The organism is Paenibacillus faecalis (genome assembly GCF_900289175.1).
GTDB classification, from domain to species: domain Bacteria; phylum Bacillota; class Bacilli; order Paenibacillales; family Paenibacillaceae; genus Paenibacillus_AQ; species Paenibacillus_AQ faecalis.
Genome location: NZ_LT985747.1, coordinates 4,083,263 through 4,140,933, shown reverse-complemented (window position 1 = coordinate 4,140,933; position 57,671 = coordinate 4,083,263). Strand labels below are relative to the sequence as shown.

Genomic DNA, 57,671 nt, shown 5'->3' with positions numbered 1-57,671 from the left:
GCGCAGCCCTGGACCCCATGAATGCCTGGCAGAACATTCTTCTCTTCCAAAAAACAATAAACTCAGTTCCATTTGTCCTTGAGTTGATGAATGAACAAAATCCACGTGAGTGTGTTCCATTTCAGATGAACACCTCCTAAGTCATCATAGGCTGTTGTTTGTTTCACTCTACTTCTATGTTTAGAATTCAAGGAAACGCAGTTATATCCTCTTTGCTATCGTAATAAAAGTTGTCAAGATCCATTTGCAGGCAGTATTTAGATTTTTTTCTAAAAGCTTGATAAATCCTAATGAAAAGGTATGATTTAGGTAGATGGATTTTGATGAAATACAAAAATTCCAGAATCGTTGTATTCTCCTCCAGAAACGTGTATCCGCTTTCAAAAGTAGGTGGCAGCAGTGTAATGCGATACATTTTCAAGAGGGAAAGGGGAAATTCTAAATGATGGCAGGAAGCAAATTGTCACCGTTTAATCGTTATCAGACGAATGATGTGATACGTGCGGTTTGTTATTCGAGCCGGAGGGATGAAATTTCTCTTTAAACGGGTAATGATGATAATATCATTAATGATCTGCTCATCCTCATCTGAACGATGATGATTTTGTTAAAGAGCACTTGGAGAAATGGTTGGCTGTACCATAAGCAGCCTGGCATAATCATGTTATGAATGGGGGAAGCGCTATGCGTTTTAAAGATGTGTTTTCAATTATTGGACCAAGTATGGTAGGTCCGTCCAGTTCCCATACAGCTGGCGCTGTAAGAATAGGGAGAGCTGCCAGACGTATTTTTGGGGCGTTTCCCGAACGTGTGGAGATTGTATTTTACGGTTCATTTGCTGAAACATACCTTGGCCACGGAACCGATCTGGCGGTTGTCGGTGGTTTGATGGATTTCGCTACAGATGATATTCGTATTCGTGATTCAATTGAGCTTGCAGAGAAAGCTGGCATGGCGTTGACCTTTAAAACTGGTCAAAATGTGGCTTACCATCCGAATACGGTCATGCTCAAGCTGAAAGATCAAGAAGGCCGGGAGGATGTTATTGTAGGGGCTTCCATCGGAGGCGGCAATGTTGAAATATTAGGTGTTAACGGCTTTGATGTAAAATTTACGATGAATTATCCTGCACTGATTGTATTTCATAAGGATACCAGGGGAATGGTAGCCCATATTACCCGAATATTAGACAGCGGGGGCGTTAATATCGGATACATGGACTTGGACCGTAAAGGCAGAGGTGGAGAGGCGGTTACGGTTTTGGAAACAGATGAAGCCGTACCTCAAAATCTTATAGAGCATATTCGCGGTTTGGACAATGTCCACCGCGTTGTATTTGCGGATATCACTTCAGAGGAGGTTTCAGAATGAAGTTTTCTACTTTACAACAGCTGATTGAATGCTGCCGCGAGGACGGGGTCACGATCGGACAGTTGATGCTTTCTGAACAGGCAAAGGAGACCGGAAAGAGCGAAGAAGAAACGTTCAAGACGATGGCTGATTATTACAACATTATGAAAGAAGCGGTACATCGGGGAATTCATGAGCCTGTTCCGTCACGCAGCGGTTTGACTGGCGGTGACGCCGTACGCGTTAGCGATTATATGCTTGGAGGTGTTTCTTCTCTAGGCACAGAAGCTTGTACAGCGATGGCTTATGCCCTGTCCGTCTCTGAAGTAAATGCTTCTATGGGGCGTATCGTCGCTACACCTACAGCCGGTTCCTGCGGAATCATACCTGGTGTATTCGTCAGTTCACAGGAGAGGTTCGCATGGGAGGATGAACATCTTGTTATGGGGCTGTTCAGTGCAGGAGCAATAGGATATGTAATCGCGAACAATTCATTTATATCCGGTGCCGAAGGCGGGTGTCAGGCTGAGGTAGGGTCAGCGATCGGGATGGCTGCAGGGGCGCTTACGGAGCTTAGAGGCGGAACTCCGGAACAGGCGGTGCACGCAGTCGGTTTGGCGCTCAAAAATTCCCTTGGGCTGATATGCGATCCGGTCGGTGGACTTGTGGAAATTCCATGTATTGTACGAAACGGCTTTGGCGCTGTTACAGCGCTCGCTGCCGCAGATATGGCGCTAGCAGGCGTGCGCAGTGCGATACCGTCTGATGAAGTAGTTGGGGTTATGCTAGAGGTGGGATCAGCCATGCCTGCTAAACACCGGGAGACTGCCAAGGGCGGACTGGCGCAGACACCGACTGGAAAAAAGATATTAAAGGATCTTTACGGCAAAGAGGGTAAGAAAATAAAGGAGAAGGGGGCCAAGAGCACCAAGAAAAAAGAGGATGAGGCAGAGTGAGCTCACGGGCAGAGGGGCTTAAGCTTTCAAGAGAGATTTCATGTTGAGATCTCTCTTGTTTTTTGTATGGTGCGCGAGTGAATAAACCGCCCCCCGATGGCCTGATCGTGTCTGGCATTGGAGGGCGGTTTCACATCATGTTTAGTGGTATATAAGCGGTTTTGTGTTTAGTTTATTGGAATAGGAGGTCCTACTTCCTCGCGATCACTATTTATAGGGACAAGTGAATATTTACCATTCTCTAAATCAATTGGGTCAAATCGGCCGTAAGACGTTTCTCCGTGATCGCGAGCATATGATACGCTGGCTCCCAATTCCTCACCGCTAGCAGTAACAAGTTTTACATGGGTGTTTTCCGCGCCCTCCGCCAGATCATAATAAAGCACGGTTGAAACAGGGGAGGAGACGATTTTGTTAAGCTTCACTTTCTCTCCGTTATGAAGTGTGATCGTTTTATCGATTTGAACGGTTTTCGTATCTTTCATGATCTGATCCGTCGATGTCTTGATATCAAATACCCATGGATCTTCCATCGCCACATCTCCTTGACCAGTCTTGCTGAGGGTGTCATAACTAATTTTCATATGAAGCGGCCCTTCGGTTGGCAGCTCGCTAAATTTAATATCTCCGTAAATGGTATACGTATCATCATCCACTTTAATAGACTGTGTGCCTCTGGTTACCGTAAGATCTTGACCGTTGATCAGAACCTTTGGAAAGAGATGTGTACGATAATTAAAAGAAACACCTTTGGCTGGCTCAAATGTTGAACTGATGAGGAGGCGATCTGCATCGACCAGCACTTCATTTAAGGTTATTTTGCCATATTTATTCTCAGCCGTTTCTCCAATAGCTGTTTTATAGGTTGAATAATCCAGAGGTTTGTTCTGATCAATGAACTGCTCGATGAGTCCTCCCACAAAAGGCACCTTAGCAAGCGAAACTCCTCCAAAAGGAACAGTTAAACCGATAGCCAAAACGGAGGCGGCGACTGTACCCGTAATCCACTTTTTTGATTTTCTTTTTTTAAGTTTACGAAGCTTTGTTTTTACTCGATTTTCCCATCGCTTTTGTTCCAGTTCCGTTAATTGCGCCTCCTCATATTGAGATACGTCAATCTGCATATCGTTTAACTTTTTATATATGGACATAAATTTACACCTCGTTCTTTGAAATCATTATTTGTCTTAACTTTTTACGACCTCGTGAGAGTTTGTTATGAATCCAGGATTCTTTCACGTTCATTTGCTGCGCCATTTCTCTTGCTGAGAAACCCTCTAAATAGTATTTTTTAAAAATAGTTCGATCGGTAGAAGAAAGATGGGCTAACACTTCTTTTACGTCTGGTTGTTGAGAATGAGGCTGCTCTCTGTACATATCATCGGTTATTTCAGTGTTTATAAATTGCTGCCCGTTTTTGATCATTCTTCGCTGATAGTCGATTGCGCGATACTTTGCAATGGCGGCGATCCACTGTTTGAATGAATTCTTCTCTTCATCAAATGCATCGATATGCTGCCATATAGCTAGCAACACATCATCCAGGCACTCCTCGTATTCTTGCTGATTATAATGCACATGGCGTTTTATAATTGCTGAAAGCAAGCCTCCGTACGTTTGAATGATGAATGCAATGGCTTTTTCATTGCGTTTTTTGATTTGTTGTACAACGTTGTCTTCTGTGATCCTCACAAATGCTGCCCTCCTTTGTGCTATTGATTCGAATCTACTAAGTAATACGAATGAAAAGCTGAAAACCTATCAGTGTTCAATCTTTTTGAAGATGATTTATGACTTGTTCAATGAATCAAGAGGATGTATGCGCCGGTCGTGATCGTGGGCTTGTCAGCCTTCAAATTGAAACAATAAACATATGTAACTTTAACTAATAATTTCCCGTCAATATAAATATAAGAAAGGAGTAGTGAAATGATAAGGATGTTCTTATTGAGTCTAATGTCAGTTGCGATATCCGTAACGATAAAAGACCAAGAAACAAAAAGCATTTTAATTCTTAGAGATGAAAAACAAAAATTATCAGAGCTTAAGAAGGGACAAAATATTGTTGTTGTAACAACAAAGTTATGGAAGGAATCTGCACCGCCACAAAACACTCCTCTTAAGATAGAGATTTTATGATTGTACTTATAACTTATGCGAAATTAGATACAAATTAATGATTTGTGATACTAAAAAATGAAGTTTACAGAATCATATAGACGCCATGAATTTTACTCAAATATAATGAGTATACATTTTTTCGCTATTTTAAATAAAAATGAAGGCGAGGAGATGAAGTGAGCGTTCAGCAGGAAACTTGGCGAGTATTCGAAGGCCCATTGGATTCTGCACCTGAAGAGGTGCATATGGATTCGACACAGTTGAATAAGCTGGATCAGCGGGGGAACTTTCGAAGGGCAGCGTATCCTCGGAAGAAAATCAGTTGAGCTTCTGACAAGGCGCCATCTGTTCAATGTTCCTGCCTATCACTGGGGAGGTATGATTAAAGACAAGGGTCATGCCCTCGGTCTTGATCTGGCGATTGATCATCTTTCTTTTGAGTCGCCGGGGACGTTTCAACTGGAGGGTTCGGGAAGATCAGGGTTGTTCGTGGATCCGGTTGAGAAGCTTGTTGTTGTCATGTTTGTACCATCTATTTATTCATGGGTTCCGGAGTCGATTTTGGGTACAAAGCAGATTATTTGGTCTAGTTTAATGTAAGGTACAAGGTGCTGAACAGGTTGTTGTATGAGGTGTATTTGGAAATTGGGGATATGAACGGATATAACATGTAGGCGTGCAGATAAAAGCTGTGCGCCTTTTTTATGTTGGATAAATATGGGAAAATATAGGTGGATTTTTGCTCCTGGCGGCTCTTCACAGCTGATGTGATTTGCTCCTTGATGTATTGCTCGGGAATTTAATGGGTATACCTGAGGATAAATTCGGCCAAAAGTTAAACAGCAGCTCAATGAGATGTTGGGGCCCGTGGTTTTTCTTGGCTAACCTGATGTTAGACAAGTGAATAATAAAATAATTTTATTAAAACGGGAGGAATTACGATGAAAAAACTGGATGGGAAAATTGCTATTGTTACCGGTTCAGCAATGGGCATCGGAGAAGGAATCGCAAGAGTATTGGCCAAGCATGGAGCACATGTGATGCTGTTCGATCGTGATGACAAGGTGTTTGAAACGGCTAAGGCGATAGAGACGGAAGGTTTGCAAGCTGCTGGTTTTAAAGTGGATGTGACGAATTTTGATGAAGTCAAAAATACGGTAGCCGAAGTCCATTCGAAATTCGGCAAAGTTGATGTCCTCGTCAACAATGCGGGAGTGATCCGACTGGGGAACTTTCCGGAAATGTCGGGCGATACCCGGGATTTTCACATCCAAGTGAATATCAACGGTGTGTGGAACGTATCCCAAGCTGTGATTCCGTATATGATCGAGAAAAAATACGGAAAAATTGTGAATATGTCTTCCGTTACTGGATACATGGTTGCCGATCCGGGTGAAGTTGCATATGCGACAACCAAATCGGCAATTATCGGGTTTACCCGTTCGCTCGCGGCAGAGATGGCCGAGCATCAAATTAACGTGAATGCCATTTGCCCGGGTTACATATATACGCCGATGGCACAGCAGATTGGAAAAGAATCGAATCCGGACAATCCGGAATCGGTAATCGAAGGAATTGCAAATGCTGTTCCGCTGAAACGATTAGGAAAGCCGGAGGAAGTCGGCGAGCTGGCAGCATTCCTTGCTTCGGACGAGTCCAGCTATATTACCGGCACACAAGTCGTCATCGATGGCGGCAGCACCTTGCCGGAAACGACATCTGTAGGCGTATAATAATGATGAATCGCTCTAATGAGTGGTTTTAAAATGGAAACACCCGCTGAAATCAGCGGGTGTTTTTTTGGATACGTATTAATTAATGCTTCATCTTTCATTTCGTTACATACAAAACAGACATATCAGGCTTGACAGATGAATAGAAATAAAGTATCTTAATATTCGGGTTATTTACTATATAAAAGTTAGTAAATTGAAAGGGGTAAGTTTTAAGGTGAACAGCAAGTTGTAGCAAAATTGGCAGGAAGGCAGCTGGATAGATGATTCATGATGACAGTAAATCGTAATTAACTAATTTATATATGGAGGAATTTATAATGAATATGGAATTGGGATTGCTTATTCTTCGGTTAGTACTTGGTCTGTCGTTTATCGGGCACGGCGCACAAAAATTGTTCGGTTGGTTCGGAGGCTATGGTATTAAAGGAACCGGAGGCTGGCTGGAATCCATCGGTATTAAGCCCGGTGTTCCTATGGCTGTAGTCGTTGGTCTTCTAGAGTTCGTTGGCGGATTGTTGTTCGCATCCGGTTTTCTGACGATTCTTGGTGCTGCAATGATTATTCTAGCCATGCTGGGAGCGATCGTTAAAGTGCATGCCAAGAACGGATACTGGGCAACAGCCAATGGCTATGAGCTGAACCTTCTTATTATAGCTGTAGCTTTGGCCGTCGCTTTGATGGGAGCAGGAGCCTACTCGCTGGATGCTGTTATTTTTAATTAATCCAACTGAAAAAATTGATAAATGGAGCAGTGCAAAGTATGGATTATGCTTTGCACTGCTCTTTTTTTCGTATCTATAACTCAACTGTGTTTCCAAATGGGAAACGGCTCAAACGATGCCCGACACTTCTATTTTGCCGGCATTATCTCAAGTGCTGGAGGTAAGCATGGATAAGCTTTTGGGTTATGCTTTAAGCGACAAGCCCATTACGATTTATGAAGAAGAATACAAGACACCTGAATACTATTGGGGACTTGAGCCATCACAAGCGTGTTACGAAGTGCTTAAACTGATGCCGCCAACAAAACACCTGAAACTGCTGGACATTGGCTGTGGAGAGGGAAAAGATGCTGTCTTTTTTGCCCGTAATGGCTATGATGTTACTGGATTTGACGTCTCGGATGCCGGAATAGAGAAGACTAAACGGCTTGCAGACAAAGTCGGAGTACCTATTCGTGTGTTTAAAGCAGATATTTTAGATCATCGTCTGGATTCCAGCTTCGACATTATTTACTCAAGCGGTGTTCTTCACTACATCAAGCCAGAATATAGGGAAGAAATTTTCAGCAATTACAAGCAATTTACGAACCCGAACGGCATCCATGTCTTTAATGTTTTTGTGAATAAACCGTTTATAGCCCCGCCGCCTGAGTATGAACCTAATGCTTATCAATGGATCTCCGGGGAACTCCTCACGTACTATCACGATTGGTTGATCCAAGACAGCTCAGAAGTTATATTCGACTGCAATTCTTCGGGAATTCCTCACCAGCACGCAATGACAAAGTTGATCGCGCAGAAGGCTTCTTATTCATAGGCTGAATGTTTAACGACCTTAAGCGTCGTAATCGGGATTGCCGTGTCTTGCACAACCGAACCAATAGCATTCTGATAATACAGAGGTTTCGATATGTAAGGGTCGAACAGCTCCGGCGGAAATTTTGCCGATGACATTTTGAAAATAGCTATTTTCAGCAAGCAGCTCTTGAATGTGTTCTTTTCGGCCTGTCTCGGCCCAGTTTTCCTCACATCTCCAATGTAATCTTCTTTTAATGGAATTCTAATCCTTTATCATGAAGTTCTAACCTCTCTCTAAAGCCCTATTCGGTTTGGGTCTCTACAATGAGCTCTAGAAGACAAAGCTCGAGCATTTTGGGAAAACAAGAGAGGAGAACAACATATGCGTATACTAATTGTGCCATCAGGGTTTAAGGAATGTTTGCACGCGGAGAAAGCGGCAAGCTGTATTCAGGAGGGAGTACTGCGTGTTATGCCTGATGCAGAAGTGACAACGCTTCCGATGGTTGACGGAGGGGAAGGTTTTGCCGAGACGCTGGTTCGTCTTACGCGGGGACAGTCCAGAAAAGTAGAGGTAACTGGCCCGGTGGGGGCAATGGTTGAAGCGAGCTATGGATTTCTCGGTGGAAGCGGACCGCGAACCGCTGTTATGGAAATGGCGGCTGCGGCTGGACTGAGGCTTGTACCGCATTCGCTTCGGAATCCAATGAAGACGACAACTTATGGGGTCGGTGAAATGATAAAAGCCGCTCTCGACGAAGGGGCGGAACGAATTCTTCTTGGCTGCGGTGATTCCGGCACTTCAGATGGCGGATATGGCATGGCCCGTGCCCTTGGAGTGCGTTTTTACGATGAGAATGGCGAAGAAATTACAAAACAGGGCGCTCTTGGCCTGCATAAGCTGGCGCGTATTGACGTATCAGGCTTGGACCCTCGGCTTGCGAACGTACCTATTGATGTAGCGTGCAATTGGCATAATCAGCTTTGTGGTCCGAGTGGCGTAGCACGTGTATTTGGCCCTCAAAAAGGAGCCACAGCTGACCAGGTAAATGAGCTGGAGGGTGCATTGGAGCAATATGCGGCTATTATTCTGAAGGATTTGGGCATTGATGTATATCAATCTCCAGGGTGCGGAGCTTCGGGAGGCCTCGGTGCTGGCGTGAAAGCGCTTCTTGGCGGGAGACTTCATTCACGATATGACATTATTACGGAGTATGTCCAGCTGGATGCGTTACTGGATCAATGTGATCTTGTCTTTACTGCGGAAGGGAGTATTGATTACCAGACTCCTAACGGAAAAATTCCTGCTGAAGTAGCAAGAAGGGCGAAAAGGCGGGGCGTTCCCGTCGTTGCTTTTGCGGGTACGGTCGGTCGTGATGCCCATCTTAATTATGATTGTGGCATCGATGCTTTCACCAGCATTTTGCAAGCACCATCTACGCTGGAAGAAGCATTCTTCCATGCTGAGGAGTGGTTGACGGACAGTTCGGAAAATATGATGAGAACGATACTGGTAGGATACGAGCTTGGTCATTTACTGAAGGATAACCGTAAAGAAAAGGGTCATCGGTCATGATGCCGCGTGTCATGCGAACGGAGCAGCAGATAGTCGGTTCAAAAAGAAAAAGATGGATTAAAGAACATACGCTGACCATTGTTTTAACGGGAGCGGCAGCCGTTTTCATTATGCTGCTGCCCTCCCTATCTTATGAGGGGAGAGTATCCCTGTTTGCTTTAGCATTTGCAACGGTGCTCTGGACAACAACGAATATTAATGCGGCATTTTCCGCACTACTGTCTGTTGTTGTTCTCATCTTGCTCAGAGGCGCATCACAGGAACTATTATTCGATTCCCTTGCCTCGGATATCGTATGGCTTATGATCGGAACTTTTATTCTAGGTGGTGCGATGCAGATCACCGGCTTGGCTCAGCGGATGAGCGCTTCCGTGCTGAAGCGGGCCAAAACCGTTGAAGGCCTGCTCTGGCTGTTAACGGCTGTATTGCAGCCGCTTGCTTTGTTCATTCCGTCGACATCGGGCCGGGCTGCTGTAACCATTCCATTGTTTCATGGCCTGTCTGATACGCTTAAAGACAAGCGGATTGTAAAAGCCCTTGCACTGCTGATCCCGACGGTCATTCTCGTATCCACGATCTCAACGTTGATCGGAGCGGGTTCCCATCTGATCGCAGTGGATTTGTTAGGACAGATCGCAGGGGAACATATATCATTTTTGCAATGGATGGTCTGGGGTCTTCCTTTCGGTATTGCAGCCAGCTTTGGATCGGGCTTTATGGTGATGCGTCTTTTTCTAAATCGAGAATTGCTGCGCCAAAGACTAAACGAGAAATCACTCGCTTCCGTTGAAAGCCGCCGCCTTTCGATAAGCAGGGACGAGTTGTTCACACTGGTAATTATCGGTTTTATGGTTGTGGGCTGGCTGACGGAATCACTGCATGGGCTGGATATAGCTATGGTAACGATGGTTGGCGCACTGCTGTTAACGATGCCCAAGGTAGGAGCGATTTCATGGAAGGACGGCTTGAAGCATGTCTCTTGGAATCTGATCCTGTTTGTCGGTGCGGCACTGGCGCTTGGCAAAGCTTTAACCGAGTCTGGTGCATCTGAATGGATCAAGGATTCGCTGTTCAAGGTAACTGGTTCACTCGGGGATGCATCGATGTTTATCGTCTTGCTGGTAATCATCCTGCTCTCTTTAACATCCCATTTGTATATGACATCCCATACGACCCGTGCAGTTGTGCTTGTTCCGCCTTTTCTTTATTTGGCATCGGTGCTGGAGTTGAACCCTACTGCCGTTTTGTTTCTGGCAACGGTGGGGATGGACTATTGCTTGACCTTCCCGGTCAGCTCAAAGGCGCTTTTGATGTTTCAGGAGATGGATGTCGAAACGTTCCAGCCAAAGGATCTGCTTCGGCTCAGCGGGTTGCTAGGGTTATTCCATGTGCTGCTAATACTCGTCTTTTACTATACGTACTGGCAGTGGACAGGTCTTTCGCTGTAAAAAACATAGTCCACTATCCATGAAAAATGGAAGTGGACTACATTAGATTTTGATTCAAATTACCGTCTTCTAAAATAAGTTTCCTTCCGCTCTTCGGTTAACAGCTCCATATGTCCCCCCTGAATGATATACAGAGTGTCACAGAGCGACTCCAGATCCTCATAATTATGGCTTGTGAGCAGCATCGTATTTCCTTTGTTTTTCAGGCTGACAATAATTTCTTTCATATCGTTATATGTCTGATAATCCAGTGCATTAAACGGCTCATCCAATACAAGGATATCCTGACCTTCCATGATCGCTTGTGCAATGCCAAGCTTTTGCTTCATGCCAAGAGAGTAATTGGCGACTTTGGTTTTGAGTTCCGGGTCAAGTCCAACGAGTTTCATCGCATTTTTGATCTCGGCCGTACCGATTTTTCGGTTAATATCTGCAAGGAACTTCAGATTGTTGAACCCGCTGTAAATTCCGATATAGCCGGGGGAATTGATAAATACGCCTACATTTTCAGGGAAGTCTATATCTTTGCCAAGCTGCTTGCCCCTTACAAACACCTTGCCTTGGTCTGGCTCCGTGAACCCGCAGATGATTTTGAACAGGACGGATTTTCCGCTGCCGTTAGCACCGACAATACCGATGGTAGAACCTTTTTCAATCTCTATATTGATGTTGGACAAGACGTTTATATCATGAAAAGCTTTGGATACACCTTCTACTTTAATTTCCGCCACTTTGCATCACCTCTTTATCTTTTTTGTTATATTTAACGAAAACGCCTTTTGTACCCGGCAAACAGGACATACAGACTTAAGACGATAGCCAAGCCTCCAAGTATAAGCAGGATAAAACCGCTATGAAAACCCGGAATCGATGGGTCGATAGCTGTTCCGAAATTTTCATTTTGTACCAGGCTGGACATGCCGACAGGAACATATTGAGTCCATGAATAAGGGAATAGATATAAACCGTACAGAAGCAGAATACCGGCAAAGGCAGCCGTCGTTTGACAGGTCCACAGGAAAATAGTGAATAACAGCAGGAACTGAAACAGAAGTTCAAGCAGTTTGACTCCCGAAAGGTAGATAACCAGCTCATTCATGCCAATCGACAGGCCAGAAAAGTAGTTTACTTCACCTGCAGGCACTCCGCCAATACTGGCAATGAGCAAACTTCCCGCCGTTAACATTAACGTGTATACGAGCAGGAACAAACAGCCGACGCCGAAGACAGAAGCTCCCCAATGCCATTTCGACCGTAGGCGGATGGTCAGCATCATGCTGTGGTCTTTTTTCTCATCTTCCAGAAAGAGTGCGAGCAGATAAATCGGAATCGAGTTCATCAGGATCATCATTATAAAATCAATAGCGTTAAAATATCCGTGACCGTGCCCCCAAAAGGTATAGATCATATAGTCCGTCAACGTACTTTCCGGATTGCTTCTTATTTGAAACAGATTCCATAGAGCCAAAATGGCAATGAAACCGGCAAGGATCATGTTGTTTTTGGTCGTGAACAGACGGGATAAATAATAGGATGCAATTCCTTTAGGTTTAAAACGGCTTAACTTCCAGCTCGGTGTTTTACTCCAATATTTGCTTATGAAGAATACGATGCTGCCTGCAATGATGGCTAAAGAAATGTAGGTGACCCACAGGGCATACGGGTACGTGAGATTGTACATGAAAATAATATAGTTGTTGATAAAAAAGAACGGAATCCGGGTCAGTCCTGGGATTTTCGATTTCATACCAAGTACCATCAGAAAATAGAGTCCCATCGTGATGAAGGCAACATTCTTCTTTATGAAAAAGTGATGGAGCATCATAAAAAAGATACTGAGTACACTGAGCCCTAGAATCATATGCAGTACAGACACAGCCGCTGCCTGCCACGGGTACTGGAAAACTCCACTGAATAGAAGAAGCACTTCTATTCGAAGGTCCTGTGAATCCGGCGGCGGAAAAGTTGACCCTGGCGGCAAGCCAATACCAACAAGCATATACACAGCGAGCTGCAGAAGGACGAACATGGACATATTTACTGCCATAGCCGAAGCTTTAACCGCAAAATAGCGGGGATATTTTCTTATACGAATCAGTACATAATCCATATCATCTTCCAAATGAGTGTACAGAATGTACAGAAACATAGGAACCATGAAAAAGGTCAGATAAAAATGTTCAGACAGCATAAGCAATATAAAGTTGTCATAAGAACTTATAAACTCCCGGCGCTCTGACAAGGTGAACAGGGTGCATCCCAAGATTAAAAACAGCAGTCTTACAGAGAGAAAACGACGTATGTCCCGAATGAAAACAGCTTTCATATCGTCTCTCTCCTAAGTCGGATAAACCGGAACTTTTTTGATTTTTCTAAAATAGATAGCGATAACCGCCGTGAAAATCAAGGCTAACGCAGGTCCGATCAGCAGAGGCCAGTAACCGAATTTGTCTGTGTTGAAAAATTCGGGTGCAAAGCTGACAGATAGCCGATAAATTTCTAATTTCAGATTCGCGAGAATGAAAGTCTCTAACATATAATAAATAAAAGGTCCGGTTAGAATAACAAAAATGTTAGAGACGAATAAGGATAACACGAAGCCGAATGTTGCCATGATGGCTGATAAAATGCCTTGCCAGATACTTATGAGCAGACCATAAGCTAAAGGATGATGAACAAACAGCGAACCCAGAAAATGCTGAAGCTCCAGTCTCGGCATTACTTCGCCGGTTACTGGGTCCATAAGCGAATAAGATGGAGTAATATCAGGTTTAATGTAAAGAGCCGTGATGACGCCCATGAACATGGCAATGAACATGATGAAAAATGAACTTCCCGCAACAACGATCCATTTGGACCATAAATACCGACTTTTGTTAACCCTCGGCAAGGTATACATGAGAAAATGGTCTTTTCTCTCAAAGTACATAAGCCAACATACAGGCAGGACAGAGATGAGGGGAAAGAGAAAGACAATAAACGGTATCGCTACCTCCCAAGCCTCAAGATCATGCTCTAGAGCGTAGCTTTTATATATCGTCCCGGTCAAAATGGAAACCGTCACAGTTAGAAGGATTAACGTGATCAGGACGGACCACCTAAGCTTTCTCCATTCCAGCAGCAATAAGTTTTTCATGTCTTAACCTCCTTACGTGTTTACACTATAGCCTGACCATCAGCCAGGTACAATAGATCGGGAACGAACAAGGGTTTTACAGGAATGAACGTTTTTTCGTTCCCGTAAAACCCTTGTTTATACTGCGTTATTTATGGAATTTGTACGCCGATGCAGATGTAAGGAATACCTTGATATTCTGTATTGCGGGTAATGATTTTTCCTTTTTGCTGAAATACAATCTGCTGCACATTATATAAGCCGTAGCCGCGTGAGCTGCGGCCCCCTTGCAACCGTTGCTTTGTCGAATACCCTTTGTGGAACATTTGCTTAAATTCGGTGCTGGATTTTGGCGGATGGGGATTCATGACCGTCATCTCCGTTAATGGGTTGTTATCGGCCCTCTGTACTGTAACAATGATCTCATCACCGGGATAAGAGGCCTCCAGTGCATTATCAATGAGCACGCCGAAGATTTCCACAAGCTGATGCTCTTCTGTTTCCATTGGCCCGAATAAGGCATGAATGCGGGGGGTTAACGTTATTTTTTTGAGTTCAGCGATCTTCATTTTCGTATACAAAAATCCGCCGATGACTTTGTTGTCCAGCTGCAGGATTTCTCGTATTTCACTTTGCATCATTACATCCTTGGTGTAGGCAGATATTTGAGTTTGGGCCTCCGGCAGCGTCGAAGCGGTCTCCACGATACTGTGAATGGCCAGGAGCTTGTTATGAAATTCATGCTGTCTTGCGCGCACCTCGGATACGAGCTCATCGATGACCGGAAGGTATTGCTCAATAGCTGAAACTCTTTTTTCCTGACGGGATCGTTTATTGTGTTCATAGATCATCCAGATATTCATACTGATGACCAACGAGAAAACAATCAGGATCAGCAGCAAATTTTGAGTAACAAACGAAGTCTCGAAATTCGCATAAACAACCATCGAAATGACGACAATGGACGACTGGATAAGCATAATTCTGGTGAACGACCCGCTGTAATCCCCCAGAAATCCGTTACCTCGTTTCACGATAAGCACATAGTAGAGAAGCACAGCAAGAAGCAGCGTAACACTGCGATGGACGTAAGGAAACAGTGCTGCCTCGCTATCCAGCAGAAAGCTTACTGCTGCAATGCTGAACGTGCGCAGCAAGATCCAGACCAGAAAGCTGAGGAATGTGACCACAATCGTCTTCATGTTGGAGACCGGACGAATCAAGGAGCTGTTCAAGATGAGGACGCAAAGCATCAGAATAAACAGCAGTATGGGATTATTCACAGGTAACAGATCATAATTGTTGATAGCGAAAATTTCCCATAATAAAGAACTGTCTGTCGGCTGGTACCGGAATAACAAGCATAGCACATGGAAAGACAAAAACCAGATTACAACGTTTTTTTCCAAGCGGATGGGCTGTCCTGCCAAGGTATAACAGAGAACGAGCATGATGACGGAGTCGAGCAGGATTTGAAAATAAATCATTGGCCACCTCTGTTCATCAGTGCTTCTCTATATTTATTGCCGATCGGGATCAATTCCTTCACACCAGCCAGCTCGACAAACCCTTCGGATTTATCAATTTTTGAAATATACGAAGTGTTGATAATATAGCTTTTGTGGCATTGAACAAAGGAGCCGTTCGTAAGCAGCTCCGACATCTTTTTTAGGGAGAATCCCGAAATGCGGTCGGTTCTGATCTCCGTATTTACCGTTTTTATGTGCAAGTCCAAATGTTTGCCGAATGATTCTATATAGACAATATGGTCTGGATCATATTCGAAAATATGGCTTTTTTGCTCGATGCGCAGCATCCTCGGCTGGCGTTGTTCCAGAGTGAGATGCTGGCTGTACCGCAAGGTATCACGCAGGACGTTGATAACTTCTTCCTTCGTAAAAGGCTTAATGAGGAAGCTATAGCACTTGATCTCCCGGTAGGCTGTAAGCTCTTCGTTCGCAAGAGCCGTAGCAAAAATGATCGGCGTATAAGTATAATGTTCAATAGAACGTAATTGCTGGGCAAGCTGCGTGCCTTTATAATCGGTTAACTGAATGTCCAGTATAAACAGGTCAATCACTTGATTCCGAGCAAGGTCTAACGCTTCGCTGGATTTTCCTGTTGTATAGATTTGAGCGGAGGGAGCCACCTCCCGCACACAGGAGACAAGCAGCTTTTCAACATGTACTTCATCTTCAACAATGAGTATGTTCATCAAAAGCGTCCCCCTTTACAAATATTCATGATGCCAATATCCATTGTAAACAAGAGGAGCGCGGAAGCAAAGCCTCGCATCAAAGTAACTATCATGCTAATTGGCAAGAGGATGAGTCTATGGGAAAGATTAGAGTCCGCTTTCGAGATTCCTTTGTTAGAATGGGAAAAGAGTTTTATGAACTACCGTAATTTCAGGAATACCAATACCCTCAATAAGGGACAATCTGACACTTATCATTCAATCGTTAAAAGATTAACAGATATATAAAATATAAATAAACTATATTAATCTAAAGGAAATCATCAATAACAGGAGATTTTTATGGACATTAAAGATATTCTTAAATCAAAAGCAATACTTATTGAAAATATATGTATTGTTGATTCATGCGCACAACTTAGTTTTGATGTAATTAATGATGTTTTAAAAATCAATATTAATTCTCCCTCTGATGACTCACTAATTATTGAGTTTGAGAATTTTAATAATGATTACAGTAGTTGTTCCGATGGTTTTTTAGTGAGTGAATCCTTTTTTATTGTTCTTCGAAAAATCAAAACAAATAATGGTGGAGATAAATTTATAAAACCTTTATTGGATTTTCTGAATCACATACTCGCTATTATAATTCTTATCCCAGAAAAAAGTTATAATGATATTGATCAAATTATAGTTGATATCATTTGTAGTGAATATTACCCCAATGAGCCGATTGAGTATGATGAAATGAAGTATGAAGCATTTCAATCTGCACAATATATGACCTGATAAGACTATTAGTTGGATAGTAAAAGGAGCTTAATATTAGAGAGCCCTGCAAAACGAATACAGTATCTGAAAAATAGAACCCAGTACCTTGTCGGTGCTGGGTTTGTTGTAAAATGGAAGAAAAGTAATTATATAATCTTGTTCCTGAAGATCACTTGCTGCGAAAGATCCATGGATCTTAAACCGGTTGTAGCGAGAATAAGAAGAAGACTTTTGATCTTAGGGTTATTATCAAATTGTAAAATAGCTTGACGTAGCTTTCTTCATCGATCTCCCACTCCGGAATCAAGTTTCTATCGATTTGAACCGGTAGAAGTCCTCTGGCTAGATTCTTTTTACAATACTCCTCTTCGTAACACCATTTTGAAAAGCCGCGCAGTACGGTTATTTTTTTGGCCAAAGTTGTTTGATTAGGATAATGCTGCTGCAGAAGCTCCTGGTATTGTTTAATATTGAAGCGGGATAAAGCACGGAAGTCTTCAACTCCGATCGATCGAGTAATAGAAAATGTAGAAGGATTCGAATATAATCCCGCTTGGTTGTTTCTGAGCGGTTTTTTCCTCGTTGGTTTCACGTACATAAGTGAGGCGACGGCAGACGCTCTTGTGGAAGTTAATAAGTTAGAAATGCCGAGGTTTGAGCATTTGTCTATAACTGTTTGTATTGTTATGGAATATTTTCAATTCAAATACAATGTGGTAAAATAAGGGTGGAAAAACTTTGAAAATGGAAGAAGGTGCGTATAGGGTGGCAGAAGTATTGTCCATTGGGGAATTAATACAACGCTACAGACACAATAGGGACATGACTTTATCTCAACTAGCTCAATTGACAGGCATACATAAAGGTACTATTTCAAAAATCGAAAACGGTGATGTAAAAAGGCCGGAATATATGACCATCCGTCCGCTTACAGACACATTGCAGATACCCTTAGAGACTTTGGTCGAACTGCACATCAACGTTGACAAAAGGGCAGACACGCTCCTCTTCATATTGCAGGATGTGATTCAGCATTCGGGTAGTGCTGATCTGGTGAAAAAAATTGGGAGAAAATTTTTGGAGTCGCCTAGTGACGATAGTCATACCTTGGTTGAACGGCTCTATGACTTCGCGGATAGCATGGAAAATAAGGAGATTAAATTAGCCCTGTATCAAGTCATCGTTGACTATTCTCGCGATCACGGCATTATGCCTTTTCTCGCCAGGGGATTATTTCAGGTATACCTTATTGAACGGGACGACTTTTCCCGGCTCCGGGACGTTTACGAAAGTGGCAAACATATCGTTCAGTACGCCCAATTTTTAACCAAGGAAGACAGAATCACTTTGTATTACAAACTAGGCATCCATGCGTTCAATTTATTTCTATATAGACAAAGCATTAATCTCTGTTTAAATGTTCTTCAAGAAGCAGGTAGAGAGGATTTGTATTACGTAAACGCCCTCGGCATATTGTGTAATTCTTATTTCTATCTCGAAGACTACGAAAGGTCCAAATATTTTTTATCGCTTTATATGCAACATGATGACCCAGACGTAAAAGTAAATACAGTGCTTATGTCAGCATTAATAGGCGCTAAAAAAGGAAACTCAAATTTAGCTATCACAGAGCTTAGAATATTTCTGGAAACGTGCAGTCAGGATGCAGCACTTCATGCTATTAACCAGCTAATGCCCTTATATTTGCAAAAAGACCGATTAGATGAGGCCAGACAGTTGATTGACTACCCGATATTCCCTGAATCCATCAGTACGACTAATCCTAACACCATTTCACAGTTTGCAGAATATTATTATCATCGAGCTGCATACTTTGTTGCCGTGGGTGAACTCAATAAGGGAGTATCCGAATACCTGGAAGGTGCGTATCATTTCTCACGAGTAAATGATACGGTTCAGGAAAAAGAATGCATCAACCAAATCGTGTGCATCCACCTGCAACAGAACGTTACCATGTCAATGTCCACACTGGAAAAACTGAAGACGTATTATGAACGCAGCGCAGCTAAAGAAAATAAATTGGAGGGATTCATGTGAAGCATTTCATAGCAAAACTATCCAGCGGTATCATTTTCTCGGCAGTCCTTGTGGTAACTGTGAGCACGGCATTGGGAAATAGCGGCGGCATTTTTCCATGGTAAGAGAGTACCAAATGATACGATTCAGAAAAAAAGAATGCATCAACCAAATCGTGTGCATCCACCTGCAACAAAACGTTACCATGTCAATGTCCTCATTGGAAAAACTGAAGACATATTATGAACGCAGTGCAGTTAAAGAAAATAAATTGGAGGGATTGGTGTGAAGCGTTTCATAGCAAAACTATCCAGCGGTATCGTTTTCTCGGCAGTCGTTGTGGTAACTGTGAGCACGGCATTGGGAAATAGCGGCGGCATTTTTCCATGGTAAGAGAGTACCAAATGATACGGTTCAGAAAAAAAGAATGCATCAACAAATCGTGTGCACCCACCTGCAACAGAACGTTACCATGTCAATATCCACACTGGAAAAACTGAAGATCTATTATGAACGCAGTGCAGCTAAAGAAAATAAATTGGAGGGATTGGTATGAAGCGTTTCATAGCAAAACTATCCAGCGGGATCGTTTTCTCGGTAATCGTTGTGGTAACTGCGAGCGCAGCGGCAATGGGGAATAATGACGGCATTTTTCCATGGTAAGAGAGTACCAAATGATACGGTTCAGAAAAAAAGAATGCATCAACCAAATCGTGCGCAGCTACCTGTAACAAAACGTTACCATGTCAATGTCCACATTGGAAAAACTGAAGACGTATTATGAACGCAGCGCAGCTAAAAAAAATAAATTGGAGGGATTCATGTGAAGCATTTCATAGCAAAACTATCCAGCGGTATCGTTTTCTCGGCAGTCGTTGTGGTAACTGCGAGCGCGGCATTGGGAAATAATGAAGGGATTCATCCATGGTAAGAGAGTACCAAATGATACGGTTCAGAAAAAATGAATGCATCAACCAAATCGTGTGCACCCACCTGCAACAGAACGTTACCATGTCTATGTCCACATTGGAAAAACTGAAGACGTATTATGAACGCAGTGCAGCTAAAAAAATAAATTGGAGGGATTAAAGTGAAGCGTTTCGTGGCAAAATTATATATCGGTCTTCTGAGCGCTGTCATTATCGGGGAAGCTGTAACTTCTTTAATAGCATTCAGTGGGGGCGGAATTCATCCTTGGTAACATATGAGTGTTGCTAAACTGCTAAACTCGATAAAGACGTATCCAAATACCTAGAAGGAGCGTTTCATAGCAAAACTATCCAGCGGTATCGTTTTCTCGGCAGTCGTTGTGGTAACTGCAAGCGCGGCATTGGGGAATATTGGCGGGACACACCCATGGTAATCGAGCAGAATAATTCATTACAGCTGGCGACCAAGAAACAGGAATATCCGAATACCTGGAAGGAGCGTTTCATTTTTCAAGGGTGAATGATACAGAACAAGAAAAAGAATGCATCAACCAGATCGTGCGCTGCTACCTAAAGGAAAAAACCCTCATGGCCATATCCACTTTGGAAAAACTAAAATCAGTATTATGAACGCAGTGTAGCAAAAGAAAATAAATTGGAGGGATTGATATGAAGCGTTTCATAGCAAAGCTACTATGCAACGGACTTGTTTGCTCTGTATTCATCGGAGTAACTACAGTCATATCGGTACTGGGGAATAATAACGGGCATCACTCATGGTAAGAGTACCGGAATTGGCACTCTTTTTTTATTCCTTGAGTTTCCTATAATTGAATTTAATGGAATTCATTCGATTCAATGTATACTAATAGTTAAGAAAGAGCCCCATTATCCCAGTTGATGTGAGGTGACTACTATTGTATACAGAGATGAGATTCTCCAAAAAATTAACGAACTTCGACAAAAATTAATCCATACTGTAAATCAAAAAGGGAAACTTACCGATGAGGAAGTCATTCAAATTAGTCAGCAGCTAGATGTTTACATATTAGAGTTTCAAAAGCACTATAAAAACAACAAGAAAAAGACATAGCGAAAAGCAGCTAGACGTCAAACAGCCCCATCTAACTATGGGAGCTGTCTTAAGCTATGCATATAAATATGGAAATTAAGCCTCAATAGAAAGCTTCTTCTCTCACCTGAAAGTGGAAGCTCCCTATCCCTATTAAAAAATAAAAGGACTCCTTTTAGAAGTCCTTTTATCGTTTTCCCACAGAAGACTCCCACTTCAAGGAATGTGTAGGGCGTATCCCAATGAGTAAGAGGAGATGAATGTCAGTTAAGCGTAAGCCTAAAAGTTGTCCCTTTTTTACGCTATGATATAATCAGTCTTATACAAAAAAAAGGCTGATTATATCCATGAAATTAGATAGTAATAACCATTCAGTGTTCTTGATGTACTACCACCTTATATTCGTTGTTAAATACCGTAGAAAAGTCTTTGACGACGAAATATCTGACTATGCAAAAGATATGTTTATAAAATTAGGCAAGAAATACAACATATCATTAGTTCAATGGAATCATGATTTTGACCATATTCACATTCTATTCAAAGCACATCCAAACACTGAATTATCAAAATTCATTAATGCTTACAAGAGTGCAAGTTCACGAATGATTAAAAAAGACTTTCCACAAGCAAGAAAAAAATTATGGAAAGAAATGTTTTGGTCAAGAAGTTTTTGTCTACTAACTACGGGTGGTTCTCCCATCAACATAGTTAAAAAGTATATCGAAAATCAAGGACTAAAGTGAGGTGAAAAGCAATGTTGGTCAACAAAGCATACAAATTCCGTATCTACCCAAACAAAGAACAAGAAATCTTAATCGCAAAGACTATTGGCTGTTCTCGTTTCGTATTTAATCGCTTTTTAGCACGTTGGAACGATACATATAAGGAAACAGGCAAAGGATTAACTTACAATTCATGTTCTGCCGAATTAAAACAGTTAAAAAAAGAATTAGTATGGTTGAAAGAAGTCGACAGCATTGCTATCCAATCCTCACTTAAAAACCTTGCCGATTCGTATTCACGATTTTTCAAGAAACAGAATAAAGCACCACGATTCAAGTCTAAAAAGAATAAAGTACAAACCTACACAACAAAGCATACGAACGGCAATATGACGATTGTAGGAAACAAAATCAAGTTACCCAAACTTGGATTAGTCAAATTTGCAAAAAGTCGTGAGGTTGAAGGTCGTATTCTTAACGCTACAATCAGACGAAACCCAAGTGGTAAATACTTTGTATCGATTCTTGCTGAAACAGAAGTGCAACCAATAGAAAAAACAGGTTCTTCTGTCGGTATTGACGTTGGTCTAAAAGATTTTGCGATTCTTTCGACAGGGCAAATATTTGGCAACCCTAAATGGTTTCGCACATTAGAAGAAAAACGAGTAAAAGAACAACGTATTCTGTCTAGACGACAGGAATTAGCATTAAAACGAAAATGTAAACTAGATGAAGCAAAGAACTATCAAAAGCAAAAACGTAAAGTAGCGCGTATTCACGAAAAAATAGCTAATGCAAGAACAGACTATTTGCAAAAAATCACTACTGAAATCATCAAAAACCACGATGTAATCGGTATCGAAGATTTGCAAGTGTCAAATATGCTAAAAAACCACAAGTTAGCTAAAGCAATCAGTGAAGCATCATGGACGCAATTTAGAACCATACTTGAGTACAAAGCAAAATGGTATGGCAAACAAGTAGTTGCTGTATCCAAAACATTTGCTTCCAGTCAACTTTGCTCGTGCTGTGGCTACCAAAATAAAGACGTTAAGAATCTCAACCTTCGTGAGTGGGATTGCCCTTCTTGTGGCACGCATCACGATAGAGATNAAAGCAATCAGTGAAGCATCATGGTCGCAATTTAGAACCATACTTGAGTACAAAGCAAAATGGTATGGCAAACAAGTAGTTGCTGTATCCAAAACATTTGCTTCCAGTCAACTTTGCTCGTGCTGTGGCTACCAAAATAAAGACGTTAAGAATCTCAACCTTCGTGAGTGGGATTGCCCTTCTTGTGGCACGCATCACGATAGAGATATTAACGCAGGACAAAATCTTAAAAACGAAGCTATAAGGCTTCTAACCGTAGGAACTACGGGGATAGCCTAATCAATAACTGGCGGTTACGCTGGTGTTCTTAGGAATCACCCACTTCAAACAGCTCGTAAGAGCGTTAAGTGGGGGTAGTTCAATAGTATAATTAAGCTATGAAATTACAGTGCAGGCAAATGTTGTGATTCGTTGCAACTGGTTCTGATGGAGTTATTATGAGGGGGAGGAGTGGGCTTGAACAAGCGGCATATAAAAACCATCATTATTGTATTCAGTCTCATTGTTGCTTCAGCAGGAGCCATTGTAATCATTAATAATTTGGCTAACAGTAAAATAACCGAACAAAATGAACTCATCACCCAAACGGATGATGACAAGTTACCAGAGTGGAAGAAAGAAGCTCTTCGTAAAGCTAATACTAGACCTGCGGCAAGAGTTGCTACAGAATATGGGGATTTTTATTATGTACCGACTCCCAATCCATATCCAAGGGAGCAAGTTGTAAATTTGGACAATGATTACGAGAGTGTAACGTCTGAGACCAAGCAGGTTATTTTAAACGGTTTCTATTACGAGAAGAACTAATGGATCGGGGAAGAAGAGGGCTCAGCACTATTCTTATTTGCTTGTTGTGAAGCCCTCTGACCTTCAAATTACCTTTCTAAATTGAAATGCTTCAAGCGTTTAAGGCTTAAGGTGCTAAGTTATTTAACTGTTCCAACTTCTCCCGCATTTGATCCAGCGTTTGGGATATTTCGGTGTTTCTAAAATCGGTCACGCCGTTCTGGATTTGTTCTTTATAGCTGTCAATCTCCTGGCTGAGCGTTTGGCTATAGCCTACAAGCTGGTCATGAATGTCCCTAGCGAATGCCGGAGCTTCCAGCCCAGTGAATTCAGAGATGCTGGCTTTCATGTTGTCCAGTTCTTCATTCAGTTGTTGAAAGGCATTACTATTGTTAGCTGCTTGCTCGGCCAAATCAGGAATCGTTCCTGCAAACTGAGTCGCTTCGTTTATAAACGAGGCGGTTTGTTCTGTGTAATCCAAAGAATTGTTCACATCCTCCACCAAGGAACAACCGGATAACAGTATAAGCACAAGCATGATGCCGAGCCATCTTCCTAACTTCATGCGAAAACCTCCTGATTATTTAAAAATGTGATTTCTTCAACTATTACTACGCAAGAAAGAAGGATTGGTTTGACCCAATCCTTAATGTTTACCCGATTTCATTGTTTGTTGAAATTGACATAAGCTTAGGACTAGATGCATTTTTAGAGCAATCTGCCGTGGAACAGGTTAAGTAAGCTTAGAATGGTGCTGATGATCGTTCCTAAGGGAGTAGCTCCCAAAGCTGTGTTTTTTAGATCAGGGGTAGGCAAAACAGGCGTTCCCGGACCCAAGTCTGTCATATCCACCATAGAGGAAGGACCTGTATTGCCACACAAATTAGGGGTTAGTTTCCCGTTTTGTTTGCCTGCAAATACGATGTACTCTTTTCCTGGCTCAAATACGACCCATATGTTGGCCTTTAGCGTCACCGTTGTTTGTGACGGGTCTCCTTTCCACCAGGTAGACACTTGGAAAGTTAAACTATCGGACGATTCGGATATGAGCGTGCCTTTAAACGTTATTGTAGAGCGCTCTATCTCCTCTGTTACAGGCTTCGGTCCAGCGCAAGACAGAGCAGAAGCTGCTGGTACACGAAAGCCAAACAACAAACTTAAAGCACATGCACAAGCAGCGATTAATATTATTCCTTTGTTCATGATAACCCCCCTCAATCTATTATCTCTTTTGACGGGAATTGCATTTAAATGGTTGCACCAGAGGGATCAACGTTAAAAAATCCGCAAGCATGTCCTCTGAAGTCGAGGGTCACCTTGCGGATTACACAGCTGTATCTTGCAATTCTGTGATGGTCTGGTTTTTGCCGCTGCGTTTGGCTGCGTAGAGCAAAGAATCGGCTTCCGAGAAAATCGCGGCTTTGCCTGAACCATAACGGTAAGAGGCAAGACCAATGCTGACCGTCACAGTCTTGTCGTTCATTTCCGGGTGTCGCTTTGCTCCGATCTGTGTACGGATCTGTTCGATCGTACCGTACGCTTGCTCCAAGGTCTTGTCCGTAAAAATGACGGCGAATTCTTCCCCGCCATATCTTGCTGTAATATCGTCTGGTGACAATATCGATTCTTTTATCACCCCGGATACGCGTCTCAGGATCACATCCCCTACAGCATGTCCATATGTATCGTTTACATGTTTGAAATTATCGATGTCGATGATCGCCAGTTGCAGTGAAAGTTCATACTTATCACTTTGAATCAGCAGATGATCCAGATACTCATGAAACGTTTTATGATTGTACAAATCGGTCAGTGCATCAAACTTCGTCTGCCGGTCCATGATTACGGAACGAATCAGCATATCTTGCTCCGATTTTATGGATTTGCTCAAGTGATTGGTAATTTCTTTTCCCCGTTTCAGGAGATTGTACAGAATAAAAAAAGCCCCCAGCATAACCAATGTATAAGACAGCAATCCGTAAGTGTTGTCTAATTTAAGCAATTCCGGGTTGAATGTATAGAATGCTGCAATAACGATAGCATTGGTAGCGAGTGCAAAAACGAGTTTTCGCTGTTTATCGAAGAACAGGGATATAATCATGGGGAGCAGGAGCAAATACTTAATTCCGTCCACCGTTTCGTTGAAAATGATCAAGATGGTTGAGAGGGCAGTGCCGGTCAAGATTATGAGGTAAGGACTTTCTCTTTTCAACTGTCGGATAACAAACTCACAGCTTCCCACAATGATAAGCTGAAGCGTGAAGGGGATCATCGTTTCAACGAGGATTTTGTCCTCACCGAATGTTTGATAGCGTGACGCGATGAACAAGGTTGCAAGCTCCACAAACAGGGAAATAAGGACGACTGCCCAATAAAAATTCAAAATTTTGCGATTCCATACGGTACGACGGTCATCCTTCCACTGAACCTCGCTCATTGTTGATCTCACCACCCTTGCTGCTCGGTTAATGAAAACAAATGGTTATTTATTGAAAAATGATCCTGTTGCTTATATTTATTGTAATATAGCGTCTGAGAATAATCTATACATTTTGCAGGGGTGTCCCTAGTCACAAGGACTCACTTAAAGACACCCCTGCGAATCGTTTGTCATCCTTATGCGTACAGTGATGAGGATGCTGCATTTTTGGGGATAATGAATTCTACCGTTGTGCCCATATTAGGTGTGCTCTTGATTTTCAAGCCTGTACCGTATAATCGCTTAAGTCGTCTATTCGTATTTACTAGGCCAATACCTTGTCCAACCGTGTTGCTATCATCATATATTTTGCTTATTTGTTCCTGTTCCATGCCTACACCATCATCTATAATTTGTATTTTGGTGTATTCCTTGTTATCTGCGATTCTTATACAGATGGTTCCACTGGAGCCTTTATTAAGAATCCCATGACGAACCGCATTCTCTACGAGCGTCTGAATTGAAAGCGGCGGGATTTCTATATCTATATGCTCATCGACTTCCCATTTAATCTGGATGCGGTCCCCAAATCTTTCGCTTTCTATATACAAATACGATTTTACGAGATTAAGCTCATTTTCAATGGGGATCACTTGTTTTAAATTTTCTTCTTTAAAGCTGCCGTACAAATACTCCCCGAACTTTTCCAACAAAATGTCCATCCTGTCGGAATCTATTGTACTTAAAGAGGAAATCGCATTTAATGTGTTAAATAAAAAATGGGGCCGAATTTGTGCCTGAAGCCACGCTGACTCCATATAGTGTTTTTCAATAATCGACTGTTTTAAATGAATCAGTGCTATACTGCGGGACTTCAGCTCAAGCGCATTGATCGGTTTTGCAACGTAATCATTTGCCCCTAGCGTAAAACCGACATTGATGTCCTCCGTATAGTTTCTCGATGTCAGCAACAAAATAGGAAGCTCAATGATGGAATAACGCTCCCTGATCAGCTCTGTTAATTCATAGCCTGACATAAATGGCATCGTTACATCTATGATGAATAAATCCCATTCCTCGGCATTTAATAACTTCAACGCCTCTGTACCGCTGGTTACGGTTGCGACCCTGTATTGATCTGATGGGAAAATTCGGCTGATCATGACTAAATTGCTGGGGTCATCGTCTACCACTAGAATATGACGTGTTTTAGAAGAAACCGAATTTTCTTTTTTACTCTCTTTTGCCTTATCAGTGCTCTCTGCCGGGCTAAATTCAAGTTCGTTATCCGGCTGCTCTTGTTTGCTGGCCAGGGGAAGGGTAATAATAAATTGGGTTTCCAAGCCTGCTTCAGACTTAAGCTTTAGGCTGCCTCCATGCAGTTCAATCAGTCTTTCAGAAACCTTTAACCCTAATTCCAAAGCCTCATCATCTTGAAAACCTTCGCTACAAGCAGCTTTTAACTTTTCACGGGCTTCCTTATCCATCAAGGCTCCCGTTTCCTGCACATAAATAACGGCCATGTGATCATTCACCTTGGCGTGTACGATGATTTTACCGGAATAAGTACATTTCATGGCACTTCCCAAGATATTGAAAAAAATTTGAACAAGCCGGCTTTCATCTGCCCAAACATTCGGTAAATGGGCTGGAATCGCAGATGTTAATTCAGTTTGGTTGCCCTCAGCTGAATATTTCAGCATATCAAACACACTGGCGATCACCGCATGTAAATTGATGCTTTTCGGGTGGATTTGTATCATTTGCTCTTTTAAGCGTGTAAAATCAAGCAAATCATTCAGTGCGAAGGACATGCTTCTTCCTATATTAATAATGTACTTTAGGTCACTTTTATATTTATTCGTCATGGAGCTGTTGTCTCGGTCGTATAACGTTTGTGCAATGGTAGTCATCTTGTTTAACGGGTTCCAAATTTTCCGTGTACTGCTAGTTAAAAAATCATCCTTTAATTGATCCGCTCGCTTCAGCTCATCAACGAGTTCTGCAACCTGCCGGCTCTGCCGGTAAAAGCGCTTGAACCAGAAAACGGCCAATCCCAAAATAGCGCATAAATAATCAAAGGGATAGAAAGGGATCTCCAGGTCAAATAGCTCCTTGATCAGCCCCCAAAGAATGCCTGAAGTTGTGCCTATTATGACGACAGCGATGAAAAAAGACTCATTATTGTATTGAAAATATTCTTTCAACGCTAGAGAAGCAACGGAAAGAAAAGATATCGTATAAAGAATGAAAAAGATAATGTCGATCTGCAACAAATAGCGCAGTGGCAAAATTACAATGAGCAATGCACTGATTCCGTAGCAGATAACGAACCAGCGTAAACGTCTATATGACCTGAAATTGGTCAACAAAACACTCATGATCTGTACCAGAAACAATGCAGCTCCGAGGTAAATCAGCTCTTTAAATTTAAATGACCATTCGTAGTTAAAATGCAGCCATTCCATTGTAGAACTGTTATACGTAATCAGCTCGTCCGTAGCCGGAAGCAAAAAGCCTACTGCGAAGATAAGAAAAATTTTGTTTCGGTGAATAAACACATATATCAGGACACAGTAGAGACTATGAAGAAAAAGAATGACTACCATGCCGATCAATAAGATATGCTCAAAATTTTGCTTCTTTGCCATCGCTTCAGATGAACCGAATTTAATTGGGTTCTTCACCGCAATTCCATAAGAGGTGTCAAAGTTCGAAATATGCAAAACGATATCGATTTCATTGTTTTCGACAGAGAATGAAACAACATAAGGGTTCCCTTTGCCTACATGATCTTCCTTGTTATCAGATACAGTACCTGATCCGCCTTTAAACTGATCGTTTATGTATAGCGCAGACGCCGTGTTCGTTGATGGTATACGTATAGAAAATACTTCATCTGAATGTTCATTCATAACAATTTTCAAGTGATAGGTTCCGAATTGACGGGTTGAAGTTTCATCTGCAGCTTTGGGTATTTTTCGAGTGCCCTCGGCATCTGAATTCAAGGTTTGAGGACTCACGAGCTGTTCTGGATAAAAATCCCACTCTCCATCAAGGTTAATGACGGGGTTATCTTCCAAATTGTATCCCCGGAGATCTAAAAGTCCGTTTTGAGCGGCAGGATGAGGCGGTGGATCATGGTATGCAAGCCACAACAAACGAAAAATGGTTAATAAGATCATGAGTAGGATAAGGATCAAAATGTATTTCCATCGATTTCTTTTTGAGTCCGTCATATCTAAATCCCTTTCAAGAGTTTTAATGCCATGTTATACGCAGTATATTGATAAGAGATAAGTAACGCATAATTTAATCCTAATAAGAGCGCTGCCTACCCAGCAGCGCTCTATATAAAACATTGTATGGAAGTTTAAAAATGAAGAGGGCACGGCTTCAATTACTCTTTTAGTATACTGAACTCTATGCCGCCGTACCAATGCTTATTTGCTTTTATTCCATTCCATTAGGGTTAAAGAAAGGGAGATTGGACATGTTTAAACAAACGGAGATATCTTTTTCATTGTACGAGCTGTTAAATGGACAGGACTTGGATGAGAAGCAGCATGTAGCTATGATGCTCTTGACGGTAACGGAGGATCACTGGCCGCATACCGCTATGGTTAGTGTAGGAGAGGTTGTCGCTTTAGATCAGGCAAAAATGCGACTGTCGCTCTGGCCAGGAACAGTGACAACCACTAACATTCTTCGCATGGGTCAGGCCCAACTTGTTGCTTTTCATAACGGTGCAGCTCATTATGTAAGACTTAGTCTGACCCGATTGCCAGAGCTTCCTCAAGCTTTGCATCCGCGTGTACGTTTTGCAGCCGAGGTCACTGCGGTGAAAGAAGATGTTGCCAAATACGCGGATATTAACTCCGGCGTGACCATAACGCTCAAGAATCCGTCAGATGTGATTCAGAGATGGAAAGAGACGCTTGCTGAATTGCTGGAGTAATCAGGAAGCTCCTCAAATAGGGGAGCTGCGGGCTATGGGATAATTTTTGCAGGATGTTATATTTTAGCTGTTTTTTGCATAGTATAATATTAGAGCTTGATCCAGAATTTTTTCAAAACATTTGTTTCGAAAATATAAACCACAGCAATTGCCAAAGAACTTGAATTATGATAATATAGGAGTATCGAAAGCGACCTGAATTCACATATTGTAGAGGGTTGTAATTTCCGGTAACCTTGTACAATATGTGAATTTTTTTATTCGTCTACGAAGTAAAAAAAGGTCATGTAAATAATCTCCAAGGAGGTCATCCCCATGCAAACAGGAACTGTTAAATGGTTTAATGCAGAGAAGGGCTTCGGATTTATCGAAGTTGAAGGCGGAAACGATGTATTCGTTCACTTCAGCGCGATTCAAGGCGAAGGCTTCAAAACGTTGGACGAAGGACAACGCGTTGAATTCAACATCGTTGAAGGAAACCGTGGACCACAAGCTGAAAACGTTGTAAAACTGTAAGTTCTAAAGGCTAGCTGCCCTTAATGTGAGACATTAAGGGCAGCTTTGTTTATATTCTGAAGGCGAGGACAAGGAGGAGGAGTGTTCATGTATTCACGTAAAAATGCTGCGGAAAGCATACCTGAGGAAATGACCGAGGTATGGTCATGTACGAACAAAGATTGCAAGGGCTGGATACGCGATGACTTCGCATTTGAGATCGAACCGGATTGTATGTTGTGTCAATCTCCAATGGTCAAGGAAACGAGAATGCTGCCTTTGCTCGTCAATTCGAATAACAAGAAGAAACGCTAGTTCATATGAGGTGTGTTTCTTCGGATGCCTGATTCGACGGAAATAGCGGCTTAGAACCATAAGGGGTTACGGTCGTTTCTTTTCGAAGATGTACGAACTTTCGCAATCTTCATATCATGTCTGATGTTTAAATATGATGGGGCTGGTTAGTAATAAATGTCCCATCATTAAGACGACTGGGCATGTGAAATTGCGAGAAGCGCATAAATTCCAAAAGGAGTGAACCGTATTGAATACGCATAACGAGGTGCTTAAGCGCAACATTGACAACATGATTATGCAGCAAAATCAGGAAGGTTTGAACAACCAGGAAAAGTTTATCATGCAGAAGCTGATGAGGGAGAAATTCCAACTCGAGCATGAGAGCAAGCATGAGAACATCGAAGTCTATAAGAAGTAAGGGTTTGGAGTTATCTTGGTAACCGATGGTTGTTTGATTATACAAGAGGCGTGAACATGCGGGGGCATCCGCAGTTCACGCCTCTTTGTTATGCGGCTCTTCACATTAGTGTATAAAACATGTAATCTATGAAAATGCAGCTAATGTGATTTATATCATGATCTACTGGACAAAGGAAGTGTGTTCATGGAAGTTCAATCCCTGCTGATCTGCAATGAATCATCGTATTAGCGAAAAAACAACCCGCTCACAAGGACAGCCCTGAACACGGACCGGGCATACATTGAGAGCGGGTTGTCTTCATTAATGAATGAAAACATGTCTAGTTAATACCTTAAATGATACATAATAAATCCAAATATAACAGCGATAACGATAAAAACACCTGTAGCGGCCAGCGTCGTCAGCATGTCACTAAACAATCCTCGTTGTAACAGCCCTTTTTGCTTTTCGTCACATTTCCTTTCAGATACGTCTTGTTCAATGAGATCCAAATGTTCAGGGCCCATAACCATCGAACAACACCCCCTGTTGTTGTTTTTATATCTAAATTTTACCATACAAATGTTTGTTATACAAAAAAACTTGAGATGCCTGCTGTTACTTGATATACCATTATATACTTCACCGTCAGTATAATTTGCGAAAAAGACACCGTATAAATTCATATCGCCAAAACGTCTTTAGCGGGATGAATAATACGGTGTCTTATTTATAGGATGAAAATGTGAATATTCCAAGTAAAGGGATTTCAATCATGTCGCTTTATTGAGCTGTTTCCAGTAAAGACAGCATCAATTCCATCTTGCGTCTAATTTCCTTCTGCCATTTCACATCGCCAAGCTGGATGGCAAGATTCAACAGGTCCAAATAATCGTCGATCTGGAGGTTGGTACGTCGGAGGTTAGATTTCATAGGTTCGGCTTCTCCTTTATATGTGGTGTTTCGATTCAAATTCTCATTGCATTCTCACTCTGCCGGTAATGATAATCATTATCATATATATCTTTATTATAATGGCTCCCGGCTGGATTGCAAGTTGAATTATAAAAAACGTTGACGATATTTACGCGGAGAGATTCCTTCCTGTTTGGCGAAGCAGGAGGTGAAATAAGCGGCGTGGTTAAAACCGACATCCTCAGCAACCTGGCTCACTGTCAGGTTGGTTTGAAGCAGCAGCAGCTTGGCTTGTTCAATCCGGTAGCGCTGCAAATACTCTACTGGAGAGCAGCCAAATTCTTTTTGCATGCAGCGTGCGATATACACGGGGTGGAAGTTAATGCTTTCACCAAGCTTTTGAGCTTTAAATTCTTCCCGGTAATGCTTTCGCAAATAAGCGGCTGCCTGCTCTGCGCAGGAAGAAGAGGGAGAAGACACTGGAGTGTCGAGTGCGGCGATAAGCTGCTCGAATACTCCTTGAAATAGAAGCTGTTGTCTCCACAGTGACTGGTTACGATGTCCGTGTTGGACAAGCGCAGTAAGAGAATCCAGCAGATCATAAGCTTTTTGTGGCTGCGGCAACATACCAAACTGAGGAACCCGGACTGTAAAGTAGTTAGGTGAAAATGGCTGAAGCTCAAGCGACTCCTCCTTCTTGGGAGCCAAGCCCTGCTCATCCGAAAGCCATCCGCCGGACGTCTGAAAATGCAGCCAATAATGGATTGTGTCCTCCGTACAGCCTTGCGTCGGAAAATGGTGTGTATCCGGCCGCAAAATTAGGAATGATCCAGCGACGATATCGAACGGACGTCCGTTCTCTGTGATAAATAAGCAGCCTTTTCGGACGATAATCAAATCAAATATACCGATATTTCGCCGGTTGGGATGTCGATCCCCTACGGAAGCTTCATACACCCCGCTAATAATGTATTCAGGAAGCGGAGGGATGGTAAAGTGAAGAACAGTCATCTGAGGGCTCCTTTCCAAGTTTGAATTTTATAAGTTCACGTTCATAAAGTGATATCTAAAAATCAGCATATCATCTATAATTAAATGCTGTTGCAAGTGATTGTACTGAATATTCGTTTAGCTCGTCAATAATGTTGGAGGTTTGAATGTTGGATAAAGAAAAAAGTAAATTTGCCTTATGGGTTTTGGTCTGGCCCATTTTTATCGAATTGTTTCTTCAATTTTTGCTCGGTGCGGTAGATACGCTGATGGTTAGCCGGATATCGGATGATGCGGTCGCCGTGGTTGGGTTTTCCAATCAGTTGTTTCAAGCGATGACAACGCTGTTCACCATGGTCGCAAGCGGGGCTGGTATTCTGATCGCTCAAAAGCTGGGGTCCCGTAAACCTCTCGAGGCTCGGAAAATTGGAATTATGGCACTGAGCGTCAGCACGTTGATCGGCGTGTTGCTTAGTGTTGTTCTATATATGTTTCCTACTCAGATCTCTTCAGTCCTCCAGCTTCCGGATCGGTTATTGCCGCTGGCAGGCACGTATGTTTCTATCGTTGGCGGAGGGATGATTCTGATTGCGATGATGTCCACGATGAGCACGGTCATACGGAATACAGGCAATACCAAAGGGCCGATGTACGTTGCCATCGGGATGAACGTTATTCACGTGTTTCTCAACTACGGTTTTATATTTGGAGCCTTCGGTTTGCCGCAGTGGGGATTGACCGGCGTGGCGATTTCAACGGTGACTAGTCGGATGTTGGCTGTAGTGATGCTGATGTTAATGTTTCTTCGTTCCTTCGACTATCCGATACGCTTCCGTGAATTTCGTATATTCGATAAATCGTTGTTTAAAGAGATATTGGACATTGGCTGGCCTCTCGGTATTAATACGTCCTGCTGGGTTTTTTCACAGCTTATCATATACACGTTCATCGCTACGATCGGACCAACGGAGCTGGCAGCACGCACATATATGAATACGCTTGAGTCTATGTGTTTCCTGCTGGGCATGTCCATTGCGATGGGCGCCCAGATCCAGATTGCGCATCTGTATGGAGCGGGGAAAACGAGAGAAGCGTATAAAGCAGCATACCGCGCCCTTGGGATCGGAGGGATTTTTGTTGGAGTGAACGCGCTGTTAATTTACGTATTCGGTGCACAGATTCTCGGATTATTTACGAAAGATTCCGAAATTATTATGATCGGTGTTTCACTGCTCGGCTTAAATCTGATTTTACAGCCTGGCAAGCTGTTGAACATGACTCTTGGAAATGCGCTAAATGCGCTGGGAGATACTCGGTTTACGATGTATATTTCACTTGGATCGATGTGGCTGATCGCTACAGGCCTGTCTTATGTGCTCGGTATCCATTACGGCTGGGGCCTGGTCGGAATTTACTTATGTATGATTGCAGATGAATATGTGCGCGGGCTGCTCTCATTTTTGCGCTGGCGTGGTCAGAAGGTACTTCGAAAGGCGGAAATGGCACAGCGCTCAGGTATGCTTAAAGATTCGGAAGAATCTGCTGTTCCCGCGAACGCATAAATTGTTAATAGCTCATCATTCCTCCTGATATTCAACTTTGCCGTAAGCTTTTCTGCTAAAATGGGTCATAAAGGATACAAAGTTTTATGATTTCAGGAGGGGAAACGTGATGAATGTTACTGAAGCGATACGTACGCGCCGCAGCATGGGGAAAGTCAAGCAAGACCCGGTACCGCAGGAAAGCATTGAACAGATTTTAGAAGCGGGGACGTGGGCCCCGAACCATAAGCATACAGAGCCGTGGCGCTTTTTTGTGATGAGAGAAGGAGGCCGTGAGCTTTTAGGGAATGTACTGGCTGATGTTGCCGAAAGCAAGGCAAGCGAGAAGTCGAAAGAGGAAGTGACTGCTTTACGTGAAGCGGCACAGAGAAAAGCGCTGCGTTCACCAGTGATCATCGGTGTGGCTGTTGTTCCTTCCGACGATCCTAAGGTGATTGAACTTGAGGAATATGGTGCTGTTTTTGCAGCGATTCAAAATATGCTGTTGCAGGCTCACGCTCTGGATTTGGGTGCGATTTGGAGAACCGGTGATCCTTGTTTCCATCCGCTGATGAATAAAGCATTCGGTCTTCGGGAGAAGGATAAAATGCTTGGATTTATTTATCTCGGCGTTCCCGATATGGAGCCCAAGCAGGGCAAGCGTGAGGATGCCATCACTAAGACAGTATGGGTGAACGAGCCGATCAAAAGTCTGAATGATTTACTGGAACATTAATTTCATTTTTGCAGTATAATAGACCTGTGTTTGTCGAAGAATGACGAATTGAACGATCAGGACATACATAGGGGGATTAGATTTCATTGAATTTCAAGAAATGGGATATGGGTAGCAAGATGATTGTGATCGCTACATGTGCAGCAATCATTTCATTTTTCTTCAAATGGGTGGATGCCGGGTACGTTTCTCAGAATGGATTTAGTCAAGGAGCCGTATTTTTCATACTGTTGTTTCTTTATCCATTATGGATCGTCCTTCGTGAAAAGCAGATGAACAAGGTGGTCGGGAATTTGATGGCTATAGTCGCTATCATACTTACCATGATTTATGTGATGTCCAAAACGGTGAATGTTCTCGGTTCCACCTTCAATGCTGCTTCCAGCGGTCCTTATTTGTTTATGGCAGCCTGTGGTCTACTCATATTAGGTATTCACAAGCGCCGAAATTGAACGATAGAGAGTTATATTTGAATAGTACGCCTTAGGAAAGAACTGACCAGAAACGGGACAATGATATGCCGTTTTTGTCAGTTCTTTTTTTGATATAAAGTCTAAGAAAATAAATATTTGAACCAAATCAACTGGTAAATCGTACTATACGTAGACTCATGAAACCAAGGAGGAGATTAAATGAAGAAAAGGTTATCGTGGATACTGACCGTTGCATTGGTACTGGTGCTGCTTGTTCCGACAACGGTTATGGCGTCCGCGGGCGGCAAAGAAGCTGGCACCAGTCAGGACCTGAGTAAGATCGCTGCGGAGAAAGCGGCACTTCTCACGGAAAAGTATGGGACGACAAGTGTTCAATATGCATTGATCGATAACGGAACTATAACCGTATCAGGTCAGGCGGGCCTCAATGATATGGAAGGGAAGAAGCCGCTGACGAAGGATACAATGTATGGCATCGGATCAACGAGTAAAGTGTTTACAGCTGCTGCCGTTATGAAATTGGTTCAGGAAGGGAAAATCAATCTGGATTCCCCTCTGGTTCAATACATACCCGATTTTACAATGAAGGATGAGCGCTACAAACAGATTACCCCGCGTATGCTGTTGAATCATTCCTCAGGCCTGCACGGGTCCAGCTTTAGAAATGCATTTTTGTTCGAAGACAATGACACTTTTGCGCATGACACGCTGTTAAAGCAACTGTCTGTGCAAACTTTGAAAGCTGATCCGGGAGCGTTTTCTGTTTATAGCAACGATGGATTTACGCTAGCTGAAATTTTGGTGGAGAGAGTAAGCGGGAGGGATTTCACGGCATTCCTTCATCAGCATTTTATGAAGCCATTAGGAATGAAGCACACCAAGACCTCACAGGATGAACTGGAATCCGATCAAATGGCGGCGCTTTACTATCCTGTGTATCAAGGACAGCTTCCGATTGAGACGACCAATGTGATTGGTACCGGTGGAGTTTATTCTACGGCTGAGGATCTGGTCCGATTCTCGCAAATATTTACAGGACAAGTGGACGATATCCTCTCGGCTCAGTCAGTGCGGGCGATGGAACAGGCAGAATATAAAAAGGGACTGTGGCCCGAAGAAGCAGATAATTCGTTCGATTATGGACTGGGTTGGGACAGTGTAAGGCTGTTTCCTTTTAACGACTATGGAATAAAAGCTTTGACCAAAGGCGGAGACACGACGATGTACCATGCTTCTCTCATTGTCCTTCCGGAGCAGAACATGGCTGCAGCCGTATTATCGTCAGGAGGTTCCAGCTCATTGAATCAGATGCTTGCAACTGAGATGCTGCTTCAAGCGTTGAAAGAGAAGGAGATCATTCAGGAGATTAAGCCAGCGAAATCATTTGGTCAACCAGTCAAGGCTGATATGCCGAAAGACGTCATGAAACACGCAGGTTACTACGGCTCTTTAAACTCACAGTTTGAGATTGCCATCCGGGAAAACGGCGAACTGACCTTGTCAACGCCGCTCGCACCAGACACTCCAGGGCAGGAATATGTTTATACTTCTGATGGATCGTTTGTTAATCAGGAGGGCAGTTCGAAACTCCGCTTTGTGACGGAGAAGAATGGACGCACCTATTTATGGTCCAATGATTATTTGACCATTCCGGATCTTGGGCAACAGGCTTTATCTCACTACATGGCTGAGAAGTTAGAGGAACATACCATATCAGAAGAATCGGCAAAAGCATGGGAAAAACGAGAAGGCAAAACGTATTATCCTTTAAACGAAAAGTACACTTCTGTAATGTATTTTATCATGAAACCGACATTGCAAATCAGCCGTACAGAGGCGCTGCCTGGCTATCTGTTAGACAAAAAAATAACCGGGCCGGACACGACAGCGAGCCACATTCAAATCCCGGGGATGATGGGTAGAGATACATTTGAGCATCGCTTTTACACAAAGGGAGGGGTAGAGTATTTTGAGGCTGCAGGAGCCTTGTATGTAAGCGAAGAACAGATTAAATCGCTTTATAAAGGAAAACAGTCTACAGTTACCCTGAACAAAGAGGGGCATGCCAAGTGGTATACGGTTCCGAACAAGGCTGTCGGCAAAACGATGACAGTAGATATGCCGGAAAACGGTGCTTTTGCAGTATATGATGGGCAAGGATTGTGTACGAACTTCACTGTAGTCAGCGGTAATAATAAAGTAAAGCTGCCTGAAGATGGCGTGATTGTATTCGCTGGTGACCCAGGCTCCTCTTTCGAAATTACTTTGAAATAACTTGAAGACAGCACTTATTTGAACATTATTCTTATACTTTGTAGGAAAAGCTTGTTCCACCCTGTATGTCGGGAGGAATGAGCTTTTTTCTGATTTCATCTATAATATATTATTGGAGCGGCATTTCGTAATTAGCTTGCAAACAATCATATATTGATACTATTATTTAATTGGCTCATTTCAGTAGATTCAATATATTTCTATTCGTTTTGGCAGGCGTTTATCGTATACTATAGAGATGGATGGAAACAGGAGAGGGGAAAAGCAATAATGAGTAAAGGAGCCGTCAGAGGCAACTTATCCGAAATTTCACTGGTTAGAGCTATGGCGATTATCGGTGTATTGTCTGTACACGCTACATCGTTCGCAACGGTGAATATGAAGGAATCGAATTTTTACTTTTTGTATAGTTTTTTTAATATTTTTATGAAGATCGGTACGCCTGTATTTTTATTTTTGAGCAGCTTCGTGTTGTTCTACAGTTATTTTTCGCGTCCGCTGGACAAAAAGTTAGTCAGTAATTTTTACAAGAAAAGATTACAGTATATCATCGTTCCTTATGTATTATTTTCGGTGTTTTACTTTTTAATATTACATTTCATGTACTATCAGGATCGTTCTTTACAAGAGGCTATGGAGAAGTTCATAGTTCAGCTGTTTACGGGGAAAGCCTATACGCATCTGTACTTTATATTTATTAGTATTCAATTTTACTTGATGTTTCCGCTGCTTCTTTGGCTGTTTAAACGTTTTCCAAGTCTTGTAAAATGGGCTGTGCCTGCCGGATTCATCATTCAATATGCATTTATTATTCTGAATAAAAATTTCACGTTTACGGATAGACCTGCCAGCTGGGCATTTCACTATATGTCTTACTTGATGCTTGGAGCAGCTCTGGGAATTTATTATCCGAAGCTGAAGGCGTGGTTCCAGATCCAAAAGGAAAATGTAACAGCATCCCGTCTCACAGGCTGGGTTGTGCTGTGGGTGGTCTGGCTGATAGCCTCTTTCGCCCATGTGTACGTGTATCATACCGCCCGCTTGTATGGTGCGAAATATGATTCTCTGCTGTATCACTTCCTATGGAATGCGCAGACGATTACGGCAGGGTTGGTAGGCATACAGGTTGCGAATCTGATACTCCGACATGGATGGCCATGGTTAAAGAAATTTATGACAAGGCTTGGAGAGCTTTCATTTGGTATTTATCTTATTCATCCGTTCTTTTTACTGGTATACCGGGAGTACCCGCCGAAAACAGGCTTCTCGCCTCTTGTTCACTTGTGGTACCTGGGAGGGTTCGCGCTGGCTCTTGCAGCGTCCTGGGTAGTCGTATCTTTAACCGTACGCTGGATGCCGAAGTCCTGGATCATCTTTGGTAAAGTGCCGCCTGCGAAGCGCAAACCACGTGTTACCACGGAAAAAGGAGTTTCTGTATAGTCGAAAAGCTGTATATAAAAAAATGAACTTCGGATTTGCCGATCAGGCAGATCCGAAGTTTTTTTAAATCCAATCATTCTTTTACAAACTGTTTTGTACTGCGAACCGTATCAATTGGCCGGACCATGCTTTCAATTTCCTTGCGTTTCCCTTCCAGGAATGGAGGCAGGGATAATTTCTCGCCAAGCGTTTCATATGGCTCATCTCCCATAAAGCCTGGTCCATCGGTAGCGAATTCAAACAGGATTTGCGGCGCGACTCTTGCATATAAGGATTCGAAGAAGTAGCGGTTCACATATCCAGAATTGCGAAGCTGGAAGCTGTCCAGTCGATCAATCCATTCCTCCAAAACAGAGCGATCTTCTACGCGGAAGGCGGCATGGTGTACCGTACCGAAGCCTTGCTGTGCTCTAGGAAGAACAGCATTATATTCAACGATAACCTGTGCTCCGTTGCCGCCTTCGCCAACTTCAAACAGATGGAGGGAACCCTCTTTGTCGATTTCTTTAAACATCAGTACCTTTTCCATCATTTGTTTGAAGTTTTCAAAGTTGGACACACGTACGAAAATCGGCCCTAGTCCCGTGATTGCATGCTCTAAAGGTATCGGTCCATTTTGCCAAGGCACTCCGGAAGCGACCCCCTCGTTATCCTCATCCGAGATCAGTTGATACTGCTGGTCGTCGAAATCAACGAAAGACAGTGTCTTTTTCCCGAATAATTCTTTAATTCCATGATGCTTTACATTCAGACGATCAAATCTCTTTACCCAGTAATCCAGTGCGGCATCATTTGGCACGCGGAATGAAGTTTTGTATATCTCGTCTGTCCCATGCGTTCCTTTAGGGATGCCAGGGAAGTCAAAGAACGTCATATCTGTTCCTGCACTGCCCTTATCATCAGCGAAGAATAAGTGATACGTCTGGATATCGTCCTGATTTACGGTTTTCTTGACCAGTCTCATACCGAGAACATAGGTGAAAAACTCATAGTTTTTCTCCGCACTGCTGGTAATGGCTGTTACGTGGTGTATTCCTTTTAATCCATTCATGATGAACCCTCCACATCTATTATGATTAAGTTTTTACATTTTATCGGCAAAATATTATTTACACATTAAATATCTTTAAGTTAAGATAATGTTATCATGGATTGGTATTGTCGTCAATCTTCAATAAACCCAAAATTTGATTTTAAAACGATAAAGTGCTTTAACTCACATTAGATGGGATTCGTTTGAGGGTCTTTCAGGGAATTGCTATACTGTAACTATGGTCTAATGACCTTAAGTAATTTACATAAGTTCAGTTCAGGAGGGATTCGTATGACACATCCGGCAAATCAAGCTTTTACCGACGGACCTACGCTGCATGACGGCGTCAACATGCCTTGGCTGGGTCTAGGTGTATACAAAACTCAGGAAGGCGAAGAAGTCATTCAATCCGTAAAATCGGCTGTTGCAGCCGGCTATCGCAGCATTGATACCGCGGCTATTTATCGCAATGAGGAAGGCGTGGGTAAAGCTATTCGCGAGTGCGGCGTATCGCGTGAAGAGCTGTTTATTACAACGAAGGTATGGAATGAAGACCAAGGGTATGAGTCAACGCTAAAGGCATTTGAAACGAGCCGGAAGAAGCTTGGTCTTGAGATCATCGATTTATACCTCATTCACTGGCCTGGTAAAGATAAGTATAAAGAAACATGGAAAGCGCTGATTCATCTGAAAAAGGAAGGGTTCGTACGCTCGATCGGTGTCAGCAACTTCCAAATTCATCATCTGCGCGATATCATTGAGGATTCTGGTGTGGTCCCGACCGTGAATCAGGTGGAACTGCACCCATTGAACACTCAGAAGGAACTGCTTCAATACGCTCGTGAAAACAATATTGTTCTGGAAGCGTGGAGTCCGCTGATGCAGGGACATCTGGATCAGCCCGTGATTGCCAGAATCGCTGAGAAATATGGAAAAACAGCAGCCCAAGTCATACTTCGCTGGGATCTTCAGAATGGCATTATCGTGATTCCAAAATCCGTGAAGGAGCACCGTATTCGTGAAAATGCCGGAATTTTCGATTTTGAGCTATCGGCTGAAGATATGGCGGCTATAGATGCTTTGAATGAAAACAAGCGTTTTGGTCCGAACCCGGATGAGTTCTTGTTTTAAGTGAGGTAAATTTAAAATATCAAAAAGGCAAGATCCCGGTATTCGCGAAAAGGATCTTGCCTTTTTCTTGTCAAGAGCTAATTACTGCCCACGGGCTTGCTTGGTAGTCTTTGGCTTCACTTCAACCCTTTCATTGCCCATGAAGAGAATGAACAGTAACGCTAGTACCGCTGGCACGAGCGCCCACATAAATGCCTGGGCTATCGATTCAGCCAGCGATGAAATGGCATGCTCACGTACAGCTGGGGGCATTTGGTCCATCATGTCCGGTGAGAAAGTGGAATCCGCATCAAACGATACACCTTCCGGTGCACTGCTACCAGCCATTCCGGCTGCGAGTCTATCTGTGAACACATTGCGCTGAATGATGCCAAAGATCGTAATGCCGACGGTCATTCCTAGTGAACGAAGGAAGGAATTCGTTGACGTTGCTGCGCCTCTTTGGCGAATATCGAAGTTATGAATGGAAGCCATGCTGAGCACAGAGAAGGAGAAACCGACTCCAACACCCGTCAGGATCATGTATAGGGTAAGCATCGTTCTTGGCGTCTCCGGTGATATCGTGCTTAAGCTGAAAATTCCGCCAATAAAGCAGATGACAGAGAAAATCATAATATTGCGGAATGACGTTTTGGTTGTCAAAAGTCCGCCGATTTGGCTCCCGAATACACTGCCGATCATCATCGGCATGAGGATCATGCCGGAATTTGTTGCGGTTCCTCCATAAACTCCAGACACAAAGATCGGGATATACACGGTAGCAACGATGAACGCTGCGCCATAACATAACGCTACTGCGTTGCTGGATGCGAACAATCTTTTGCGGAACATTTTAAATGAGATAATCGGCTCTGCCGCTTTAAACTCGGCGATAAGAAAGATAATGAACAGAACCAGAAATCCGGCGAAAAGACTAATGATCTGAGGTGAATCCCATGCGTAGGTTTTCCCGCCCAGCTCCAGCCCGAACATTAAACAGATAACGGCACCGACGAGAGTGGCAGCACCGATCCAGTCTATTTTTTGCTTCACATGGGAGAGTGTCTCCTTATAGGCGATCAAGATGAAGATAAGGGACACGATGCCGATCGGCAGATTAACATAGAATATCCATTCCCAGCCGATATTATCGGTAATAAACGCACCGAGCAGCGGGCCCATAATGCTGGAAGTCCCGAATACCGCTCCGAGCAAGCCGGTCATTTTGCCTCGTTTCTCCGGTGGGAACAAATCGAATACGATGGTAAACGCGATGGGCATGAGCGCGCCGCCGCCGATCCCCTGAATGGCCCGAAAAATGATAAGCTGCAGCATGGTATCGGCCATACCGCACAGTATGGAACCAGCCAGAAAAACGACCAGCCCGAAAATATAAAACCGCTTGCGGCCGTACATGTCGGAAAGCTTGCCAAAGATGGGCGTACCCGCCATAACGGCAACCATATATGCCGAGGTTACCCACACGATCTGATCGAAACCGCCAAGGTCTTTAACAATCGTGTACATGGCTGTAGCGACGATGGTATTATCCATCGATGACATGAGAATGCCGAGCAGCAGTCCGGCTACCACGAGCTTGATGTTGCTTTTTTGAGCATTCATGAAATGGTGGCTCCTTTACTATGTATATATTTGTTTATGAACAGTGGTTCTATTTTAGCCGCAATGGACGGTGAATAGCAAGAATAAATGAAATGTGATTGAATACACATTATGTTGAATGGCGTGGTGAAATATTCGTCACGAGCGAAAGCTTTATGAGCGTACTCTCCATGACACCAACTATATACAAAAACACAAAAAGCCAGCTATTTATATGCGAAAGGCACATAAATAACTGGCTTGGTGTTGAACTTAGCAGATTTACCGTTTCATCGTTTGCTCTATCGAAACGGTGGCCTCCTTCATTCCTATTTTCATGAGAGAGCCGCATAGTGGGCATTTCTTGCTGTTTTTCGCTTCGGAAGAACTGTATTTTATGCGCTGCCAGCCTTTGCAGCCTGTCCCGGTGCATAGCCATGCGCGTACGGACTCGGTACGGACGGGGGCTGGTCGTTGTTCCTTTTTGGTGGAAGGGCTGGATTGAACCGTTGCATGAAGCTTTTCCGTCTCGGCACGGCTCTTCGGCCGATGGCTACCGGATCGGCGGGACGAACGGTCTTGAGTAGCTCCCTTGTAAGAACTTCCAGAACGAGCGCTGTACGCGGGAACTTCTGTGGTTCTTTGCCTCCAATGACTTTGGGGGCGAGAGTTTCCATCGGAAGGCTGTTTAGCATCCGTATCTGGGCTAGAGGTTTGGAACACGCTTTGCAGGAAGCGCGACACTTCTACCTTACGGCCGCGGTAATAAGCCGGAGAGCTGATAATCAGCTCATCTTTGGCACGGGTAACGGCAACATATGCGAGTCTACGTTCCTCTTCCAGCGCATGAATCCCTTTTTCCTGCTTGGAGGCAAGCGGATGGGTATCATCCATATGCTCGGCTTCCAAAGCGGACGTATGCGGCAATATGCCCTCGGAGGCTCCGATCAGGCAGACGGACGGGAATTCGAGTCCTTTTGCTTTATGAATCGTCATCAGTTTCACGGCGTCCGCTGCGTCATCTTTTTTCATCGCAGCCATTTCACGATGAACCTCAATCAGGCGATCTACAAAATCGATGAAAGAGGGTACATCTTTAAACCGTTTGGCTGAGGCTTCTAACTCGTCGAGTCCTTCTTGAATGAATTCTTTGTGCATCGTCAGATCGTGCGCATTGTCGGCTTCCAGAAACTTGTCATAGAAACGAAGCCGGATTTCGCGGATTGCATCTGCCGGCTCCAGCGCTTTCAGTGATTTAATCAGTTTGGACCGCTCCCGGATTTGTTCGATTTGAAAATCTTTCAGTCCAGGATAGGAGAGCAGATGGGCGATCGGTCCTTTCTTGGGCCGGGGGGCATCCTTCTCCCGGATAAAGGCCATGCCCTTGTCCCGATTAATATACAATGTATTCAAAATGCCCTCGATAGCTTTGAAATTCCGTCGGTCAAGTGAAAGGCGAAGGTGGTCCATAACCGGTTTGACCATCCACTGCTCATAGAACAGATCTCCCTGCTCATAATGAATAAAGGGTACTTGCTTCATAACAAGCTGCTCAAACATCGCCCGGCTGTTGTTGAACGTACGGTAAAGAATCGCATAATCGCTGAAGCATTTTCGGCCTTCGTTTACCTCTGCCAACATGTGCTTCAACAGCAGTTCGGCTTCCTCATCAGGATCACCCGGCCGCAAATACAGCGGGACGTTTCCGCTCTTGCGGGTAGCTTGAAGTTTTTTGATCCGTCTGCGTTTGTTCTCGCGTATGATCTCGTTGCCCAAGCCAACGATGCTGGAGAGGGAGCGATAATTGATGTCCAGCGTTACGATCTTGGCGCCGGGAAAGGTTTTATCGAATTCCAGAATAAATTCATTCCGGGCTCCGTTGAAACTGTAGATCGTCTGGTCATCGTCTCCGACAACCATCAGGTTGGCGTGAGGCTTAACGATCATTTTCAGCAGTTCATACGGGAGAAGGCCGGTATCCTGGAACTCGTCCACCATCACATAACGGTAGCGACGCTGCAGGGACGTAAGCAGCCTGTTGTCTTGTGTCAACAAACGGCAGGATAATACAAGAATATCGTCAAAATCCATCTGGCCGTTCTCTTCCTTCCACGCTTCATAACGGGCAAAAATCTGTCTCTGCTCAATTTCTGCCGGCGTACGAACCGGAAGCTCATCAAGACCGATCATGTTCATACGGTATGCGGACCATAGTGAAAGAAGTGTCTCTGCTTCATAGCTGTCTTGAAGTCCCATTTCCCGCAAAATTCGTTTGACTATAAACTGCTGATGTCTGGAATTGCTCAGAATCTCCTGACGGAACCCGCGTGTCCGAAGTAAATACAGGAAAAAAGAGTGAAACGTTCTGGCTGTAACTTTTGCACTTTCTTTAGGAGAAATGCCCGGAAGGTTTATAATCCGTTCTTTCATCTCTGCTGCTGCCTTGGAAGAAAAGGTGACGAGCAGGATGGAAGAGGGATCGACATTACCGACAGCCATTAAATATCCTGCACGACTGACAAGGACAGAGGTTTTGCCAGAACCCGCCCCCGCCAAAGTCAGAAGAGGACCGTTCATATGGCGAACCGCTTCGATTTGAGCGCGATTCAGGTATAATCCTTGCGATTCCAAACCGCGGAAAAAAGCCGCATCTGCGGCTTGGTCGCTTACCAGATCCCCGCTGCTTTTGGAAGAAGCGAGGTTAGCGAACGGAAGATCTTTACGATCACTTCCGAAAGGACGTTTATAAAAAGGTATGGATGTCATTTTACTCACCAATCGTTCATTAAAATCGTCATGTCTATCCAGTGTACCGCAATTGCTGATCTCGTGGCAAAGAAAATGCCGCAAACCTAACCATGGAACTTGTGTTTATAGTATAAAAGAGTAAATAGGAATATGGGAACGGGAAAATAAGGAGGTAGGCTATGATCGGAGTTGTCATTGTTTTGCAGCTTATCATTATATTTTTACTCTTGCATATCAATAGTAAAATCCCTACGCGAACCCCTAGGGATTGGGCTGAAGAGGCGCTTGAAAGGGACCGAAAGGCGAAGGAGGCACGAGAGGCAAAAGAGGGCAAGGGAAAGTTCGACGTGTCAGATATCTCTTAAGCATGTGTTGTACTGCTGGAATTGAGCGATATAAAGATAGTCATAAACTCAGGGAGCTTTCAGCGTTGTGGAAGCTCCCTAAGCTTAAGCATCGCTATTTTTCCTCCCAATCCACCCGATGTCAGTCAATGATCAAACACATTGATTCCAAACGCTATGCGGTATCTACGGCTTCATGTGCTTGCTTTACATATTATGAATGACGCGATGACCCTCTGTGTAGCCTTGATCTATGGGCATAGATAACCGCTTTATTTGCCAGAAAGGCCGTATACAGAAGCAGGAACACACCGTACGGAAACCCTGTTCCGTCCAGGCTCGGAACGAGCCAGTCAGCAGCTATGAAATATAGCAGCGTCAACAGAGCAGGGAGTTGCCTTTTTAGCCGATATTTCCAGACGGACCAGGCCAGTCCAACAACGCCGGCATACAGTAGCATGAGCCGCACGAAATCCAGTGCAGATTGAACAACTTTCCGGGCCTCTTCATTTCCGAACCGCCCCGCATATTTAGTGGACAATCCTCCGAATACACTGCGGTACAGGTGAATTAGCGGATTGCCTTCGATGAAGCGTGCATCCACCCACAGCGGCGCGATATTCCATGGTCCCGGAAGGTACATCAACTTCTCAAAGACCGGTAGGCTGAGCCACCAGGGCGACATGACCAGAAAATATCCAAACGTTATCAGCAAGGTTCCGCTGATGACCGTTCGCCATGGACTGCGGTACTTCCACCAGAGGATGACAAAGAGAACCGGATACAGCAGCGCTTGCAGGTTGAAGCAGGCGACCAGGGCTGTAAGCACGCCTGCGGCGATATACCAGCCTGCCTGCCTGTATTCGAGCGCTCCGATTACGGCGCATACGAGCAGCAGCATGAGCATCTGCATCGTCGTATCCGGCAGTATAAGGCGAACAACGCCGTAGGCTGGCCAATAAAGAGCATAGATAAGACTGGCTAATAATGCAGTTGGCGTATTAAACATATATCGGGATAGAACGAAGACCAGATATACCGACAAAGCATGGAAAAGGGCCTGGATAAAGCGGTAGGCGGCAAACGCATACCCTTCATCGCCTAATAGCTTGGTTAGTCCGGCGATCATAAGCGGCACACCCGGCATAACGACAGAGGAGTCTTCCCCGCGATCAGCATGGCTGATCATGGCCGCGCTTTGGATGTACTTTTGCTCCATTTGAGTAATGGCGCCCTGCGGTCCGTTCTTCCCGCCTGCAATAATCAAGAGACACGACATCAGAAACACGCCGGCAATAATGAAAAGCAGCAGTTTTCGATTTAAACGACTCAAGGACCAGATTGAAAACAATTTGTCCACTCCACTCTAAGTGCATAATGTTATCTCCTCTAATATTAAATAAAACCAAAACAAATAAAAAGACTCCGTCAGAAAACGGAGTCATCGGCAGCGGCAGCAAATCTGCTAAAAATCGTTACTGTACTTGTTTTCAGTTGAAGAGCGATGCTTTGATGTACCGTCCCGCAGCTTCTCCTCCTGTTTCTCCAGGTTCAAATCTTCCATAGGGATTGGATCGACGTTTTGTTCACTTTCGAATCGGTCGAACAAGCTTTCCTGTTCGGTAGGGATCTGTTCGGGATGATCCGTATGACCCGGCCCGTTATCGAGCGGGAGGTCTTTTTTCTTATCAGCCAATGATCTCACCTCATTTTCGCTTGATATTCTCTTTATACCTAATTTGGCCAAATATCAAACATAGGGAAACAAGAGGGGGTATCATGTAAACTCAGCAGCAGGCTGATGCTGCTCCAGCATACGCTTGTTTAAATAGCCGATAAACAGCTCTACCAGCTCGGGATCGAACTGGCTTCCAGAACATCTCTTCAATTCGGCAATGCCTTCTTCAAAAGTTTTGGTTTTCTGATAAGGCCGTTCTGTCGTCATAGCGTCAAAAGAATCGATAATCGTGAGCATACGGCATAATTTTGGAATTTGAGTGCCTTTAAATCCGTAAGGATAGCCGTCGCCATCATATCGTTCATGATGCAGCTCGACATACGGTACAAGATCTTTAAATTTGTCATTGGTTTCGGCGATTCGCTTTCCCCAGATGACGTGACGTTTTACCATTTCCCATTCATAAGAGGTGAGCTGTTCCTTTTTATTTAATAACTCCCAAGGAATTTCCAGTTTTCCGATATCGTGAATGAGTGCGCCAAGCGTAAATTGACGTTTTTCAATACAGTCCAGACCAAGAACTTCGCTCATATCCATGGCATAACGGAAAACACGTTTGGCATGTTTGAAGGTGTTTACATCTTTATAAAGAAACAACCTCAGCTGCTGTTCAATATCGCGTACATCTTCTGCGAAATCAATTTCGTGAACCTGGGCAGAACCGCTACCGTATACATGGACGCTGTTTTTACCTTGCTTTTTGGCGTAATAAAGAGCCTGGTCTGCCAAGTCTATCAACTGTGCTTTATCATGAATATCGTCCCGATGGCTGGCGATTCCCGCAGAGAAAGAAAGACAGCCGGATGGAAAAATTTCAGCCCCATCAAAATAAGTGTCGTTCAGTTTTTTACGAAGCCGATTTATAAAAATCAAGGCTTTGTTCTCATCATAACCAGGCATTAGAATCGTAAATTCTTCACCGCCAAAACGGGAGACGATCATCTCCGTCGGCTTACATTCATTTTTCAGAAAATGGCCCAAAAATGCGAGCAGCATATCTCCTTTCAGGTGACCGAACTGATCATTGTATTTCTTGAAATCATCTATATCCATCATCGCAAGGGACAGTGAAGTTCCTGCTGATTTCGATTTGTTGAATTCCGTATCCAGCAAGCTCTCGAAATAACTGTGATTAAACAATCCGGTGCGCTCATCCATAATCACTTTTTCCTGAATTTCGTTGTACATCGTAAACAGCTGCTTAAATGAGTAAGAGAGCATCGCACTGAGCGCAATAAACAGTGCAAGGCCAAATATGCCATTGCTAAATATGAGAATGGACAAGGCAAGAGATAGAATCAGTGTACTGAGATAGACAACGATAATATCTTTGAAAAATATTTTCAACGCTTCCCAAAGGGTGCTTTTCATCAGAATGACGTAATAGAAACCGATCAATAATACGTTGATAGAAAAATAAACAGACAGAGCTGCTACATAGGAGAGGATGTTTTCATTTTGGATAGGTCCAGTTTCACCACCTGTTACAGAGAAGACGATGGATGAGCCAGTAATCATCAAGACGTACATTGAAAAGTTAACTAACTTCTTCAAAAAAGGAGTTTTGCGGTTATATAATGAAAGGATGAAGAAGTTTAAAAGACAGACAGACAAGGCGTAAGGAGCGCTGTAGATGAAGACACAAGCCAAATAGACCGATGAATCCATAGATTGTCCATTTCCTTGTGGAGGAAGCCGGAAGGTGAAGTAATCTAAAATGAGTGTCGCACCGACCAGAGCGTATAACCAAGTCCAATCATTCAGGGAATAGTGAAAGAAGTCCGCCTGATTGACGGAAATAAAAACGGCGATTCCAATGACAGATATGATGAAAAAGTACCACTGGCCTGCATTCAACTGTTTGGTACGAGCCCGTTTCAATATGGACATACTTATTATCTCCTTGGCTAAACAATGATGGTGTCCGGTGTACATAAAAGAACCGGCTATCAATAGCCAGTTCTTTTAAATAACCTTTAAACGAATTTGAAGCCGGATGTCAGTGCTACGAGAACGGATACTACGATAACAGTGTTGAAAACAATACGGGAATATTTAACTTGATCTGTTTTTTTCATATCGTTCCCTCCTTTCAAATTGTTCTGATGTATTTAGACATTTTGCGGTTCTATATGGTCAGAAGGTTTTGTCTGCTCACCATCCGAATCAGAGGTATTCTTGTGGCCGCTCATCAAATGTACGATATATATGAAAATACCTATATTCATCACAATGTCACCGATGCTGATCGCTTGTGTTCTCGGATAAGGGGCAGATAACGGAATGATATCGCCAAGAAAAGGCAGAAGAGTTGAATCATCAAGCAAGAAATGCTTGGTTATGACGGTTCCGTTTGTAAGCATATCCACATAGTAGGGATCAAGTACGGAAGCTGCCTCAAGTGATACCGGCATTCTGCCGCCGTTGACGGCCATGACCAGAAAATTGAGAAACACACCTGCCAGAATGCTTCCAAAGCCTTTCTGATCGCGGTTCATCCACAGAAACAACAGGCCGACGATATAAATGATCATAAAAATGTAACCGCTTGCGAACGCCACGAATTCGGAACTTTCCTGAAACCTAAAAATAATCAATTGGATGATCAGCAGGATTGGGAAGATCCAGCCGCCCTTTAACCGAATTTTGCTAAACTGAAGCAAGCCGTGACGCAGGCCTCCCCGAAACAGTCCGACAATCAGACCAAGGATTATACCGTCAAAAACCATAATCGGTTCCTTCTTTCCTGGTTCATGAGATTACTTTTATTTGTATATTCGACATATAAATGGGAATTCCTCTTTTTGTTGTTTAAAATAGACAAAAAGGATATCTCTTTTTGTTGAACTACCCCCACTTAACGCTCTTACGAGCTGTTTGAAGTGGGTGATTCCTAAGAACACCAGCGTAACCGCCAGTTATTGATTAGGCTATCCCCGTAGTTCCTACGGTTAGAAGCCTTATAGCTTCGTTTTTTAGATTTTGTCCTGCGTTCATATCTCTATCGTGATGCGTGCCACAAGAAGGGCAATCCCACTCACGAAGGTTGAGATTCTTAACGTCTTTATTTTGGTAGCCACAGCACGAGCAAAGTTGACTGGAAGCAAATGTTTTGGATACAGCAACTACTTGTTTGCCATACCATTTTGCTTTGTACTCAAGTATGGTTCTAAATTGCGACCATGATGCTTCACTGATTGCTTTTGCTAACTTGTGGTTTTTTAGCATTTTTGACACTTGCAAATCTTCGATACCGATTACATCGTGGTTTTTGATGATTTCTGTAGTGATTTTTTGCAAATAGTCTGTTCTTGCATTAGCTATTTTTTCGTGAATACGCGCTACTTTACGTTTTTGCTTTTGATAGTTCTTTGCTTCATCTAGTTTACATTTTCGTTTTAATGCTAATTCCTGTCGTCTAGACAGAATACGTTGTTCTTTTACTCGTTTTTCTTCTAATGTGCGAAACCATTTAGGGTTGCCAAATATTTGCCCTGTCGAAAGAATCGCAATATCTTTAAGACCAACGTCAATACCGACAGAAGAACCTGTTTTTTCGAATGGTTGCACTTCTGTTTCAGCAAGAATGGATACAAAGTATTTACCACTTGGATTTCGTCTGATTGTAGCGTTAAGAATACGACCTTCAACCTCACGACTTTTTGCAAATTTGACTAATCCAAGTTTGGGTAACTTGATTTTGTTTCCTACAATCGTCATATTGCCGTTCGTGTGCTTTGTTGTGTAGGTTTGTACTTTATTCTTTTTAGACTTGAATCGTGGTGCTTTATTCTGTTTCTTGAAAAACCGTGAATACGAATCGGCAAGGTTTTTAAGTGAGGATTGGATAGCAATGCTGTCGACTTCTTTCAACCATACTAATTCTTTTTTTAACTGCGTTAATTCGGCAGAACATGAATTGTAAGTTAATCCTTTGCCTGTTTCCTTATATGTATCGTTCCAACGTGCTAAAAAGTGATTAAATACGAAACGAGAACAGCCAATAGTCTTTGCGATTAAGATTTCTTGTTCTTTGTTTGGGTAGATACGGAATTTGTATGCTTTGTTGACCAACATTGCTTTTCACCTCACTTTAGTCCTTGATTTTCGATATACTTTTTAACTATGTTGATGGGAGAACCACCCGTAGTTAGTAGACAAAAACTTCTTGACCAAAACATTTCTTTCCATAATTTTTTTCTTGCTTGTGGAAAGTCTTTTTTAATCATTCGTGAACTTGCACTCTTGTAAGCATTAATGAATTTTGATAATTCAGTGTTTGGATGTGCTTTGAATAGAATGTGAATATGGTCAAAATCATGATTCCATTGAACTAATGATATGTTGTATTTCTTGCCTAATTTTATAAACATATCTTTTGCATAGTCAGACATTTCGTCGTCAAAGACTTTTCTACGGTATTTAACAACGAATACAAGGTGGTAGTACATCAAGAACACTGAATGGTTATTACTATGTAATTTCATGGATATAATCAGCCTTTTTTTGTATAAGACTGATTATATCATAGCGTAAAAAAGGGACAACTTTTAGCCTTACGCCTAACTGACATTCATCTCTCTCTTACTCATTGGGATACGCCCTACATATTCCTTGAAGTGGGAGTCTTCTGTCGGAAAACGATAAAATATAGATTATTATACCAGCACAATAGGGGCTGTACAGCATCATCTGACTTACAATAAATTTTTTGTGCAAATTTTCCTGGGGACTATAGTAAATGAATGTAGAACATTTAAAAAAGTTATGTGCAGACAAGGGCAATCCACTCGCTTTACATACTTTCGGGGGGTATAGTATAATGAGGCCATAATTGAGCAGGGAGGAATGACAAATGAAACAAGTTACTATAAATGTAGAAGGTATGTCTTGCAACCATTGTGTGAGTTCGATTGAAGGTGCCTTGAAGAACGCAGGGATGTCCGGTAAAGTGGATCTTGATTCCAAAACAGTGACTGTAGAATATGACGAAGCGAAAACAACGGTAGAACAAATCAAAGAAACGATTGAAGAACAAGGATACGATATCGTTTAGCTTTGGTTAACCCGTAACCGTCAGGCTGTATGGCAGCTTGGCGGTTTTTTTATGAGATTTAAGAGGCTTATTCTTGCAATGCGAGAACGTATGGTAACTTTTGTTTAACCATCTGTGGCGATCCGTTTACTTCGTTGATATACTGAAGCTGTGTTTGCATCGCATTTTTTCGTTGTTTGGTATAAACGATTCGGGAAGTGTTATTTATAGGGAGGTGATCGTATTCTTCCATCTATCCCGAATATCATCATCGCTTTCATCATGGGATTGTTGATCGACATCATTAGTCAAGCCGCTTCAAAGTGGTTCAGGCGATGGGCTGATTCAATCTTCATCGTTCTTTGTTTAGGTTCGGTGATCGGCTTTTTTTATCTATTTTCGTTATCGGAGATGTTCATCCTGTTGATTTTTGCTGTTCAGGGCTATTCCTTTCTGCCTTTCGATTCTATCAAGCGACAGGAGAGGCGTGAGCTTGAAGCGAATGTGAAGGCGTTGCAGGCCAAACCAATTCATCTTACGCGAAGATGGGGAAGAATAGCGTCTGACTTAGCGATTGCTGGTGTCGCTTCGATTGGAATGATACTGATCGTTTTATTGCCTGTGACTTCGTTCCTGCAATTTTTCGCTCTAGTCGGGCTCATTCAAGTGGCTAATAATATGATGAATCGAATGATACATTTCACCACTTTGCATGTTTACTATACCAAGGAGAGCGGCCATCTGTTCGTCATGACAGACACTTTATCACGCAAGATCCCGCTGAAAGATGTACAAGGGGTCATCAGGGAGAATAGGCCGGATCTGTTGAAACTGCATCCGCTTTTTTTGTTTTTTGGCAAAAATACGGATTATACGACGAACAATGGTGAGGTGCTCGCTCTTGCTCTTCCTGGCGAGACCCTCTACTTTACATTCGATGACAGCAGCACTCTGGCTAGCGAACTTATTGCGCATATGCCAGATAGTGCTAAGGTTGAGTCAAGAGAGGTACATCCACTGTTTCATCAGAGCAACTGGAAGCGGCTTTTGGCTAAGGGTTATTTTGCTGTTACCGTCAAAGGAATCTCCGCCTACAGCGCACTTTTCCTGCTCCTTCATTTCCTGAACGTTCCGGAATGGATGTCTGTCACCGCGATACTGCTCTGGTGGATCGTTAACGTTTACCTGACTGATCGGCTGATCGGCGTCATGCTGGACGTAAGGGAGATCAGCAAGGAAGACCTCGATCCTTCCATACGGAGCGTGTTGGAGCAAGCCGGGCTGCCTCGTACGAAGCTGTTCGTCACGGAAACACAAGTGAATAATGCATTCGCTACAGGCATGAACGTTGGGAGGGGAATGATTGTGCTCACATCGTCGGTCATGCGTTTTCCAATGCCGGTCGTTGCCGCCATCGTTGCGCATGAAGCAGTTCATGTCAAGAAACGCGATGTGCCGGTCGGGCAAATTTGGCGGCTTCTTCTGTTTGTTCTGCTCGTAACTGCGATTTTACTAACGGCCGATTGGTTCAAAACGATGGATATTCAGTCAACATGGATAACTTTTGGGGTGATCGTGCTTCTGCTGCTAGCTTTTGGTGTGCTGCAATCGATCGTTTATCAGATGATGGAAGTGCGTGCCGACGATATCGGTTCACGTTATGTTCCGCAAACGCGGCGGCAGATGGCCAAAGCGCTAAGACAGCTTGCACAAGCGGATTTGGACGATCATCGCAAAATGCTTTCCTACCGATTGTCAAACGGGGACAATATCGATGAAACAAGCGACATCAATGTAAAAGAACGGGAAGATAACTCTGTGACAAAGAGGGATTCGTGGTTTTGGCGATGGGTTGAGTTTCAGCTTTCCTCACATCCTCCGCTCTATTGGCGCGTATGGACTTTAGAGAACCGTGATCCAGGAAGTCTGACGGGTGCCTGGCGGTACTGGTGGAAAGATCGTTTCAGGGAATCGTTGCCGGATCGGAAAGAGCGGTAATCGCTATGGCAGAATCGTATAATATCATTATAATCAAGGAACTGGAGTGACGTTGCAAAGTGAACGAAACATTATCGTTATTAATGAATCATCGATCCATCCGTAAATTTTCGGACAAGGAGGTTACCAGGGAGCAGTTGGAACGGATCATCGCGGCGGGGCAGATGGCTTCCACCTCCAGCAACGTTCAGGCCTACAGTGTAATTGCGGTAACCGATTTCGAGCAGAAGCGGGCGTTGTCAGCTCTGTCGGGTAATCAATCTTATATTGAAAAATGTCCAGTTTTTCTCGTCTGGTGTGCAGATTTATATCGTTTGCAAAAAGTGAGTGAGGCGCATCTAGGTGATCAACCGGGCTATGCGGATTCGGTAGAAAATTTCATCGTGGCAACTGTAGATGCCGCGCTGGCTGCGCAAAATGCTGCAATCGCTGCGGAGTCCATGGGGCTCGGGATCGTATATATCGGCGGCGTGCGAAACCATATCGCGCAATTTTCCGAACGGCTGAATTTGCCCGAACAGGTATATCCGGTATTTGGCATGTGTATCGGTTATCCGGATCAGAATCCTGGGATTCGCCCTCGTCTGCCTTTGGAAGGGGTGCTTCACCATGGAGTCTATGACGCTTCGAAAACGGTGGAAGCTGTACAAGCTTACGATGACACATATACGGAATATATGCGAGCGCGAAGCGGTGGAAAGTCGGCCTCAGCCTGGTCGCAAGTTATGGCGAAGCGTCTATCGGAGCCGGTGAGGCTGCATATGATGGATTTTCTGCAAAGTAAAGGCTTGATGAAGCGTTAGATCAGAACACCGGACAGCATGTAGTTATACAAAAAAATGAGCAGCACGACAGCACATCAGTACGATGTGCTGTTTTTATTAAAATAATAAGATCACAGGAAGATACAATCGTTCTCTACTGTTTACATGGCATAAAAAAGGGGTGATCGATGTGAGTTTATTAGCTTTGCGATATTTCCTTGAAATCGCAAACACACTGAACATCAGTAAAGCTGCACGAAACCTGAATATTTCCCAGCCCGGACTTAGTCAGCAAATCGCAGCGCTGGAGAACCGTCTTGGTTTTCAGTTGCTGAGGAGGACAACGCGAAAAATTACCCTTACGGAAGAAGGCGAATATTTATTCCGCAAACTGCAGCCGTCATTTCAACATATTGAGTATGTATTGCGCTCGATACAAGAGAGCGGCACGATCCCTGAAGCAACGATCAAGATTACCGCTGTGCCGTCAGCAGCCAGCATATGGGTCCCCAAACTGCTGAAGCGGCTTAAAGCAACAACTCCCGATTTTCGATTCATTATCCAGGAGACGACCTCCATGCAAGCCATTCATCTCGTTGAGCGGATGGAAAGCGATATCGCCTTCATCAGAACACCTATTGATGCGAAACAAGCGATTCGCCCTCCGCTTGAGATGATCGAATTTACGAAGCATCCCTTAATGCTGGTCGTTGCAAGCGACCATCCCGCTGCCGGGCAAGCAGCAGTCGATCTGTATGAAATGCGGCACGAAATGTTTCTGCATTATGATGCGAACCATTCGCCGTCGCTGCATTCCTTGCTGAAACAAGCTTGTTTGGCAGCGGGGTTTGTTCCGAATACAACGGGAGTCGGCCCGGAGCTGCTGACGTTAGCCAATCTGATTGCAAGTGGTTTGGGCGTCACGCTCATGCCTAACGATATGGCCAGTTTACTCGTCACCTATCCGATTCGGGTGATTCCGCTGGCAAAACAGCGGCTCGACAGTTCGATTTCGGCAGTATGGAATACGGAAGGTTATCATCCGCTTCATGTGCGTCAGGCGCTGGCCGCGCTTCCATTGTTTGCGGCGGAATAATTTATAACTTGAGCTTATAAATTCATGAGTTTTTTATATTTCTCGTGTTGAAAAGGAGATGATAAAATGGCCAAAAAAAAGGAAGAGAAGGAGATGTAGAACATGAATGGAACAGGTGAAGAAACGAATGTGATTGTGTTTGGTTTGGGTCCGATTGGTTTACAAATATTGAAAAGTGCTTTGCTTATGGATGGCATGAATGTTATCGGAGCGATAGATATTGATCCTGCAAAAGTTAGCCGGGATATCGGCGAACTGACAGGCTTAGAGCGGAAAGGGGTTGCGGTCGTTCGTTCTGCACGGGACATCGTCCCTGTTCGCGGTCATACGATCGCCATTCATGCAACTGGCTCCCATTTGCCGGCTGTATGGCCGCAAATCAAGGAATTGATTGAGTGCGGCTGTTCCGTCGTCTCTACTTGCGAGCAGTTGGCTTATCCATGGCACCGCTACCCTGAACTGGCGAAGCAGATAGACGAATACGCACGCAAGCACAGCGCCGTCATTGTCGGTACAGGTGTAAATCCTGGTTACATCATGGATATGATGGCGCTGTTTTTGACTGCAACGACTACAACGATTTCACAAATTACTGTAACGCGCGCGGTCGATGTGCGCAAACGGCGTTTACCGCTGCAAAAGAAGGTGGGCATCGGCATGAGTCCGCAGCAATTTCACGAGCTAGCACAAGCGGATCGGATCGGCCATGTCGGACTCGAAGAATCGCTGCGGCTTATTGCCCATGGTTTGTGTCTGCAACTTGGCGATGTGGAGAACAGCATTGAGCCGGTCCTTGCGGAAGAATCGTTACAGCTGGATTGGTGCGACCTGCAGCCGGGGGATGTTATCGGT

Annotated in this window: 54 protein-coding genes and 3 pseudogenes (2 of these 57 running past the window's edge); 33 read left to right on the top strand and 24 right to left on the bottom strand. The window is 43.4% G+C overall.

All coding sequences use genetic code 11. From position 1 onward, the window contains the following. Positions 1-120, bottom strand: the start of a protein-coding gene (locus C8268_RS19445; RefSeq protein ID WP_106769194.1) for an AraC family transcriptional regulator. The gene continues 741 nt to the left of window position 1, outside the view; the window shows 120 of its 861 coding nt (coding positions 1-120); it begins with the start codon at positions 118-120; the stop codon falls past the left edge of the window. Positions 121-684: 564 nt separating this feature from the next. Here C8268_RS19445 and sdaAB point away from each other — a divergent pair. Together sdaAB and sdaAA are read left to right on the top strand one after the other, a co-directional pair. Then, positions 685-1,371, top strand: a complete 687-nt coding sequence (gene sdaAB / locus C8268_RS19440; protein WP_106769193.1) for an L-serine ammonia-lyase, iron-sulfur-dependent subunit beta — start codon at positions 685-687, stop codon at positions 1,369-1,371. Beyond that, positions 1,368-2,306 carry an L-serine ammonia-lyase, iron-sulfur-dependent, subunit alpha gene (gene sdaAA, locus C8268_RS19435; protein ID WP_106769192.1) on the top strand — a complete coding sequence of 313 codons (939 nt, stop codon included), beginning with the start codon at positions 1,368-1,370 and terminating at the stop codon, positions 2,304-2,306. The genes sdaAB and sdaAA overlap by 4 nt, the downstream gene beginning before the upstream one ends. Before the next feature lie 167 nt (positions 2,307-2,473). Here sdaAA and C8268_RS19430 read toward each other — a convergent pair whose 3' ends face one another. After that, entirely contained in the window at positions 2,474-3,457 is a 984-nt protein-coding gene (locus C8268_RS19430) for a DUF4179 domain-containing protein (RefSeq protein ID WP_106769191.1), read from the bottom strand. A gap of 4 nt (positions 3,458-3,461) precedes the next feature. After that, positions 3,462-3,998, bottom strand: a complete 537-nt coding sequence (locus tag C8268_RS19425) for a sigma-70 family RNA polymerase sigma factor (protein WP_106769190.1) — start codon at positions 3,996-3,998, stop codon at positions 3,462-3,464. Between the two features lie 237 nt (positions 3,999-4,235). On the opposite strand from C8268_RS19425, the gene C8268_RS19420 reads away from it, so the two are divergent. The 8 genes and pseudogenes from C8268_RS19420 (at position 4,236) to C8268_RS19385 (ending at position 10,707) form a co-directional block, all read left to right on the top strand. Next, the gene (locus C8268_RS19420) at positions 4,236-4,445 is read left to right on the top strand and encodes a DUF3221 domain-containing protein (RefSeq protein WP_106769189.1); all 210 of its coding nucleotides are present in this window, start codon (positions 4,236-4,238) and stop codon (positions 4,443-4,445) included. Positions 4,446-4,603: 158 nt separating this feature from the next. Then, a complete protein-coding gene (locus C8268_RS22795) occupies positions 4,604-4,753 on the top strand; it encodes a hypothetical protein (RefSeq protein WP_158702785.1) in 150 nt (49 codons plus the stop codon). A 52-nt stretch (positions 4,754-4,805) separates the two neighbouring features. Continuing rightward, positions 4,806-5,027 (top strand): hypothetical protein, encoded by a 222-nt coding sequence (locus C8268_RS19415; protein WP_106769188.1) that lies wholly within the window; start codon positions 4,806-4,808, stop codon positions 5,025-5,027. Positions 5,028-5,368: 341 nt separating this feature from the next. After that, complete coding sequence (ucpA, locus tag C8268_RS19410) at positions 5,369-6,160, top strand: SDR family oxidoreductase UcpA (protein WP_106769187.1); 792 nt, start codon at positions 5,369-5,371, stop codon at positions 6,158-6,160. Between the two features lie 320 nt (positions 6,161-6,480). Further along, positions 6,481-6,885 carry a DoxX family protein gene (locus C8268_RS19405; RefSeq protein ID WP_106769186.1) on the top strand — a complete coding sequence of 135 codons (405 nt, stop codon included), beginning with the start codon at positions 6,481-6,483 and terminating at the stop codon, positions 6,883-6,885. Between the two features lie 88 nt (positions 6,886-6,973). After that, a pseudogene (locus tag C8268_RS19400) lies at positions 6,974-7,702 on the top strand (methyltransferase domain-containing protein); the annotation flags it as partial. Between the two features lie 363 nt (positions 7,703-8,065). Continuing rightward, positions 8,066-9,259, top strand: a complete 1,194-nt coding sequence (locus C8268_RS19390) for a glycerate kinase family protein (protein ID WP_106769183.1) — start codon at positions 8,066-8,068, stop codon at positions 9,257-9,259. After that, positions 9,256-10,707 (top strand): SLC13 family permease, encoded by a 1,452-nt coding sequence (locus tag C8268_RS19385; RefSeq protein ID WP_234032906.1) that lies wholly within the window; start codon positions 9,256-9,258, stop codon positions 10,705-10,707. The genes C8268_RS19390 and C8268_RS19385 overlap by 4 nt, the downstream gene beginning before the upstream one ends. 59 nt (positions 10,708-10,766) lie before the next feature. Here the strand turns inward: C8268_RS19385 and C8268_RS19380 are convergent, their stop codons facing one another. The 5 genes from C8268_RS19380 to C8268_RS19360 all read right to left on the bottom strand — a co-directional run bounded on the left by C8268_RS19380 (position 10,767) and on the right by C8268_RS19360 (position 16,037). Continuing rightward, a complete protein-coding gene (locus C8268_RS19380; RefSeq protein ID WP_106769182.1) occupies positions 10,767-11,438 on the bottom strand; it encodes an ABC transporter ATP-binding protein in 672 nt (223 codons plus the stop codon). Between the two features lie 32 nt (positions 11,439-11,470). Beyond that, complete coding sequence (locus tag C8268_RS19375; RefSeq protein WP_106769181.1) at positions 11,471-13,033, bottom strand: hypothetical protein; 1,563 nt, start codon at positions 13,031-13,033, stop codon at positions 11,471-11,473. A gap of 12 nt (positions 13,034-13,045) precedes the next feature. Beyond that, entirely contained in the window at positions 13,046-13,843 is a 798-nt protein-coding gene (locus C8268_RS19370; RefSeq protein WP_106769180.1) for a hypothetical protein, read from the bottom strand. A 131-nt stretch (positions 13,844-13,974) separates the two neighbouring features. Next, positions 13,975-15,309 (bottom strand): sensor histidine kinase, encoded by a 1,335-nt coding sequence (locus C8268_RS19365; protein WP_106769179.1) that lies wholly within the window; start codon positions 15,307-15,309, stop codon positions 13,975-13,977. Continuing rightward, positions 15,306-16,037 (bottom strand): LytR/AlgR family response regulator transcription factor, encoded by a 732-nt coding sequence (locus C8268_RS19360; RefSeq protein WP_106769178.1) that lies wholly within the window; start codon positions 16,035-16,037, stop codon positions 15,306-15,308. Before C8268_RS19360 ends, C8268_RS19365 begins: the two co-directional genes overlap by 4 nt. A gap of 324 nt (positions 16,038-16,361) precedes the next feature. Here C8268_RS19360 and C8268_RS19350 point away from each other — a divergent pair, with 324 nt between their 5' ends. From C8268_RS19350 to C8268_RS19305, 7 genes and pseudogenes are all read left to right on the top strand, one after another. Further along, a complete protein-coding gene (locus C8268_RS19350; RefSeq protein WP_106769176.1) occupies positions 16,362-16,808 on the top strand; it encodes a hypothetical protein in 447 nt (148 codons plus the stop codon). A 726-nt stretch (positions 16,809-17,534) separates the two neighbouring features. Continuing rightward, entirely contained in the window at positions 17,535-18,848 is a 1,314-nt protein-coding gene (locus tag C8268_RS19340) for a helix-turn-helix domain-containing protein (RefSeq protein ID WP_234032997.1), read from the top strand. A gap of 1,815 nt (positions 18,849-20,663) precedes the next feature. Beyond that, entirely contained in the window at positions 20,664-20,849 is a 186-nt protein-coding gene (locus C8268_RS19325) for an aspartyl-phosphate phosphatase Spo0E family protein (RefSeq protein WP_106769174.1), read from the top strand. A gap of 326 nt (positions 20,850-21,175) precedes the next feature. Continuing rightward, on the top strand, positions 21,176-21,574 hold the full coding sequence (tnpA, locus tag C8268_RS19320; protein WP_106769173.1) for an IS200/IS605 family transposase: 399 nt from the start codon (positions 21,176-21,178) through the stop codon (positions 21,572-21,574). 11 nt (positions 21,575-21,585) lie between these two features. Further along, positions 21,586-22,665: pseudogene (gene tnpB / locus C8268_RS19315) on the top strand (IS200/IS605 family element RNA-guided endonuclease TnpB); the annotation flags it as partial. A gap of 1 nt (position 22,666) precedes the next feature. Then, positions 22,667-22,945, top strand: a pseudogene (locus tag C8268_RS19310) (RNA-guided endonuclease TnpB family protein); the annotation flags it as partial. A gap of 177 nt (positions 22,946-23,122) precedes the next feature. Further along, on the top strand, positions 23,123-23,473 hold the full coding sequence (locus C8268_RS19305) for a hypothetical protein (RefSeq protein WP_106769171.1): 351 nt from the start codon (positions 23,123-23,125) through the stop codon (positions 23,471-23,473). Positions 23,474-23,579: 106 nt separating this feature from the next. Here C8268_RS19305 and C8268_RS19300 read toward each other — a convergent pair whose 3' ends face one another. From C8268_RS19300 to C8268_RS19285, 4 genes are all read right to left on the bottom strand, one after another. Beyond that, the gene (locus C8268_RS19300; protein ID WP_106769170.1) at positions 23,580-24,017 is read right to left on the bottom strand and encodes a DUF6376 family protein; all 438 of its coding nucleotides are present in this window, start codon (positions 24,015-24,017) and stop codon (positions 23,580-23,582) included. A 143-nt stretch (positions 24,018-24,160) separates the two neighbouring features. After that, complete coding sequence (locus C8268_RS19295; protein WP_106769169.1) at positions 24,161-24,655, bottom strand: hypothetical protein; 495 nt, start codon at positions 24,653-24,655, stop codon at positions 24,161-24,163. Between the two features lie 121 nt (positions 24,656-24,776). Beyond that, positions 24,777-25,889 (bottom strand): GGDEF domain-containing protein, encoded by a 1,113-nt coding sequence (locus tag C8268_RS19290; protein ID WP_106769168.1) that lies wholly within the window; start codon positions 25,887-25,889, stop codon positions 24,777-24,779. Between the two features lie 179 nt (positions 25,890-26,068). Next, positions 26,069-29,110: a hybrid sensor histidine kinase/response regulator gene (locus tag C8268_RS19285; protein ID WP_106769167.1), complete on the bottom strand. Its 3,042-nt coding sequence runs from the start codon at positions 29,108-29,110 to the stop codon at positions 26,069-26,071. A gap of 254 nt (positions 29,111-29,364) precedes the next feature. Between C8268_RS19285 and C8268_RS19280 the strand changes: the two genes are divergently transcribed. The 4 genes from C8268_RS19280 to C8268_RS23005 all read left to right on the top strand — a co-directional run bounded on the left by C8268_RS19280 (position 29,365) and on the right by C8268_RS23005 (position 31,039). After that, entirely contained in the window at positions 29,365-29,829 is a 465-nt protein-coding gene (locus tag C8268_RS19280) for a hypothetical protein (protein ID WP_106769166.1), read from the top strand. Positions 29,830-30,144: 315 nt separating this feature from the next. Beyond that, positions 30,145-30,345 (top strand): cold-shock protein, encoded by a 201-nt coding sequence (locus tag C8268_RS19275; RefSeq protein ID WP_106769165.1) that lies wholly within the window; start codon positions 30,145-30,147, stop codon positions 30,343-30,345. An 87-nt stretch (positions 30,346-30,432) separates the two neighbouring features. Further along, positions 30,433-30,639 (top strand): cold-shock protein, encoded by a 207-nt coding sequence (locus tag C8268_RS19270; RefSeq protein WP_106769164.1) that lies wholly within the window; start codon positions 30,433-30,435, stop codon positions 30,637-30,639. Between the two features lie 229 nt (positions 30,640-30,868). Continuing rightward, the gene (locus C8268_RS23005) at positions 30,869-31,039 is read left to right on the top strand and encodes a hypothetical protein (RefSeq protein ID WP_199794873.1); all 171 of its coding nucleotides are present in this window, start codon (positions 30,869-30,871) and stop codon (positions 31,037-31,039) included. 326 nt (positions 31,040-31,365) lie between these two features. On the opposite strand, the gene C8268_RS19265 is transcribed toward C8268_RS23005, so the two are convergent. The 3 genes from C8268_RS19265 to C8268_RS19260 all read right to left on the bottom strand — a co-directional run bounded on the left by C8268_RS19265 (position 31,366) and on the right by C8268_RS19260 (position 32,947). Continuing rightward, positions 31,366-31,554, bottom strand: coding sequence for a hypothetical protein (locus tag C8268_RS19265; protein ID WP_106769163.1), 189 nt, complete (start codon positions 31,552-31,554; stop codon positions 31,366-31,368). A 250-nt stretch (positions 31,555-31,804) separates the two neighbouring features. Continuing rightward, positions 31,805-31,954 (bottom strand): hypothetical protein, encoded by a 150-nt coding sequence (locus C8268_RS23000; protein WP_199794871.1) that lies wholly within the window; start codon positions 31,952-31,954, stop codon positions 31,805-31,807. 129 nt (positions 31,955-32,083) lie between these two features. Beyond that, on the bottom strand, positions 32,084-32,947 hold the full coding sequence (locus C8268_RS19260; protein WP_106769162.1) for a helix-turn-helix transcriptional regulator: 864 nt from the start codon (positions 32,945-32,947) through the stop codon (positions 32,084-32,086). Between the two features lie 146 nt (positions 32,948-33,093). Between C8268_RS19260 and C8268_RS19255 the strand changes: the two genes are divergently transcribed. The 5 genes from C8268_RS19255 (at position 33,094) to C8268_RS19235 (ending at position 39,351) form a co-directional block, all read left to right on the top strand. Continuing rightward, entirely contained in the window at positions 33,094-34,488 is a 1,395-nt protein-coding gene (locus C8268_RS19255) for an MATE family efflux transporter (RefSeq protein ID WP_106769161.1), read from the top strand. Between the two features lie 109 nt (positions 34,489-34,597). Continuing rightward, positions 34,598-35,203 carry a nitroreductase family protein gene (locus tag C8268_RS19250; protein ID WP_106769160.1) on the top strand — a complete coding sequence of 202 codons (606 nt, stop codon included), beginning with the start codon at positions 34,598-34,600 and terminating at the stop codon, positions 35,201-35,203. An 86-nt stretch (positions 35,204-35,289) separates the two neighbouring features. After that, positions 35,290-35,655 carry a hypothetical protein gene (locus C8268_RS19245; protein ID WP_234032904.1) on the top strand — a complete coding sequence of 122 codons (366 nt, stop codon included), beginning with the start codon at positions 35,290-35,292 and terminating at the stop codon, positions 35,653-35,655. A gap of 180 nt (positions 35,656-35,835) precedes the next feature. After that, positions 35,836-37,911: a serine hydrolase domain-containing protein gene (locus C8268_RS19240; RefSeq protein ID WP_106769158.1), complete on the top strand. Its 2,076-nt coding sequence runs from the start codon at positions 35,836-35,838 to the stop codon at positions 37,909-37,911. Between the two features lie 270 nt (positions 37,912-38,181). Further along, positions 38,182-39,351, top strand: a complete 1,170-nt coding sequence (locus C8268_RS19235; protein ID WP_106769157.1) for an acyltransferase — start codon at positions 38,182-38,184, stop codon at positions 39,349-39,351. A gap of 73 nt (positions 39,352-39,424) precedes the next feature. Here the strand turns inward: C8268_RS19235 and C8268_RS19230 are convergent, their stop codons facing one another. Continuing rightward, positions 39,425-40,402, bottom strand: coding sequence for a ring-cleaving dioxygenase (locus C8268_RS19230; RefSeq protein ID WP_106769156.1), 978 nt, complete (start codon positions 40,400-40,402; stop codon positions 39,425-39,427). 273 nt (positions 40,403-40,675) lie between these two features. On the opposite strand from C8268_RS19230, the gene C8268_RS19225 reads away from it, so the two are divergent. Then, positions 40,676-41,515: an aldo/keto reductase gene (locus C8268_RS19225; RefSeq protein WP_106769155.1), complete on the top strand. Its 840-nt coding sequence runs from the start codon at positions 40,676-40,678 to the stop codon at positions 41,513-41,515. Between the two features lie 81 nt (positions 41,516-41,596). On the opposite strand, the gene C8268_RS19220 is transcribed toward C8268_RS19225, so the two are convergent. Together C8268_RS19220 and C8268_RS19215 are read right to left on the bottom strand one after the other, a co-directional pair. Then, entirely contained in the window at positions 41,597-43,117 is a 1,521-nt protein-coding gene (locus tag C8268_RS19220) for an MDR family MFS transporter (RefSeq protein ID WP_106769154.1), read from the bottom strand. Positions 43,118-43,378: 261 nt separating this feature from the next. After that, positions 43,379-45,862: a UvrD-helicase domain-containing protein gene (locus C8268_RS19215; protein WP_106769153.1), complete on the bottom strand. Its 2,484-nt coding sequence runs from the start codon at positions 45,860-45,862 to the stop codon at positions 43,379-43,381. A gap of 161 nt (positions 45,863-46,023) precedes the next feature. Here C8268_RS19215 and C8268_RS19210 point away from each other — a divergent pair, with 161 nt between their 5' ends. Then, the gene (locus C8268_RS19210) at positions 46,024-46,209 is read left to right on the top strand and encodes a hypothetical protein (protein ID WP_106769152.1); all 186 of its coding nucleotides are present in this window, start codon (positions 46,024-46,026) and stop codon (positions 46,207-46,209) included. A 193-nt stretch (positions 46,210-46,402) separates the two neighbouring features. Here C8268_RS19210 and C8268_RS19205 read toward each other — a convergent pair whose 3' ends face one another. The 6 genes from C8268_RS19205 to tnpA (C8268_RS19180) all read right to left on the bottom strand — a co-directional run bounded on the left by C8268_RS19205 (position 46,403) and on the right by tnpA (C8268_RS19180) (position 52,413). Next, positions 46,403-47,539, bottom strand: coding sequence for an ArnT family glycosyltransferase (locus tag C8268_RS19205; protein WP_106769151.1), 1,137 nt, complete (start codon positions 47,537-47,539; stop codon positions 46,403-46,405). Between the two features lie 114 nt (positions 47,540-47,653). Beyond that, complete coding sequence (locus tag C8268_RS19200; protein ID WP_106769150.1) at positions 47,654-47,884, bottom strand: hypothetical protein; 231 nt, start codon at positions 47,882-47,884, stop codon at positions 47,654-47,656. A gap of 81 nt (positions 47,885-47,965) precedes the next feature. Then, positions 47,966-49,816, bottom strand: a complete 1,851-nt coding sequence (locus tag C8268_RS19195) for a bifunctional diguanylate cyclase/phosphohydrolase (RefSeq protein WP_106769149.1) — start codon at positions 49,814-49,816, stop codon at positions 47,966-47,968. A 221-nt stretch (positions 49,817-50,037) separates the two neighbouring features. After that, entirely contained in the window at positions 50,038-50,655 is a 618-nt protein-coding gene (locus C8268_RS19190) for a DUF5317 domain-containing protein (protein WP_106769148.1), read from the bottom strand. A 196-nt stretch (positions 50,656-50,851) separates the two neighbouring features. Next, positions 50,852-52,003, bottom strand: a complete 1,152-nt coding sequence (gene tnpB / locus C8268_RS19185; RefSeq protein WP_106769147.1) for an IS200/IS605 family element RNA-guided endonuclease TnpB — start codon at positions 52,001-52,003, stop codon at positions 50,852-50,854. An 11-nt stretch (positions 52,004-52,014) separates the two neighbouring features. Next, positions 52,015-52,413, bottom strand: coding sequence for an IS200/IS605 family transposase (tnpA, locus tag C8268_RS19180; protein ID WP_106767840.1), 399 nt, complete (start codon positions 52,411-52,413; stop codon positions 52,015-52,017). 368 nt (positions 52,414-52,781) lie between these two features. Between tnpA (C8268_RS19180) and C8268_RS19175 the strand changes: the two genes are divergently transcribed. The 5 genes from C8268_RS19175 to C8268_RS19155 all read left to right on the top strand — a co-directional run. Then, positions 52,782-52,982: a copper ion binding protein gene (locus tag C8268_RS19175; RefSeq protein WP_106769146.1), complete on the top strand. Its 201-nt coding sequence runs from the start codon at positions 52,782-52,784 to the stop codon at positions 52,980-52,982. 402 nt (positions 52,983-53,384) lie between these two features. Next, positions 53,385-54,959 carry a M48 family metallopeptidase gene (locus C8268_RS19170; RefSeq protein WP_158702784.1) on the top strand — a complete coding sequence of 525 codons (1,575 nt, stop codon included), beginning with the start codon at positions 53,385-53,387 and terminating at the stop codon, positions 54,957-54,959. Between the two features lie 59 nt (positions 54,960-55,018). After that, positions 55,019-55,762 (top strand): oxygen-insensitive NADPH nitroreductase, encoded by a 744-nt coding sequence (nfsA, locus tag C8268_RS19165; RefSeq protein WP_106769144.1) that lies wholly within the window; start codon positions 55,019-55,021, stop codon positions 55,760-55,762. 151 nt (positions 55,763-55,913) lie between these two features. Continuing rightward, positions 55,914-56,819: a LysR family transcriptional regulator gene (locus C8268_RS19160; RefSeq protein ID WP_158702783.1), complete on the top strand. Its 906-nt coding sequence runs from the start codon at positions 55,914-55,916 to the stop codon at positions 56,817-56,819. A 102-nt stretch (positions 56,820-56,921) separates the two neighbouring features. Then, positions 56,922-57,671: the 5' portion of a hypothetical protein gene (locus C8268_RS19155; protein WP_106769142.1), read on the top strand. 294 nt of this gene lie beyond the right edge of the window; 750 of the gene's 1,044 nt are visible here — the first part of the coding sequence; it begins with the start codon at positions 56,922-56,924; its stop codon lies off the right edge, out of view.

Excerpts from the sequence above, each read along its gene's own strand:
- C8268_RS19230 (WP_106769156.1), bottom strand. The coding sequence starts at position 40,402 with ATGAATGGATTAAAAGGAATACACCACGTAACAGCCATTACCAGCAGT.
- ucpA (WP_106769187.1), top strand. The coding sequence starts at position 5,369 with ATGAAAAAACTGGATGGGAAAATTGCTATTGTTACCGGTTCAGCAATG.
- C8268_RS19415 (WP_106769188.1), top strand. The coding sequence starts at position 4,806 with ATGATTAAAGACAAGGGTCATGCCCTCGGTCTTGATCTGGCGATTGAT.
- C8268_RS19265 (WP_106769163.1), bottom strand. The coding sequence starts at position 31,554 with ATGGTTATGGGCCCTGAACATTTGGATCTCATTGAACAAGACGTATCT.
- C8268_RS19215 (WP_106769153.1), bottom strand. The coding sequence starts at position 45,862 with ATGACATCCATACCTTTTTATAAACGTCCTTTCGGAAGTGATCGTAAA.
- C8268_RS19340 (WP_234032997.1), top strand. The coding sequence starts at position 17,535 with ATGGAAGAAGGTGCGTATAGGGTGGCAGAAGTATTGTCCATTGGGGAA.
- C8268_RS19300 (WP_106769170.1), bottom strand. The coding sequence starts at position 24,017 with ATGAAGTTAGGAAGATGGCTCGGCATCATGCTTGTGCTTATACTGTTA.
- C8268_RS19235 (WP_106769157.1), top strand. The coding sequence starts at position 38,182 with ATGAGTAAAGGAGCCGTCAGAGGCAACTTATCCGAAATTTCACTGGTT.
- C8268_RS19280 (WP_106769166.1), top strand. The coding sequence starts at position 29,365 with ATGTTTAAACAAACGGAGATATCTTTTTCATTGTACGAGCTGTTAAAT.
- C8268_RS19275 (WP_106769165.1), top strand. The coding sequence starts at position 30,145 with ATGCAAACAGGAACTGTTAAATGGTTTAATGCAGAGAAGGGCTTCGGA.
- C8268_RS19250 (WP_106769160.1), top strand. The coding sequence starts at position 34,598 with ATGAATGTTACTGAAGCGATACGTACGCGCCGCAGCATGGGGAAAGTC.
- C8268_RS19255 (WP_106769161.1), top strand. The coding sequence starts at position 33,094 with ATGTTGGATAAAGAAAAAAGTAAATTTGCCTTATGGGTTTTGGTCTGG.
- C8268_RS19210 (WP_106769152.1), top strand. The coding sequence starts at position 46,024 with ATGATCGGAGTTGTCATTGTTTTGCAGCTTATCATTATATTTTTACTC.
- sdaAA (WP_106769192.1), top strand. The coding sequence starts at position 1,368 with ATGAAGTTTTCTACTTTACAACAGCTGATTGAATGCTGCCGCGAGGAC.
- C8268_RS19240 (WP_106769158.1), top strand. The coding sequence starts at position 35,836 with ATGAAGAAAAGGTTATCGTGGATACTGACCGTTGCATTGGTACTGGTG.
- C8268_RS19430 (WP_106769191.1), bottom strand. The coding sequence starts at position 3,457 with ATGTCCATATATAAAAAGTTAAACGATATGCAGATTGACGTATCTCAA.
- C8268_RS19390 (WP_106769183.1), top strand. The coding sequence starts at position 8,066 with ATGCGTATACTAATTGTGCCATCAGGGTTTAAGGAATGTTTGCACGCG.
- C8268_RS19360 (WP_106769178.1), bottom strand. The coding sequence starts at position 16,037 with ATGAACATACTCATTGTTGAAGATGAAGTACATGTTGAAAAGCTGCTT.
- C8268_RS19285 (WP_106769167.1), bottom strand. The coding sequence starts at position 29,110 with ATGACGGACTCAAAAAGAAATCGATGGAAATACATTTTGATCCTTATC.
- C8268_RS19370 (WP_106769180.1), bottom strand. The coding sequence starts at position 13,843 with ATGAAAAACTTATTGCTGCTGGAATGGAGAAAGCTTAGGTGGTCCGTC.
- C8268_RS19225 (WP_106769155.1), top strand. The coding sequence starts at position 40,676 with ATGACACATCCGGCAAATCAAGCTTTTACCGACGGACCTACGCTGCAT.
- C8268_RS19270 (WP_106769164.1), top strand. The coding sequence starts at position 30,433 with ATGTATTCACGTAAAAATGCTGCGGAAAGCATACCTGAGGAAATGACC.
- C8268_RS19190 (WP_106769148.1), bottom strand. The coding sequence starts at position 50,655 with ATGGTTTTTGACGGTATAATCCTTGGTCTGATTGTCGGACTGTTTCGG.
- C8268_RS19290 (WP_106769168.1), bottom strand. The coding sequence starts at position 25,889 with ATGAGCGAGGTTCAGTGGAAGGATGACCGTCGTACCGTATGGAATCGC.
- tnpB (WP_106769147.1), bottom strand. The coding sequence starts at position 52,003 with ATGTTGGTCAACAAAGCATACAAATTCCGTATCTACCCAAACAAAGAA.
- C8268_RS23000 (WP_199794871.1), bottom strand. The coding sequence starts at position 31,954 with ATGAAATCTAACCTCCGACGTACCAACCTCCAGATCGACGATTATTTG.
- C8268_RS19385 (WP_234032906.1), top strand. The coding sequence starts at position 9,256 with ATGATGCCGCGTGTCATGCGAACGGAGCAGCAGATAGTCGGTTCAAAA.
- C8268_RS19220 (WP_106769154.1), bottom strand. The coding sequence starts at position 43,117 with ATGAATGCTCAAAAAAGCAACATCAAGCTCGTGGTAGCCGGACTGCTG.
- C8268_RS19175 (WP_106769146.1), top strand. The coding sequence starts at position 52,782 with ATGAAACAAGTTACTATAAATGTAGAAGGTATGTCTTGCAACCATTGT.
- sdaAB (WP_106769193.1), top strand. The coding sequence starts at position 685 with ATGCGTTTTAAAGATGTGTTTTCAATTATTGGACCAAGTATGGTAGGT.
- C8268_RS19260 (WP_106769162.1), bottom strand. The coding sequence starts at position 32,947 with ATGACTGTTCTTCACTTTACCATCCCTCCGCTTCCTGAATACATTATT.
- C8268_RS19405 (WP_106769186.1), top strand. The coding sequence starts at position 6,481 with ATGAATATGGAATTGGGATTGCTTATTCTTCGGTTAGTACTTGGTCTG.
- C8268_RS19420 (WP_106769189.1), top strand. The coding sequence starts at position 4,236 with ATGATAAGGATGTTCTTATTGAGTCTAATGTCAGTTGCGATATCCGTA.
- tnpA (WP_106769173.1), top strand. The coding sequence starts at position 21,176 with ATGAAATTAGATAGTAATAACCATTCAGTGTTCTTGATGTACTACCAC.
- C8268_RS19365 (WP_106769179.1), bottom strand. The coding sequence starts at position 15,309 with ATGATTTATTTTCAAATCCTGCTCGACTCCGTCATCATGCTCGTTCTC.
- tnpA (WP_106767840.1), bottom strand. The coding sequence starts at position 52,413 with ATGAAATTACATAGTAATAACCATTCAGTGTTCTTGATGTACTACCAC.
- C8268_RS19350 (WP_106769176.1), top strand. The coding sequence starts at position 16,362 with ATGGACATTAAAGATATTCTTAAATCAAAAGCAATACTTATTGAAAAT.
- C8268_RS19195 (WP_106769149.1), bottom strand. The coding sequence starts at position 49,816 with ATGTCCATATTGAAACGGGCTCGTACCAAACAGTTGAATGCAGGCCAG.
- C8268_RS19375 (WP_106769181.1), bottom strand. The coding sequence starts at position 13,033 with ATGAAAGCTGTTTTCATTCGGGACATACGTCGTTTTCTCTCTGTAAGA.
- C8268_RS19295 (WP_106769169.1), bottom strand. The coding sequence starts at position 24,655 with ATGAACAAAGGAATAATATTAATCGCTGCTTGTGCATGTGCTTTAAGT.